This is a genomic window from Luteitalea sp., from assembly GCF_022842525.1.
Classification (GTDB): domain Bacteria; phylum Acidobacteriota; class Vicinamibacteria; order Vicinamibacterales; family Vicinamibacteraceae; genus Luteitalea.
This window is the reverse complement of the sequence record NZ_JALHPM010000005.1, coordinates 1-57,076: the sequence shown is the minus strand read 5'-3', so window position 1 is coordinate 57,076 and position 57,076 is coordinate 1. Positions and strand designations below refer to the sequence as shown.

General features: G+C 69.1%; 49 protein-coding genes and 2 pseudogenes (1 of these 51 cut by a window edge). 17 read left to right on the top strand and 34 right to left on the bottom strand.

Annotated features, from left to right (window positions below; genetic code table 11):
* Positions 1-650, top strand: the 3' end of a protein-coding gene (locus Q0C41_RS02195) for a prolyl oligopeptidase family serine peptidase (RefSeq protein WP_291980810.1). Its footprint begins 1,486 nt before the window's first position; the window shows 650 of its 2,136 coding nt (coding positions 1,487-2,136); its start codon lies off the left edge, out of view; it ends in the stop codon at positions 648-650.
* 120 nt (positions 651-770) lie between these two features.
* On the opposite strand, the gene Q0C41_RS02190 is transcribed toward Q0C41_RS02195, so the two are convergent.
* The 5 genes from Q0C41_RS02190 to Q0C41_RS02170 all read right to left on the bottom strand — a co-directional run bounded on the left by Q0C41_RS02190 (position 771) and on the right by Q0C41_RS02170 (position 5,903).
* The gene (locus Q0C41_RS02190) at positions 771-2,255 is read right to left on the bottom strand and encodes a sulfatase-like hydrolase/transferase (RefSeq protein WP_291980809.1); all 1,485 of its coding nucleotides are present in this window, start codon (positions 2,253-2,255) and stop codon (positions 771-773) included.
* A complete protein-coding gene (locus tag Q0C41_RS02185; RefSeq protein ID WP_291980808.1) occupies positions 2,252-2,698 on the bottom strand; it encodes a SufE family protein in 447 nt (148 codons plus the stop codon). Before Q0C41_RS02185 ends, Q0C41_RS02190 begins: the two co-directional genes overlap by 4 nt.
* Positions 2,699-2,839: 141 nt before the next feature.
* Entirely contained in the window at positions 2,840-3,718 is an 879-nt protein-coding gene (locus tag Q0C41_RS02180; RefSeq protein ID WP_291980807.1) for a sulfurtransferase, read from the bottom strand.
* Positions 3,719-3,773: 55 nt separating this feature from the next.
* On the bottom strand, positions 3,774-5,048 hold the full coding sequence (locus tag Q0C41_RS02175) for an ABC transporter permease (RefSeq protein ID WP_291980806.1): 1,275 nt from the start codon (positions 5,046-5,048) through the stop codon (positions 3,774-3,776).
* 9 nt (positions 5,049-5,057) lie between these two features.
* A complete protein-coding gene (locus Q0C41_RS02170; protein WP_291980805.1) occupies positions 5,058-5,903 on the bottom strand; it encodes an ABC transporter ATP-binding protein in 846 nt (281 codons plus the stop codon).
* A gap of 112 nt (positions 5,904-6,015) precedes the next feature.
* Between Q0C41_RS02170 and Q0C41_RS02165 the strand changes: the two genes are divergently transcribed.
* The 5 genes from Q0C41_RS02165 (at position 6,016) to Q0C41_RS02145 (ending at position 14,062) form a co-directional block, all read left to right on the top strand.
* On the top strand, positions 6,016-7,815 hold the full coding sequence (locus Q0C41_RS02165; RefSeq protein WP_291980804.1) for a gamma-glutamyltransferase family protein: 1,800 nt from the start codon (positions 6,016-6,018) through the stop codon (positions 7,813-7,815).
* Between the two features lie 185 nt (positions 7,816-8,000).
* A complete protein-coding gene (locus Q0C41_RS02160) occupies positions 8,001-10,403 on the top strand; it encodes a hypothetical protein (protein WP_291980803.1) in 2,403 nt (800 codons plus the stop codon).
* 48 nt (positions 10,404-10,451) lie between these two features.
* A complete protein-coding gene (locus tag Q0C41_RS02155) occupies positions 10,452-11,420 on the top strand; it encodes an NAD(P)/FAD-dependent oxidoreductase (RefSeq protein ID WP_291980802.1) in 969 nt (322 codons plus the stop codon).
* Between the two features lie 54 nt (positions 11,421-11,474).
* The gene (locus tag Q0C41_RS02150) at positions 11,475-12,461 is read left to right on the top strand and encodes a ligase-associated DNA damage response exonuclease (protein WP_291980801.1); all 987 of its coding nucleotides are present in this window, start codon (positions 11,475-11,477) and stop codon (positions 12,459-12,461) included.
* Between the two features lie 5 nt (positions 12,462-12,466).
* The gene (locus Q0C41_RS02145; protein WP_291980800.1) at positions 12,467-14,062 is read left to right on the top strand and encodes an ATP-dependent DNA ligase; all 1,596 of its coding nucleotides are present in this window, start codon (positions 12,467-12,469) and stop codon (positions 14,060-14,062) included.
* A 13-nt stretch (positions 14,063-14,075) separates the two neighbouring features.
* Here Q0C41_RS02145 and Q0C41_RS02140 read toward each other — a convergent pair whose 3' ends face one another.
* Together Q0C41_RS02140 and Q0C41_RS02135 are read right to left on the bottom strand one after the other, a co-directional pair.
* Positions 14,076-14,666 carry a YceI family protein gene (locus Q0C41_RS02140; RefSeq protein WP_291980799.1) on the bottom strand — a complete coding sequence of 197 codons (591 nt, stop codon included), beginning with the start codon at positions 14,664-14,666 and terminating at the stop codon, positions 14,076-14,078.
* Positions 14,667-14,839: 173 nt separating this feature from the next.
* Positions 14,840-15,337 (bottom strand): GAF domain-containing protein, encoded by a 498-nt coding sequence (locus Q0C41_RS02135; protein ID WP_291980798.1) that lies wholly within the window; start codon positions 15,335-15,337, stop codon positions 14,840-14,842.
* 185 nt (positions 15,338-15,522) lie between these two features.
* On the opposite strand from Q0C41_RS02135, the gene Q0C41_RS02130 reads away from it, so the two are divergent.
* Genes Q0C41_RS02130 through Q0C41_RS02115 form a run of 4 tightly spaced genes read left to right on the top strand, consistent with a single transcriptional unit; the run spans position 15,523 to position 19,820 of the window.
* Positions 15,523-16,779 carry an efflux RND transporter periplasmic adaptor subunit gene (locus Q0C41_RS02130; protein ID WP_291980797.1) on the top strand — a complete coding sequence of 419 codons (1,257 nt, stop codon included), beginning with the start codon at positions 15,523-15,525 and terminating at the stop codon, positions 16,777-16,779.
* Positions 16,776-17,477, top strand: coding sequence for an ABC transporter ATP-binding protein (locus Q0C41_RS02125; RefSeq protein ID WP_291980796.1), 702 nt, complete (start codon positions 16,776-16,778; stop codon positions 17,475-17,477). Before Q0C41_RS02130 ends, Q0C41_RS02125 begins: the two co-directional genes overlap by 4 nt.
* Positions 17,474-18,628 (top strand): FtsX-like permease family protein, encoded by a 1,155-nt coding sequence (locus Q0C41_RS02120; protein ID WP_291980795.1) that lies wholly within the window; start codon positions 17,474-17,476, stop codon positions 18,626-18,628. The genes Q0C41_RS02125 and Q0C41_RS02120 overlap by 4 nt, the downstream gene beginning before the upstream one ends.
* A gap of 4 nt (positions 18,629-18,632) precedes the next feature.
* Complete coding sequence (locus tag Q0C41_RS02115; RefSeq protein ID WP_291980794.1) at positions 18,633-19,820, top strand: ABC transporter permease; 1,188 nt, start codon at positions 18,633-18,635, stop codon at positions 19,818-19,820.
* A gap of 54 nt (positions 19,821-19,874) precedes the next feature.
* Here Q0C41_RS02115 and Q0C41_RS02110 read toward each other — a convergent pair whose 3' ends face one another.
* Positions 19,875-20,336 carry a PaaI family thioesterase gene (locus Q0C41_RS02110; protein WP_291980793.1) on the bottom strand — a complete coding sequence of 154 codons (462 nt, stop codon included), beginning with the start codon at positions 20,334-20,336 and terminating at the stop codon, positions 19,875-19,877.
* A gap of 82 nt (positions 20,337-20,418) precedes the next feature.
* On the opposite strand from Q0C41_RS02110, the gene Q0C41_RS02105 reads away from it, so the two are divergent.
* Genes Q0C41_RS02105 through Q0C41_RS02095 form a run of 3 tightly spaced genes read left to right on the top strand, consistent with a single transcriptional unit; the run spans position 20,419 to position 22,835 of the window.
* Positions 20,419-21,519: a hypothetical protein gene (locus Q0C41_RS02105; RefSeq protein WP_291980792.1), complete on the top strand. Its 1,101-nt coding sequence runs from the start codon at positions 20,419-20,421 to the stop codon at positions 21,517-21,519.
* A 41-nt stretch (positions 21,520-21,560) separates the two neighbouring features.
* On the top strand, positions 21,561-22,394 hold the full coding sequence (locus Q0C41_RS02100; RefSeq protein WP_291980791.1) for an AraC family transcriptional regulator: 834 nt from the start codon (positions 21,561-21,563) through the stop codon (positions 22,392-22,394).
* Between the two features lie 60 nt (positions 22,395-22,454).
* Entirely contained in the window at positions 22,455-22,835 is a 381-nt protein-coding gene (locus tag Q0C41_RS02095) for a cupin domain-containing protein (protein ID WP_291980790.1), read from the top strand.
* 297 nt (positions 22,836-23,132) lie between these two features.
* Here the strand turns inward: Q0C41_RS02095 and Q0C41_RS02090 are convergent, their stop codons facing one another.
* Complete coding sequence (locus Q0C41_RS02090; protein WP_291980789.1) at positions 23,133-26,387, bottom strand: TonB-dependent receptor; 3,255 nt, start codon at positions 26,385-26,387, stop codon at positions 23,133-23,135.
* Positions 26,388-26,511: 124 nt separating this feature from the next.
* Between Q0C41_RS02090 and Q0C41_RS02085 the strand changes: the two genes are divergently transcribed.
* Positions 26,512-27,741 (top strand): TIGR00300 family protein, encoded by a 1,230-nt coding sequence (locus Q0C41_RS02085; protein WP_291980788.1) that lies wholly within the window; start codon positions 26,512-26,514, stop codon positions 27,739-27,741.
* 52 nt (positions 27,742-27,793) lie between these two features.
* On the opposite strand, the gene Q0C41_RS02080 is transcribed toward Q0C41_RS02085, so the two are convergent.
* From Q0C41_RS02080 to Q0C41_RS01995, 18 genes are all read right to left on the bottom strand, one after another.
* Positions 27,794-28,060, bottom strand: a complete 267-nt coding sequence (locus tag Q0C41_RS02080; protein WP_291980787.1) for a UBP-type zinc finger domain-containing protein — start codon at positions 28,058-28,060, stop codon at positions 27,794-27,796.
* On the bottom strand, positions 28,035-29,438 hold the full coding sequence (locus Q0C41_RS02075; protein ID WP_291980786.1) for an ATP-binding protein: 1,404 nt from the start codon (positions 29,436-29,438) through the stop codon (positions 28,035-28,037). Before Q0C41_RS02075 ends, Q0C41_RS02080 begins: the two co-directional genes overlap by 26 nt.
* A 1-nt stretch (position 29,439) precedes the next feature.
* Positions 29,440-31,125: an FAD-dependent oxidoreductase gene (locus tag Q0C41_RS02070; protein WP_291980785.1), complete on the bottom strand. Its 1,686-nt coding sequence runs from the start codon at positions 31,123-31,125 to the stop codon at positions 29,440-29,442.
* Between the two features lie 98 nt (positions 31,126-31,223).
* Positions 31,224-31,520 carry a cytochrome C oxidase subunit IV family protein gene (locus tag Q0C41_RS02065; protein ID WP_291980784.1) on the bottom strand — a complete coding sequence of 99 codons (297 nt, stop codon included), beginning with the start codon at positions 31,518-31,520 and terminating at the stop codon, positions 31,224-31,226.
* A gap of 85 nt (positions 31,521-31,605) precedes the next feature.
* The gene (locus Q0C41_RS02060) at positions 31,606-32,262 is read right to left on the bottom strand and encodes a cytochrome c oxidase subunit 3 (RefSeq protein ID WP_291980783.1); all 657 of its coding nucleotides are present in this window, start codon (positions 32,260-32,262) and stop codon (positions 31,606-31,608) included.
* A 1-nt stretch (position 32,263) separates the two neighbouring features.
* Entirely contained in the window at positions 32,264-33,823 is a 1,560-nt protein-coding gene (ctaD, locus tag Q0C41_RS02055) for a cytochrome c oxidase subunit I (RefSeq protein ID WP_367079086.1), read from the bottom strand.
* 96 nt (positions 33,824-33,919) lie between these two features.
* Positions 33,920-34,906 (bottom strand): cytochrome c oxidase subunit II, encoded by a 987-nt coding sequence (coxB, locus tag Q0C41_RS02050; protein ID WP_291980781.1) that lies wholly within the window; start codon positions 34,904-34,906, stop codon positions 33,920-33,922.
* A gap of 9 nt (positions 34,907-34,915) precedes the next feature.
* Positions 34,916-35,809 (bottom strand): SCO family protein, encoded by an 894-nt coding sequence (locus tag Q0C41_RS02045; RefSeq protein ID WP_291980780.1) that lies wholly within the window; start codon positions 35,807-35,809, stop codon positions 34,916-34,918.
* A 59-nt stretch (positions 35,810-35,868) separates the two neighbouring features.
* A complete protein-coding gene (locus Q0C41_RS02040; protein ID WP_291980779.1) occupies positions 35,869-36,423 on the bottom strand; it encodes a hypothetical protein in 555 nt (184 codons plus the stop codon).
* A complete protein-coding gene (locus tag Q0C41_RS02035) occupies positions 36,413-37,600 on the bottom strand; it encodes a hypothetical protein (RefSeq protein WP_291980778.1) in 1,188 nt (395 codons plus the stop codon). The genes Q0C41_RS02040 and Q0C41_RS02035 overlap by 11 nt, the downstream gene beginning before the upstream one ends.
* Complete coding sequence (locus Q0C41_RS02030; RefSeq protein ID WP_291980777.1) at positions 37,593-38,267, bottom strand: cytochrome c; 675 nt, start codon at positions 38,265-38,267, stop codon at positions 37,593-37,595. The genes Q0C41_RS02035 and Q0C41_RS02030 overlap by 8 nt, the downstream gene beginning before the upstream one ends.
* Before the next feature lie 2 nt (positions 38,268-38,269).
* Complete coding sequence (locus Q0C41_RS02025) at positions 38,270-38,821, bottom strand: DUF3341 domain-containing protein (RefSeq protein WP_291980776.1); 552 nt, start codon at positions 38,819-38,821, stop codon at positions 38,270-38,272.
* Positions 38,814-40,196, bottom strand: coding sequence for an NrfD/PsrC family molybdoenzyme membrane anchor subunit (nrfD, locus tag Q0C41_RS02020; protein ID WP_291980775.1), 1,383 nt, complete (start codon positions 40,194-40,196; stop codon positions 38,814-38,816). The genes Q0C41_RS02025 and nrfD overlap by 8 nt, the downstream gene beginning before the upstream one ends.
* Before the next feature lie 75 nt (positions 40,197-40,271).
* Complete coding sequence (locus Q0C41_RS02015; protein WP_291980774.1) at positions 40,272-43,403, bottom strand: TAT-variant-translocated molybdopterin oxidoreductase; 3,132 nt, start codon at positions 43,401-43,403, stop codon at positions 40,272-40,274.
* Between the two features lie 97 nt (positions 43,404-43,500).
* Positions 43,501-44,151 (bottom strand): cytochrome c3 family protein, encoded by a 651-nt coding sequence (locus tag Q0C41_RS02010; RefSeq protein WP_291980773.1) that lies wholly within the window; start codon positions 44,149-44,151, stop codon positions 43,501-43,503.
* A 306-nt stretch (positions 44,152-44,457) separates the two neighbouring features.
* Positions 44,458-45,192: a DUF2461 family protein gene (locus tag Q0C41_RS02005; RefSeq protein ID WP_291980772.1), complete on the bottom strand. Its 735-nt coding sequence runs from the start codon at positions 45,190-45,192 to the stop codon at positions 44,458-44,460.
* Complete coding sequence (gene arsS / locus Q0C41_RS02000; RefSeq protein ID WP_291980771.1) at positions 45,189-46,142, bottom strand: arsenosugar biosynthesis radical SAM (seleno)protein ArsS; 954 nt, start codon at positions 46,140-46,142, stop codon at positions 45,189-45,191. The genes Q0C41_RS02005 and arsS overlap by 4 nt, the downstream gene beginning before the upstream one ends.
* Before the next feature lie 79 nt (positions 46,143-46,221).
* Positions 46,222-46,968 carry an SDR family NAD(P)-dependent oxidoreductase gene (locus Q0C41_RS01995; RefSeq protein WP_291980770.1) on the bottom strand — a complete coding sequence of 249 codons (747 nt, stop codon included), beginning with the start codon at positions 46,966-46,968 and terminating at the stop codon, positions 46,222-46,224.
* Between the two features lie 193 nt (positions 46,969-47,161).
* On the opposite strand from Q0C41_RS01995, the gene Q0C41_RS01990 reads away from it, so the two are divergent.
* Positions 47,162-47,587: a hypothetical protein gene (locus tag Q0C41_RS01990; RefSeq protein WP_291980769.1), complete on the top strand. Its 426-nt coding sequence runs from the start codon at positions 47,162-47,164 to the stop codon at positions 47,585-47,587.
* 12 nt (positions 47,588-47,599) lie between these two features.
* Positions 47,600-47,797 (top strand): annotated as a pseudogene (locus Q0C41_RS31315) (thioredoxin family protein); the annotation flags it as partial.
* Between the two features lie 39 nt (positions 47,798-47,836).
* On the opposite strand, the gene Q0C41_RS01985 reads toward Q0C41_RS31315, so the two are convergent.
* Positions 47,837-49,321: a sulfatase gene (locus tag Q0C41_RS01985; protein WP_291980768.1), complete on the bottom strand. Its 1,485-nt coding sequence runs from the start codon at positions 49,319-49,321 to the stop codon at positions 47,837-47,839.
* Positions 49,318-52,002: a DUF6797 domain-containing protein gene (locus Q0C41_RS01980; protein ID WP_291980767.1), complete on the bottom strand. Its 2,685-nt coding sequence runs from the start codon at positions 52,000-52,002 to the stop codon at positions 49,318-49,320. Before Q0C41_RS01980 ends, Q0C41_RS01985 begins: the two co-directional genes overlap by 4 nt.
* A 65-nt stretch (positions 52,003-52,067) precedes the next feature.
* Here Q0C41_RS01980 and mmuM point away from each other — a divergent pair, with 65 nt between their 5' ends.
* Positions 52,068-53,006 (top strand): homocysteine S-methyltransferase, encoded by a 939-nt coding sequence (gene mmuM, locus Q0C41_RS01975; RefSeq protein ID WP_291980766.1) that lies wholly within the window; start codon positions 52,068-52,070, stop codon positions 53,004-53,006.
* A gap of 15 nt (positions 53,007-53,021) precedes the next feature.
* Here the strand turns inward: mmuM and Q0C41_RS01970 are convergent, their stop codons facing one another.
* The 5 genes and pseudogenes from Q0C41_RS01970 to Q0C41_RS01950 form a co-directional block, all read right to left on the bottom strand.
* The gene (locus Q0C41_RS01970) at positions 53,022-53,384 is read right to left on the bottom strand and encodes a DUF192 domain-containing protein (protein WP_291980765.1); all 363 of its coding nucleotides are present in this window, start codon (positions 53,382-53,384) and stop codon (positions 53,022-53,024) included.
* Complete coding sequence (locus tag Q0C41_RS01965; RefSeq protein WP_291980764.1) at positions 53,385-53,876, bottom strand: hypothetical protein; 492 nt, start codon at positions 53,874-53,876, stop codon at positions 53,385-53,387.
* Positions 53,877-53,998: 122 nt separating this feature from the next.
* Positions 53,999-54,763: a protein phosphatase 2C domain-containing protein gene (locus Q0C41_RS01960; protein WP_291980763.1), complete on the bottom strand. Its 765-nt coding sequence runs from the start codon at positions 54,761-54,763 to the stop codon at positions 53,999-54,001.
* A complete protein-coding gene (locus Q0C41_RS01955; RefSeq protein WP_291980762.1) occupies positions 54,764-56,587 on the bottom strand; it encodes a GspE/PulE family protein in 1,824 nt (607 codons plus the stop codon). It abuts the gene before it with no gap.
* Positions 56,584-57,076: pseudogene (locus Q0C41_RS01950) on the bottom strand (hypothetical protein); the annotation flags it as partial. The gene Q0C41_RS01955 and the pseudogene Q0C41_RS01950, both read right to left, overlap by 4 nt.

Genomic DNA, 57,076 nt, shown 5'->3' with positions numbered 1-57,076 from the left:
CGCCGTCGTTCTCGCCGGCCAACCTGGCATGGATGGAACTGGGCGGCATCTACGCGGTGGCCAACCTGCGCGGTGGCGGCGAGTACGGCAAGGCCTGGCACGACGCGGGCCGCCTGACCAACAAGCAGAACGTCTTCGACGACTTCATCGCCGCGGCCGAGTACCTGATCGCACAGAAGTTCACGTCCTCGCCGAAGCTGGCCATCGGCGGCGGCAGCAACGGCGGCCTGCTCGTCGGCGCCGCCATGACGCAGCGCCCAGATCTGTTCGCGGCAGCGCTGCCCGCGGTGGGCGTGATGGACATGCTGCGCTTCCACCGCTTCACCATCGGCTGGGCGTGGAAGTCGGACTACGGCAGCTCGGAGACGAAGGAGGGCTTCGACGTCCTCTACAAGTATTCGCCGCTGCACAACCTGAAGCCGGGCACCGCGTATCCGGCCACGATGGTGACGACGGCCGACCACGACGACCGCGTCGTGCCTGCCCACAGCTTCAAGTTCGCGGCCGCGCTGCAGGCGGCCCACACGGGCCCGCAGCCGGTCCTGATCCGGATCGAGACCAAGGCCGGCCACGGCGCCGGCAAACCCACGAGCAAGCAGATCGAGGAGGCCGCCGATCGGTGGGCCTTCTTGAGAGCAAACCTTCGATAATTTGAAATTCGAGATTTGAAATTCTGGCGGGGCGCGGCTTCGCCGACGCCCCGCGGAATATCTCGAGCGAGCGAGGGCCGAGGGCCGAGCCGCCGGGAATTTCGAAGTTCAAATTTCGAATTACGAAGCGGGCTGGAACAGCAGCCCCGTCTCCTTCAGCACCGGGTCGTCGATCGACGCCATCCACTCGCGCAGCCGTCGCTCCATCGAGCGGCGGCGGTCGCGCTGGTCGGGGGCGCCCCAGAGGTTCTTGCGCTCGTCCGGATCGCTCTCAAGGTCGAACAGCTGATCCTTCGTGGTCGTCCCGTACGAGCGCACCAGCTTGAAGCGAGTCTCGCGAATCATGCGCAGGTGGGCGATCGCGTAGTGGTGGATGTCGTACTGCCCGAACACCGCATCGCGCCACTGCGGCACCGTCTCGCCGCGCAGGAGCGGCGTGATGTCGCGGCCGTGCCGCGGGGCCTCTGCCGGCATCGGCACGCCCGCCAGTGACAGCAGCGTCGGGTAGAGATCCTCGAAGGTCACCATCTCGTCCACGACGCGGCCGGCGCCGGTGACGCCCGGTCCCCGCACCAGGAACGGCGGACGCAGCGACGTGTCGAACATGTTCGGCATCGTCGGTCCCGGCACGCCGCCGACGATCCAGGTGCCGTTGCCCTTGGTGTGCAGGCCGTGATGCCCGATGTTGTAGCCGTGGTCGCTCGTGAAGACGACCATGGTGGTGCGGTCCAACCCGGACTGCTGCAGACGATCGAGCAGACGGCCGACGTTGCGATCGATGGAGTGGATGCTGCCGTAGTGCTCGCGCGTCCACTGCCGGACCTGCGCCTGATCGAGTCCCGGAAAGATCGGAATGGCGACCTGGGCGTCGCGAAACGGGGCCATGTCCTGCTCGGGGACGGGCCCGTACGGCAGGTGCGGCGCGCGGTAGTGCACCGACAGCGCGAACGGGCCGCCGGCTTCGCGCGCGAGGAACGCCAGCGCGGCGTCGGTGATGACGTCGGGTTCGGCGCCGGGGAACTCGCGGACCACGCCGTTGTCCTCGAGCTTCGGGTTCATGGGCGTGGACCCGCCGGCGAGGAACCCGAGGAAGTGCCCGTAGCCGTGGCGGGTCGGATGGAACTCGGGCGCGGTCCCGAGGTGCCACTTCCCCACCAGGCCGGTGCGGTAGCCGGCGCGCTGCAGCGCCTCGGCCCAGGTCGTGGTCTCTGGCGGCAGCCCGAGACCGGCCTCGCCTTCCTGCGGCGAAATCCAGTCGGTGATGCCGACCTCGGTGCCGTACCGGCCCGACAGTATCGTGGCGCGACTCGGGGAACAGACCGGTGACGGCGTGAAGACCCGCGAGAACCGCACGCCTTCCTGCGCGAGCCTGTCGATCTGCGACGTCTTCGAGTCCGGGTTGCCGTAGGAGGTCAGGCTCCAGTTGGCCTGGTCGTCGGTGACGATGACCAACAGGTTGGGTCGACGGGAGTCGGGGCCCTGGCTGGGGTAGGGCCGGCTCTCCGAGCCGGCCGTCAGCCGGTCGTGCGTGGAGACCGTCGCCCCCGCCGCGAGCAGGGCCAGGGCCGCCACGGCGGGCAAGGCGAGGCGCGCGGCACGCCTCACGCCTGTGCCCGCTTCAGCGCGTCGCGCGTGAGCGCCTGCACCGCCAGCACCATCGACTTCAGGCCCAGGCCCTTGCCCATCGAGATGTTCTGGCGGAAGACGCGCTCGACGATCTCCGTGTCGAGCGCGAGCACGTCCTCGGCGGGCTGCCCCGAGTAGACCTTGTCCAGGATCACCGCCAGCGCCTTGGCCGAGATGCCACTCGGGTTCTCCACGGCGAAGTGCAGCGACACGGTCCGATCAGGGTGCAGCGTCACCCACACGTAGGCCTCGGACTCGCACTGCGGCACCTGATGGCTCTTCGGCCAGGGCGGCGTGGCCACCTCCGGCGGCACGGTGGCGAACTTGTCGGCAAAGCCGATCAGCAAGTCCGCCCTGCCGGAGGGATCCGCGAACATGTCCAGCGTCTCCTGCAACTCCTCGAGCTTCTCTTTCGTCGTCATCTCTCGGCCTTCGTCATACGGCCCTCGGCCGCGTCCCCTCACGTCGGGTAGGGCCCACGTGGGTAAGGCCACGTCGGGTAGGGCCCGTTCTCCGAACGGGCCGTCACATCACGCGATGACGGACGGCTCGGAGAGCCGTCCCTACCCTTCTTCGGGTCCCTTGGCGACAGGGACGCCGACGAGGTTGCCCCATTCGGTCCAGCTGCCGTCGTAGTTCCGGATGTGGTCGAACCCGAGCAGGTACTTCAGCGTGAACCAGGTGTGGCTGCTGCGCTCACCGATGCGGCAGTAGGCGATCGTCTCCTTCGACGGGTCCAGCTGCTTCTCCCCGAGGTAGATGGCCTTGAGCTGCTCGGCGTCCTTGAACGTGCCGTCTTCCGGGTTGATGGCGCGGGCCCACGGCACGCTCTTCGCCCCGGGGATGTGCCCGCCACGCATCGCGCCTTCCTGCGGGTACTCCGGCATGTGCAGCTTGGCGCCCGTGTACTCGTCGGGCGATCGCACGTCCACGAGCTGTCCACCGGCCTCGCTGTGGGCGAGCACCTGCGCGCGGAACGCGCGATGCGCCGCGTCGTCACGCGCCGACGGCACCGGATAGGTCGAGGCCGCGTACGTCGGGACCTCGCGCGTCAGCGGACGCCCGTCCTTCTCCCACTTCAACCGGCCGCCGTCGAGGATGCGGGCGTTGGTGTGGCCGAACAGCTGGAAGACCCAGAACGCGTAACAGGCCCACCAGTTGTTGCGATCGCCATACAGGACGACGGTCGTGTCGGGGGTGATGCCGAACCGCGAGACGAGCGCGGCGAAGTCGGCGGCGGCGATGTAGTCGCGGCGCAGCGGGTCGTTCAGGTCGCTGGTCCAGTCGATCTGCACGGCACCGGGGATGTGCCCGGACGGGTAGACCAGCGGATCTTCGTTGGATTCCACGAGGCGGACCTGCGGATCCTGCAGATGCTCGGCGACCCACTCGGTCGACACGAGGGCATCGGGATGGGCATAGCCCTTGTTGGCGATCGTCATGTATGGCTCCAGGGGACTTCCGAATGGCAACGCGTCAGCATGGCACAGGCGCCGATCACTCGGCCTCCTGCCGCCTGGCCCCGATGACGAATGTGACGAGCCCGACGGCGAGGAGGATCGCGCACGGGCCGGCCATCTCGGCTGGACCGAAGTCGCGCCAGATCGCGCCCTCGAGCGCCAGAATCGCCCAGCGGACCGGGCTGAGGTAGCCAAGCGTCGCCAGCCACGGCGGCATGAACATCAGCGGCATCATGGCTCCGCCCAGCAGGAACAACGGCATCATCACCGCCGGCCCCATGCCGCCGATGCCCTGCTCGGTGCGCGCCAGCGAGGCCAGCAGCAGGATGATGCCGACAAAGGCCACCGCCGTGCTGACGATGGCCAGCAGCAGCAGGCTCCACGACGAGGCGCGGACGCCGAACGCCGCCACGCCGAGCACCATCAGCAGGCACTCGACGATGCAGATGGCCAGGAGGGCGGCGAGCGACTTGCCGGCCAGAACCTGCCCGCGCGAGAGCGGCGAGACGTGCAGGCGGACGAGGGTGCCCCGCACCCGCTCGGACGCGAAGGTGGTGCCGAAGGCCATGACGCAGCCGAACACGGCCCACAGCATCGCCTGCGGGAAGGTCAGGTCGTAGCCGTTGCGCGGCCCGACGCGCTGCCGCTCCAGGTCCTCGTTGGTGATCCGCAGCGGTTCCCAGGCAGCCGCGCCACCCTGGGCGTCGCCGCCCGGGGCGAGCTGCGCCGCATCGGGCGTCGCGAGGAAGGTGTCGAGCTGGCCGAGGAATGCCTCGAGCCCAGGGCTGGTGCCGGGGCCCGCGGTCTTCAGGTCGCCAAGCGCCTTCTGCACGTTCTCGCGACTGCCGGCCGGGTCCGTGAACATCGACTGCATCCGCTCGGCGCCCTGCTGCATGAGCAGACCCTCGAGCATGCCGCGCTCGGCCTGCCGGCTCGGGTCGGTGTAGACCTGCACCTCCGGCGGCGTGCCGTAGAACATCCGCGACGACGCCTCCCCGAAGCCCGGGCGCAGGATGATCGCCGCCGTCCGCTGGCCCTTGCGCACCGCCTCGAGGGCCTCGGGCCGGGTGCCGCGGATCGCCTCGAACGTGTCGCGCGCGATCAGGCGATCGGCGAAGACCTTCGACGTCGGCGTGTTGTCCTCGTCGACCACGACCACGGGCAGCCTGGGCGTCGTGCGGTTGCTGCCGCCGAACAGCATGCCGAACAGCACCGCCACGCAGACGGGCCAGATGAAGGTGAAGAACAGCGAGGCACGCTGGCGGCTGAACGTCCGCAGGTCCTTGATGGCGATGGCAAGCATGGCTGACATGACAGGTCCTCAGTCGCGCAGGGTGCGCCCGGTGAGCGTCAGGAACACCTGTTCCAGCGTGGGCTCGTCCACGCGGAACGACTCGACCGGCGCCTCGAGCGAGAGGCGATTGAGTTCGGCCAGCGGATCGCGCGTCTGCACCACGACCTCCCGTCCCGGCAGCCGCACGTGCAGGGTCGGGGTGCCGCCGAGCGACTGGATGAGCGCAGGCACGGTGTCGAGCGCGAGAACGCGGCCGGCATCGATGATCGCGACGCGGTCGCACAGCCGGACGGCTTCCTCCATGTAGTGCGTGCTGTAGACGAGCGTCCGGCCCTGCGCGCGCAGCGCTTCGATGCTGTCGAAGATGGCGTTGCGCGACTGGGGATCGACGCCGACGGTCGGCTCGTCGAGCAGCACCAGGTCGGGCTCGTGCAGGACGGCGGCCGCGATGTTCAGGCGCCGCTTCATGCCGCCGGAGTAGGTCTCCACCCGATCGCGACGTCGGTCGCCGAGGCCGACGAACGCCAGCGACGCATCCACCCGCGCCTTCAGGAGCGCCCCCGACAGTCCGTACAGCTGCCCGAAGAACACGAGGTTCTCCTCGGCACTCAGCAGGTCGTACACGGCGAGATTCTGCGGCGCCAGCCCGAGACGACGACGCGCCTCGGGATTGGACGGCGATCCGTGCTGACCGATGGCGACCGTGCCGGCATCGGGCCGCAGCAGCCCCGTCGCGACGTGCATCGTCGTGCTCTTGCCCGCACCGTTGGGCCCGAGCAGACCGAGGATCTCGCCGGGTCGGACCTCGATCGACAGGTCGTCGACCGCGACACGAGGGCCGTAGCGCTTCACGATGTGGGAGAGCACGAGCATGGCTGCCCTGATGGTACGGTGTCCCGCCGCCGCGGGGTCCCGGCCGCCCCTCGCTATCGGCCAGCAGCGCCCAGCCTCGGTGAGCAGCGCCGCCGTGCCCTATGCTTGGCGGATGCGTCGCATCACGGTCGTGTTCCTGCTCACCCTGGGCCTCGCTGTGCCCGGCATGGCTCAGTCCTTCCGCCCGGAGTTCACGGGCACGCACGCCGTCGTCGCGGCTGGGCGCAGCTACACGGCCGACGCCGGTGCCGAAGTGATGGGCGCCGGCGGCAACGCCGTCGATGCCGGGGTCGCCGCGGTCTTTGCGGCCGCGGTCGTGGAGATCTCGCACTTCGGCCTCGGCGGCGAGGCGCCGATGATCATCTACCTCGCGAAGACGCGCGAGGTGGTGGTGATCAACGGCCAGGGCACCGCGCCACAGGCGGCGACGCCCGCGATGTTCGCCGGCAGGACGTCCATTCCCGCCAACGGCCCCCTGGCGGCGACCGTCCCGGCCGTCGTCGATGCCGCAACCCTGGCGCTCGCGCGCTACGGGACGCGATCGCTGGCCGAGGTGCTGGCGCCCGCCATCCGCCTGGCCGACGGCTTCCCGATGTACGAGTTCCTGAGCCGGTACCTGGCGAGCGAGCGCCGGGGCTCGGAGCCGTACGCCGACACCATGCGGACGTATTACCCGGAGGGACGCGTCACCAGAGCCGGCGAGACGTTCCGCCAGCCCAATCTCGCGCGAACGCTGCGCATGCTGGTCGACGCCGAGGCCGCCGCCCGCGCCGCCGGCGCCACCCGCGTCGAGGCCATCGGCCGGGCCCGCGATGCCTTCTACACCGGTGACTTCGCGCGGCGACTCACCGCAGCAGTCACCAGGGATGGCGGCGTGATGACCGCGGACGATCTCGCGAGCTACCGCAGCAAGGTCGAACCGGCCTACAGCGTCACCTATCGCGGCTACACGGTGCACAAGGCCGGCCCGTGGAACCAGAGTCCCGTGCTCCTCCAGACCCTCAACCTGCTCGAGGGCTTCGACCTCAAGGGCATGGGCCACCTGAGCGCGGACAGCATCCACGTGATGACCGAAGCCATGAAGCTGGCCTACGCCGACCGCGATCGGTACTACGGCGACCCGGACTTCGTGAGTGTGCCGATGACCGGCCTGCTGTCGAAGGCGTACGCGACGCAGCGGCAGGCGCTCATCGACATGACGCGGGCCAGTCTCGAGCAGCGGCCGGGCAGCCCGGGGCCGTTTGATTCGGGCACGCCAATTTCAGAATTTCAGAATTTCATCAACGACCCGCACACGACGCGCATCGGCGCGACCGGCGAGTCGGGCGATACGACGGCCATCGAAGTCGTGGACAAGGACGGCAACCTCTTCTCCGCCACGCCCTCGTCCGGCTGGCTGCTCGGCGGCGCCTACGTCGCGGGCGACACCGGAGTGCCCATGAGCAACCGGATGCAGGCCTTCCGGCTCGAACCCGGCAGCCCGAACATCATTGCCGGCGGCAAGCGGCCCCGGACGACGCTGACGCCGACCATCGTGACCAAGGACGGCGCCCCCGTGCTGGCGATCGGCACGCCGGGCGGCGACAGCCAGGACCAGCAGATCCTGCAGGTGCTGGTCAACGTCATCGATTTCGGCATGCCCCTGCAGGCCGCGGTGGACTCGGCGCGGTTCAACACGCTGTCGATCCAGAGCTCCTTCGGGGAACACCGCATCGAACCCGGCGTGCTGGAAGTGGAGCGCGGCGTGTCCGAGGCCGTGCGCCAGGATCTGGAACGCCGCGGCCATCGACTCAGACTCTATCCAATCGCTTCCTACTCGACGGGCATCGTCGCCGCCGGCGTCGACCCGGCCACCGGCAGGCTCCGCGGCGCGGCCGACGTCCGCCGCGAGCGTGCCGTGGTGGCCTGGTAGCGCTCATCCTGCGCGCCAGCCCGCCGATTGACCGATCTGCTCCCATGGCGGTGCCCATGTCGTCGTTGGCCCGTTCGAATGCGCGATCCGGTCGGTGGCTCTCGCGGGCGTGGTATGCCGTAGGGGTCGTGGTCTGCCTCCTTGGCGGCCTGTCAGGCCCCGTGGGGGCCCAGCCTGCCGGGCCGTTGCCACAGCCCCTGCCGCTCTTCCCGGCGGACAACTGGTGGAACGTCGACGTCAGCCAGGCCCCGCTCGACGGCAACAGCGCCGCCTTCATCGCGTGGATCGGCAACACGCGCGTGCATCCCGACTGGGGTGCGTCGGCCGGCGACCCCGGCGACCCGACGGCCACGTACGGCATGCCCTACGTGAGCGTCCCGGGCTCGCAGCCCCTCGTGCCCGTCACGTGGGTGGCCTATGGCGACGAGAGTGACGACGGCGCACCCGGTCGGCCTCCGGGCTACCCCATTCCTCCCGAGGCGAAGACGACCGCGAGCTACGTCGAAGGCGGGCAACCGGGCAATGTCGCCGCCAGTGGCGATCGACACCTCCTCATGGTCGACCGCGACAACCGGCTGCTGTACGAGCTGTACCGCGCCCACTGGAACGGCGCGCAGAACCGCTGGGAAGCCGAGTCGGGCGCCATCTTCGACCTGTCGCGCAACGACCGCCGACCTGACGGCTGGACGAGCGCCGACGCGGCGGGGCTCGCGATCATGCCGGGCCTGGCTCGCTACGACGAGGTGTTCGGCACGGCACCCATCCGGCACGCCCTGCGCGTGACGGTCCGCGCGACCAACGGCTACGTGTGGCCGGCCTCGCATCGCGCCGGCAGCACGAACGGCGCCCTGCCGATGGGCGCGCGGCTGCGTCTCAAGGCGAGCAAGGACCTCTCGATCTACCCCGCGCACCTGCAGCGACTGTTCCAGGCGATGAAGACGTACGGCCTGATCGTGGCCGACAACGGCAGCGACATGTACGTCACGGGCACCAACGACCCGCGATGGACCCCGCACATGGACGACATCGTCAGCGCCGTGCACGGGCTGCGGTCCACCGACTTCGAGGTCGTGCAGCTCGGGTGGCAGCCGGCGCCGACGCCGACCGACGGCGACAACGACGGCCTGCCCGACGACTGGGAGCGCGACTATGGTCTCGACCCGACGAGCGGCAGCGGCAACAACGGTGCCTCTGGTGATCCCGACGGCGACGGGCACTCGAACGCGGACGAGCGCGCCGCCGGAACGCATCCGCGCGGGACGGCCACGCGATTGCTGGCCGAAGGGCTGCGGCAGGGCGCGTTTCTCACCCGCATCGCGCTGGCCAATCCGTCGCCGACGCAGACGGCGTACACCCAACTCCGCTTCGAGCGTGACGATGCCGTGGTGGTGCGGGTGGCGAAGCAGGTGCCGGCGTCGCAGCGCGTGACCGTGGACACCGCCACGATTCCGGATCTCCTCGGCCACGCGTTCGCCACGGTCGTGGAGTCAGACGGGTTCGTCGCGGTCGATCGGCTCGTCCAATGGGAGGGCGGCCGGGGCAGCCATGCCGAACACGGCCTGCCCGCCTCGTCCACGTCGTGGTATTTCGCCGAAGGCGCGACGTACCCGGGCTTCTCGCTGTTCTACCTGCTGCAGAACCCCGGCGACACGCCGGCGCACGTCACGATGACCTACCTGCGCGAACCGCCGCTCGCGCCACTGGTGCGCCTGCACGAGGTCCCCCCGCACTCGCGGCTGACGGTCTGGGTGAACGTGGACGAGGCCGGTCCGGCCACGCCCGTCACCGGCGCGGCGTCGTCGGCCACCATCGTCGCCGACGTGCCCATCGTCGCCGAGCGGGCGATGTACCGTTCGGTGCCGGCCGCGTTCGAGGCGGGCCACGCCAGCGCGGGAGCGCCAGCGCTGCGCTCGTCGTGGTACTTCGCGGAAGGACACACGGGGCCGCTGTTCGAGCAGTACCTGCTGCTCGGCAATCCCGGCCCGACGCCCGTGCCCGTGCGTGTGACCTACCTGCTGCCGACGGGCCCCACGCCACCCGTGACCCATGTGGTGGCGCCGCAGAGCCGGCTGACGGTGCTGGTCAACACCGAGGTGCCGGCCCCGGGGGTGTCGCTGGCGGCGACCGACGTGTCGATGGTGCTCGACGCCGATGCGCCGATCGTGGCGGAGCGGGCGATGTGGTGGCCGGGATCGTCGGCGACATGGCGTGAAGCCCACGTCAGTCTCGGCACCGAGCAGACCTGCGCGCGGTGGGCCGTGGCCGAAGGGGAATGGCGCAGCGGCGTCGACACCTACGTGCTCGTGGCCAACACGGGCCTGTCGGCCTCGCGGCTGCGGGCGACGCTGCTCCGGGAGGGCGCGGCCCCGCTCGTGGCGGAGGTGCCCATCGCCGCCGGCGCGAGACAGAACATCGACATCCCCGGGCTGTTTCCAGAGGCATGGGGTACCCGTTTCGGCATGCTGATCGAGCCCGCGCCGGGCGCGTCGGCGGTGGCACCCCTGGTGGTAGAGTGGGCACACTACAGCGATGCGTCCGGCATCCGCTGGAGCGCCGGTGCGGCCGCCCTCGGCACGTGCGTGCCGTGAGGAGCAGGCACCACCGGCACGGGTCGACCCCCTGACAGGTGCGTGTGCATGCGAGTGGCAATCATCGGGGCCGGTGTGGCCGGTCTCAGTTGTGCGAGAGCGCTGTCGGCCGGCGGCGCGACGGTCACGGTCTTCGACAAGGGCCGCGGGCCTGCCGGGCGCATCTCCACACGCCGCGCCGCGGTGCCCTTCGATCACGGCGCGCAGTACGTCACGACGCGTGACGAGGCCTTCCAGGCCGAAGTGGCCCGCCTGATGCTGGAGGACGTGGTCGCCGAATGGTCGCCGCGCATCGTCGCCATCGATCGCATCGGCGGCGCGGCGCGCCCCTCGTCGGACCTGCCGCGATTCGTCGGGGTCCCCGGCATGAACGCCATCGCGCAGGCACTCGCGGCGCCGCTGGATGTGCAGGTCGACGTGACCGTCACCGCCGTGGATCGGGTCGCGGACGGCTGGCACCTCAAGGCCGGCGGCGAGGACCTGCCCCACCGTTTCGATGCGGTCGTCCTCACGGCGCCGCCGGTGCAGACCGCGACCCTGCTGGGGGCGCATCCGCTCGCGGAGAAGGCGGCCGCGGCGCGCATGGCGCCCTGCTGGGCGGTGATGACGTCGTGGGCCGATGCCGTGGACGTGCCCTACGATGCCGCCTTCGTCAACGACGGTCCGCTGGCATGGATTGCCCGTGATGGCAGCAAGCCCGGCCGCCCGCATCCGCACACCTGGGTGCTGCACGCCTCGCCGACGTGGTCCACCGAGCACCTCGAGCAGACGCCGGACGAGGTGCTGCGGATGCTGCTCGACGCCTTCGAGGCCCTCGTCAGGCGACCGCTGCCGACGCTGGCGTTCTCGACCGCTCATCGCTGGCGGTACGCCTACGTCACCTCGGGCATCGAGGATCCGTACCTGTGGGACGCGACGGACCGGATCGGCGCCGCGGGTGACTGGTGCCGCGCCCCGCGCGTGGAGGGGGCCTGGCTGAGCGGCCGGGCTCTCGCCGGCGCGATGCTCGCGTCCTGATCCACGCCTGCTGAGGTCGCGCGCGGTCCCTGCCGCGTATGCTGGAACGCAGCGATGCTGCACGCGACCACCGACGGGCTCTTCTGTGCGGCGGGGGCCTTCCACGTCGATCCGCCGGGCGCCGTCGATCTCGCGGTCGTCACGCATGCGCATGGCGATCACGCCCGTCCTGGTGCCACACGCTACGTCTGCGCGACGCCTGGACTCCCGCTGCTCCGGCAGCGCCTCGGGCCAGACGCCGTGATCGAGGGATGGGCGTACGGCGAGACGCATCGTCTCGGTGACGTCGACGTCTCCCTGCATCCGGCCGGACACGTCCTGGGATCCGCCCAGGTCCGCATCGCCGACGGACGCGAGACCTGGGTCGTCTCGGGCGACTACAAGCGACAGGACGACCCGACGTGCGCGGCCTTCGAGGTGGTGGCCTGCGACACGTTCGTCACCGAGGCGACGTTCGCGCTGCCAATCTACCGCTGGCCCGCCGTCGACGCCGTCGTCGCCGATCTGCGCGCGTGGGTCGCGAGCAATCGGGACGCCGGCCGCCCGACGGTGCTGTTCGCCTACAGCCTCGGCAAGGCCCAGCGGGTGCTGGCGCTGCTCGGCGAGCACGAGCCCGAGCCACCGCTCGTCCACGGCGCCGTGGCAGCGATGACCGCGGCGTACCGTGAGGCGGGCGTGGCGTTGCCCCCGGTCGAAGCGGTGACCGAGGCCACGCGCGGACCCGTGACGCGCGGGCGGGTCGTGCTTGCGCCGCCATCGGCCATGAATACCCCGTGGCTGAAGCGCTTCCCTGACGCGGCCACGGCGATGATCTCCGGCTGGATGCGCGTGCGCGGGGCCAGGCGCTGGAAGGGCGTGGACCGCGGCTTCGTGCTGTCGGACCACGCCGACTGGCCGGCGCTACTCGAGACGATCGCCGCCACGGGTGCCAGGCGCGTGCTCGCCACGCATGGCTACGCCGACGTGCTGGCCCGCACCTGTCAGAGCCGCGGGCTCGATGCCGGCCTCCTCGACGCCCGCGTGTCCGGCGAGGAGGCGTAAGCGTCATGCGACGCTTTTCCGAGCTCTACGCTACGCTCGATCGGACCGCCTCGACCAACGCGAAGGTGGCCGCCCTCGAGGCCTACTTCCGGGAGGCGCCTCCGGAAGATGCCGCGTGGACCGTGCACTTCCTCGCCGGTCGACGCCTGCTCCGCCTCCTCCCCACGAAGCTCGTGCGCGAGTGGACGATGGACATGACGGACATCGAGCCGTGGCTGCTGGAGGAGTCGTACGGGGCGGTGGGGGATCTGGCAGAGACGGTCGCGCTCCTGCTGGACGCCGTGCCGCCGGACGGCGACGAGCGGGGCGTGCCGCTCCACACCTGGATCGAAGAGCGGCTCGAGGGCCTGCGCGGACTGCCCCCCGAGGCGCAGCGCGAGAACGTGGTGCGCTGGTGGCGCGGTCTGCCGTCGTTCGAGCGCTTCCTGCTCAACAAGCTGCTGACCGGCGAGATGCGCGTCGGCGTCTCGCAGACGCTCGTGGTACGAGCGCTCGCGGCAGTCGCGGGTGTGGACACCGACGTCATGACGCATCGGCTGATGGGCCAGTGGGCACCGTCGGCCGCGACCTTCCAGGCGCTCATGGCCCCGGATGCGGCGACAGACGAGGCGTCCCGGCCCTACCCGTTCTGCCTCGCATACCCGTTCGACCAGGCGATCGAGGTGCTCGGATCTCGGGCCGACTGGCAGGTCGAGTGGAAGTGGGACGGCATCCGGGCGCAACTGATTCGACGGGCGGGCCACACCTACCTCTGGTCGCGCGGGGAAGAGGTGATCACCGCGAGATTTCCGGAGGTCGTCACGGCCGCGGCCGACCTGCCCGACGGCACCGTGCTCGACGGCGAGGTCCTCGGATGGGAAGCGGAGGCCCCCCTGCCGTTCGCGCGACTGCAACTGCGCATCGGCCGCCAGAACGTGACGCGGCAGGCCCTGGCCAGTGCGCCGGCGGTGTTCATGGCGTACGACCTGCTCGAGGACGGCGGACGGGATGTGCGCGCGACGCCGTTGCGCGATCGGCGCAGGCGCCTCGAGACCTTGCTGCTGACGCATGCGCCGGGCCTGCGACTGTCGGCGGTTGTCGACGAGCCGGATTGGCCGTCGCTGGCCGCGCGGCGCGGCGAGTCACGCGACCGGGGGGTCGAAGGCTACATGCTCAAGCGGCTCGACTCGGCGTACGCCACGGGTCGTCGCAAGGGCGACTGGTGGAAGTGGAAGGTGGATCCGTTCTCGGTCGACGCGGTCCTGGTCTACGCGCAGGCCGGTAACGGGCGGCGCGCGACGCTGTTCACCGACTACACGTTTGCCGTGTGGAAAGACGACGAACTGGTGCCGGTGGCCAAGGCCTATTCGGGCCTGTCCAACGAGGAGATCGAACAGGTGGATCGCTGGGTGCGCGCCAACACCGTGGAGAAGTTCGGCCCGGTGCGACGCGTCACGCCAGCGCTCGTCTTCGAGATCGCCTTCGAGAACGTGCAGCGGTCGGCGCGCCACAAGAGTGGCGTCGCCGTCCGCTTCCCGCGCATCGCCCGCTGGCGCCACGACAAGGGGCCCGCCGACGCCGATTCGCTGGAGGCCCTGCAGCAGTTGATCAAGAGCCAGTAATGCCGCGTGGTCTCTACGAGGTCTGCTTGATCAGCTCGAGTTCGATCGTGATCTTGACCTGATCGCCGACGACGTAGCCGCCGCCGTCCATCGCGCGGCTCCAGCTGACGCCGAAGTCCTGCCGGTTGATCGTCGTCGTCGCCGTCGCGCCGACGCGCTGGGCATTCTGCACCGTGACCGGGTCGGTCGGGCCATCGACGTCGAGCACGACTTCCTTCGTCTTGCCGCGCATCGTCAGATCGCCGATCAGCTTGAACTTGCCCTTGCCGACCGCTTCCGCGCGCTTGCTCTTGAAGGTGATGGTCGGGAAGCCCGCCGCGTCGAAGAAGTCGGGGCTCTTGAGGTGCGCGTCGCGCTTCTCGTTGTCGGTCGTGATGGTCGTGGCGTCGATGGTCGCCTCGGCCTTCACGGCGCCGATGTTCTTGCCGTCGTAGACGATGGTGCCCTCGACCTTGCCGAAGCGGCCGTGCACGTTGCTCACCATCATGTGCTTGACGGTGAAGGAGGCGGTCGAGTGGGCGCCGTCGATCTTCCAGGTCTGGGCGGCGGCGGGGGTGGCGAGGGCGGCGAGCGCGAGGCCGGCGAGGGCGAGACGAGCGAGCATGGGTGACTCCTGCAGCTGAAGCCGGCCCGGATCCCCGTGCGCGCTGCCAGGGACCACCGAAGACCGGAACGGGTTGACGAACGGCCCGTCGTCGCCAGGGGCGTCGGCAGGGCTTGTGGATGTAAACGCCGCAGCGGTGATGTGCGTTACAACACGCATCATAATGCGTGTTGTCACACGCAATCAAGATCCGTGCGCCGGGCGAGGCTGTCGACCAGCGCCTCGAACCCGGCCTGGTCGGCCTCGGTGAAGCGGGCGAGACGCGGGCTATCGAGGTCCAGCACCCCGACCACCTTCCCGTTGTGGCGGATTGGCACCACCAGCTCGGACCTCGAGGCCCCGTCACACGCAATGTGTCCGGGGAACGCGTGCACGTCGTCGACCCGTACCGAGGCGTCGCGTGCGACCGCCGTGCCGCAGACGCCCTTGCCGACGGCGATGCGCACGCAGGCGGGCTTGCCCTGGAACGGGCCCAGCACGAGTTCGGTGTCCGACCGACGCAGGTAGAATCCTGCCCAGTTCAAGTCAGCGGTGGTGTGCCAGATGAGAGCGGCCGCGTTTGCGAGGTTCGCAATCAGGTCGCGCTCGTCCCCGATCAGGGCGTCGAGTTGGGCGCGCAGTTCGGCGTGGAACGTGGTGGGGTCAGCGCTCGGGACGGTCACCTCGAACATGCTTCCAGCATACCGATGAATCCGGCATGCCCGTGACGTCGATCCCGGGGGACGCCCCGGTCGGCGTGTCAGATGTCGGCCGGGGGCCAGCGTCGATTCGCCGATACCGACGAACCCCGGCCGCGGACGCACGTACAACGACGCAGAGACCGCGCCCTCGCCGGGCCATGAAGAGGACCGCCTCCGTGAACGACCTCAGTGCCGACCTCGCCTCCCTGAAACTCGATCGCGATGCCCGCGGCCGCTCGTCGCGCGGGGCCGGGCGCTGGGTGACGCTCGTGGTGGTGCTGCTCGTCGCCGCCGGCGGCTGGTGGTACTGGACCCGTCCGGTCACCGCCACTGTGAAGACGGCCACCGTCATCGCGCGCACGCCGGGGGCCGCGGGATCGGCCGACGAAGCCGTCCTCAATGCCTCCGGGTACGTGACGGCCCGGCGCCGCGCCACGGTCTCGTCGCGCATCACCGGCAAGGTCGTCTCGGTGCACGTGGAAGAAGGCATGGCCGTCAAGGAAGGGCAGGTCCTCGCGCGCCTCGACGACTCGACGACGCGGGCGATGCTGCAGCTGGCGGAGGCCCAGCTCGGCTCGGCCCGGACGCAGCTGGCCGAGACCGAGGTTCGCATCCGCGAGGCCGAGATTGCCCTGGGCCGACAGCAGCGGCTCGTGAAGGACGGCGTGGTGCCGGAGGCGGACCTCGACACCGCCACGGCGCAGGTCGACGCGCTGCGGGCACGGCTGCAGGCCGCGCGGCAGGACGTCATCGTGGCCGAGCAGCAGGTGGCCCTGCGTCGCACCGACATGGCCGACACGATCATCCGGGCGCCCTTCAGCGGCATGGCCGTCTCCAAGGACGCGCAGCCCGGCGAGATGATCTCGCCGGTCTCGGCCGGCGGTGGCTTCACACGGACGGGCATCTGCACGATCGTCGACATGACCTCCCTCGAGATCGAGGTCGACGTCAGCGAGAGCTACATCACGCGGGTGTCCGACGGCCAGCCGGTGCGCGCGGTGCTCGACGCCTACCCGGACTGGTCGATCCCCGCCCACGTGATCACGACCGTGCCGACCGCCGACCGCCAGAAGGCCACCGTCCTGGTCCGCATCGGCTTCGATGGGCTCGACCCGCGACTGTTGCCCGACATGGGCGTCAAGGTGACCTTCCTGAAGGGCACGCCCGCCGCCGGTGCCGCCAGCGACCAGGCCGCCGCCAGCACGGCACCGACGCTGTGGGTGCCGACGCCAGCCATCCGGCGTGAGGGCAGCACGCAGTCCTACGTCTTCGTCGCCATGGGCGGCCGCGCCACGCGCCGCCCCGTCCAGGTCGGCCGCGTCAGCGGCGCCGACACGCAGGTCACGTCCGGCCTCGTCGCCGGGGATCGCGTCATCGTCGATGCCCCCGTCACGCTGGTCGACGGCATGTCCATCGAGGAAGCCAGGCCATGAACGCACCCACCACGCCATCGCTCGTGAAGGTTCGCCAGCTGCAGAAGACCTATCGTCGCGGCAGCGAGAAGATTGCCGTCCTGCAGGGGGTCGACCTCGAGATCGCGCAGGGCGAGTTCCTCGCCCTGATGGGGCCGTCCGGCTCGGGCAAGACCACGCTGCTGAACCTGCTGGGCGGCCTCGATCAGCCCACCGGGGGCAGCATCGAGGTGGGCGGCGAACGCGTCGACCAGCTGTCGTCGGGCGCACTGGCGCGCTGGCGGGCCGCGCATGTCGGCTTCGTGTTCCAGTTGTACAACCTGCTGCCGGTGCTCACGGCGCAGCGCAACGTCGAACTGCCGCTGCTGCTGACGCGCCTGTCGGCGTCGGAACGGGCCAGGCGGGCCGGTGTGGCGCTCTCCGTGGTGGGCCTGGCCGACCGCGCGAAACACTATCCGCGACAGCTGTCGGGCGGTCAGGAGCAGCGCGTGGGCATCGCCCGTGCCATCGTCACGGACCCGACCCTGCTGCTGTGCGACGAGCCCACGGGCGATCTCGATCGCAAGGCCGGCGACGAGATCCTGGCGCTGCTGCGGGCGCTCAATCGCGAGCACGGCAAGACCATCGTCATGGTGACGCACGACCCGCACGCGGCCGCGTGCGCCACGCGCCTCGTCCACCTCGAGAAGGGGCTGCTGGTCTCCGAGGTGACGGCATGAAATTTCTGCACCTCGTGTGGCGAAGCCTGATGCGCCGCAAGCTGCGCACGCTCTTCACGGCACTCTCGATCTTCATCGCGTTCCTGCTGTTCGGCGCGCTGATGGCCCTGCGCGTTGCCTTCGGCATGGGCGTCGACCTGGCTGGACAGGACCGACTGGTGATGATCCAGAAGGTGTCCTTCATCCAGCCCCTGCCTCTGAGCTATCGCGATCGGATCGCCGCCACCGAGGGCATCGCAGGGGTCACGCACTCCAGTTGGTTCGGCGGCATCTACCAGGACCCGAAGAACTTCTTCGCGCAGTTCGCGGTGGACCCCGAGTCGTGGCTGCAGATGTACCCCGAGTACGTCCTGCCGGAGGCACAGAAACAGGCCTGGTACGCCAACCGGACCGGTGCCGTCGTGGGCCGGAGCCTCGCCAATCGCTTCGGCTGGAAGGTCGGTGATCGGGTGCCGCTGCGCGCCACCATCTGGCGCAAGGCAGACGACTCGCCGTGGACCTTCACGATCGACGGCATCTACGACGCGGGCACCAAGGGCGCGGACGAGACGCAGTTCTTCTTCCACTACGACTACCTCGACGAAGCTCGCACCTTCGGGCAGGGCCTGACGGGCTGGTACGTGATTCGTGTGGCCGATCCTCAGCAGTCCGAGGCCGTTGCCGCCCGGCTCGACGCGCTGTTCGCGAACTCGCCGGCCGAGACCAAGACGTCGACCGAAAAGGCCTTCGTGCAGGCCTTCGCCAAGCAGATCGGCGACATCGGGAGCATCCTCATGGCCATCCTGGCCGCGGTGCTGTTCACGATCCTGCTCGTCGCCGCCAACACGATGGCGCAGGCCGTTCGCGAGCGCACCAACGAACTCGCCGTGATGAAGACCCTCGGCTTCGGCGACGGCCAGCTGCTGGGCCTGGTCCTGCTGGAGTCGGTGCTGCTGGCGATCATCGGCGGCGGGGCCGGGCTGCTGCTCGCCTGGCTCGTCACGCAACAGGGCGATCCCACCGGTGGACTGTTGCCGGCCTTCTTCCTGCCGACGCGCGACATCGTGCTGGGCGTGGGCCTCATCTTCGTGCTCGGTCTGGCGGCCGGCCTGCTGCCGGCGTGGCAGGCCAGCCGGCTCCGCATCGTGGACGCGCTTCGGCGCCAGGGGTGACGTCATGCAGGCACTGTCCCAGATTCTCGCCATCACGCTGGTCAACGTCCGCAGCATCCCGCAGCGGCTCGGCTCGTCGATCGTGGCGGTCGTCGGCATTGCCGGCGTGGTCGTCGTGTTCGTGGCCGTGCTGTCGATCGCGCAGGGATTCCGCGCGGCGATGACCACGGCAGGAGACCCGCGAACGGCCATCATCATGCGCGCCGGCACGGACTCCGAGTTGTCGAGCATCCTGACGCGGGAAGACACGCAGCTCGTGAAGGACGCACCAGGAGTCACCCGCGGGCCCGACGGCCCCGTCGCCTCGGCCGAGTTGTTCGTCATCGTCAATCACCCGAAGCGATCGACGGGCTCGGACGCCAACGTCCCGCTGCGCGGCGTGGAGCCGGGCGCCTTCGACGTGCGGCCGCGCCTGAAGATCGTCGAAGGTCGGCGGTTCGAACCCGGACGCAACGAGATCGTCGTCGGACGCGCCGCCGCCGGGCAGTTCACCGGATTCGAGGTGGGCAAGGACGTGCGGTGGGGCGAGAACGTGTGGACCGTCGTCGGCGTCTTCGAAGCCGAGGGGGCCATCTCCGAGTCGGAGGTGTGGTGCGACGCGCGCGTGCTGCAGGGCGCCTATCGCCGCGGCGACTCGTTCCAGTCCGTGTACGTGCAGCTCGAACGCGAGGACTCGCTCGAGGCCTTCAAGGCAGCGCTGGCGGCCGATCCGCGGCTCAACGTCATGGCGCTGCGTGAGACCGACTACCTCGCCGAGCAGTCCACGGTGCTGCAGACCATCATCCGGACGGTGGGGTTCGTCATCGCGGGCCTGATGGGCATAGGCGCCGTGTTCGGGGCCATCAACACGATGTACAACGCCGTGGCCAGCCGGACGCGCGAGATCGCCACGTTGCGGGCGCTGGGCTTCGGCGCGTTGTCGATCGTCACGTCCGTCATGGCGGAGTCGGCAGTGCTCGCGCTCATCGGCGGCACGCTCGGCGGACTGCTCGCCTGGACGGTCTTCGACGGGTATCGCACGTCGACGATGAACTTCCAGTCGTTCAGCCAGGTGGCGTTCGCGTTCCGCGTTACGCCGGAACTGCTCCTCCAGGGCCTGGCGTGTGCGCTCGTCATGGGCCTGCTGGGTGGCATCCTCCCCGCGATCCGCGCCGCCCGCCTGCCGATCGTCAACGCCCTGCGGGAGTTGTAGGGTCGGTGGGCCGTCGTCGTGCGGCCCCCGGCCTTCGCAGCTCGACGTTGTCGCCTACCAGCGGTGATACGCCGGATGGCCCGGCTTCACGGCGACGAACAGGCCGCGACAGGTGGCGGTGACCCGGCCATCGGCTTCCAGAGTGGCCTCCACGGTGCAGCGATCGGCTGTGGCCTCGACGACCGCTGCCACGAGATGGAGCAGGCGGCCGGACGGGGTCGGCCGCTTCATGTCGATGGTGTAGTGCGCGGTCACGGTGCACGGTGGATGCTCGAGGCCGGCCTGCTGCATCAGGTGCCAGGCCGCCGCCCAGTTGCAGTGGCAATCGAGGATGCTGCCGATGATGCCGCCATTCACCATGCCGGGAAATGCCTCGTGGTGCGGCGATGGCATCCAGTCGGCCACCAGCGTGTCACCGTCCACGAGACTGCGAACATGCAGGCCCTGCGCGTTGGCGGGTCCGCAGCCGTAGCAGATGCTCGCCGGCGCGTACCGCTCCTGCAGGCTCTCGCTCATCGAGCGATTCTAGCGGCGTCCTCCTTTCATTCGGAATTCCGGGTTCTGAATTCCTTATGATGCTGTCTTCGGGAGGCTCCACATGAAACGACGCGAGTTCCTGGCCACGACCGGCGCGGCCGCGGTCGCATCACTCACCGGGCTGCGGGCACAACCGGCCCGGCGGCGCCTGCTCTACATCGCCCAACCCGGCATCCGGAACTATCAGCAGTACGGCGGCGTGGGCGTGCTGGTCTACGACATCGACCGCGACTACGCCTTCGTCAAGCGCATCCCCACCTGGACGGCGGCGGCGGGCGGTGAAGTCGAGAACGTCAAGGGCGTGGCCGCCAGTGCCGCCACCGGCCGCCTCTGGATCACCACCATCACGCGCCTGTTGTGCATCGATCTGGCCACCGACCGCATCCTGTGGGACGTGGCGCCGGCCGGCGGCTGCGATCGCCTGTCGGCCTCACCCGACGGACGGACGCTGTATGTCCCCTCCTTCGAGGGGCCGCACTGGAACGTCATCGATGGCCTCACCGGAGCCACGCGCACCTCGATCGTCGTCAACTCGGGCGCCCACAACACCCTCTACGACCCCGATGGCCGGCACGTCTATCTCGCCGGACTGAAGTCGCCCTGGCTGAACGTCGCAGACACCGCATCGCACACCGTGACCAGCAAGGTGGGGCCGTTCTCGGCGGCGATCCGGCCGTTCACGGTCGACGCCGCGCGGGAGCGGTGCTACGTCAACGTCAATGCGCGTCTGGGCTTCGAGGTCGGTGACCTGCGCACCGGGGCGGTCCTCCACCAGGTGGACGTCACGGGCTACCAGAAGGGCCCCGTCGCTCGGCATGGCTGTCCGAGCCACGGCATCGGCCTGACCCAGGACGGGCGGGAGATCTGGCTGTGTGACGGCCACAACCTGGCGCTGCACGTCTTCGACGCCACCGTCTCGCCGCCGAGGCAGAAGGCGAGCATTGCCCTGCGCGATCAGCCCGGGTGGATCACCTTCAGCCTCGACGGCCGCCACGCGTGGCCGTCGACCGGTGAAGTCGTGGACGTCCAGTCGAAGCAGATCATCCGACGGCTGCAGGACGAAACGGGCCGTCAGATTGGCAGCGAGAAACTGCTCGAGGTGGACTTCTCGGGGACCGCACCCGTCGCCGCGGGCGATTCCTTCGGCGTCGGCAAAGGCTAGGTGTGCCGCCTGCGGCGGGCGCCAGGAGGGAGACGCGCGACGTGGGAGAGTTCACAGCCGAGGCGATGGTCACCGAGGCACGCGCCTACGACCTGCACGCGCACCCGACGATGCAGGTGTCTCTGGTCGAGGCGACGGCACCAGCGTGGCTCTACGTGGAGGCAGCGTCCGGTGCCACGGTTGCGCATCGCATCCCTGCCGCGCCGACGATCGTGTGCATCCCGGGCGGGCAACCTCATGCCACGACCTGGCCGGCGCCGACCGCCCTCGCCACCGTGCAGGTCGCGCCGAGCACGGTGGATCGCATGACCCGCGAGTGGCTCGTCCAGCCTCCCGACTCGGCCACGGTGGCCGCCGCGCCCGTGGCCCGGGCCTACGCGCACGCGTGGTCGCTGCCGCCGACGCTTCGCCCGCTCGCCTTCTCTGCCATCCTCCCGGAGGTGCTCTTCGCGAGTGGCGGGCGGTGTCGGGACACCAGAGGACCGGGTGGTGAGCACCTCACTGGCCGGCAGGTCGGCACGGTCATCGAGCTGCTCGGTGCCCGGTTGGCCACGCCCGTCACCATCAGCGACATCGCCACGGCCCTGCGCATGAGTCCCGCCCATTTCGCCCGCAGCTTCAGGCGAACCCTGGGCGTGTCGCCCTACCGCTTCCTGCTGCTGTGGCGCTCCGCGCATGCCCAGGATCTGATTGCCCACACCGACCTGCCACTGCGCGACGTGGCACTGTTGAGCGGTCACGTGGACCAGAGCCACCTCACCCACCGGCTCCGCGCCACCACCGGCCGCACCCCGGGGCAGGTGCGTCGCAATTCGCAGGAATCTACAAGCCCCACGCGCCCCCGGACCGATAGCATCCGGCGCGACAGAAGGTGACAGGCCAGGAGCGCCCATGACGGGCACCTCCGAGGTCCGGCCCCTGTCCGAGGAGCATGCATGTCGAAGGACGCAACGTCACTGGTCGTCGATGCGGGCACCGTGAGCCCGATCGCCTTTCCGATTCCGGGGTCGACGCCGGGCGGCGTCCACGCCCAACTGCTCAATGTCGACGGCGCGCGCGGGATCGTGACGACCATCATCCACATCGCGCCTGGTGCCCGCATCCCCGCGCATGTGCATCACGAGGGCGCGGAGGCCCACTATGTACTCGAGGGCGACTTCATCAACGCCGGCCGGGTGCTCGGCCCCGGGGCGTTCGTCACGCATCCGGTCGGCGTGGTCCACGGACCGCATGAGTCCACGTCGGGCTGCCGCGTGCTCACGCTGCAAACCGCGTACGTGGACCCGGCGAAGCCTGATTTCCACATCGTCGATTGAGTCGACGCCCGGAACGGCGACAGGGCGGCGCGGGGAATGATCCCCGTGCCGCCCTGTCGTTCCTGCACCCAGTCAATGTGTCGGCGTTTCCGGCTGCCGACTGACTGGCAACTCGTCATGGAACGTGCCGTTGGTGCCGCAGGTGAACCCGTTGCCCACACGCACACAGGGCGGAAGGGGAGGACGACCGAAGACTTCAAGCCGTGAAGGCTTCACGCTTCGACCGTTCCCCTGTCCGCCCTGTCCTTTGGCCCTTCCTGCCCTTTTCGCCCGTTACATCCTGGACGACATGTCCACCTAGAAGTGGTACTTCACGACGAGCTGAATCACGCGCGCATCACCGATGGTGCTGATGATGGTGCCGAAGTTCTGGCTCTGGATGTTGCGGTCCGGCGGTCCGAAGTTGACGTTGTTGAGGACGTTGAAGGCCTCACCGCGCAACACGAAGTACTGCCGGCCGAAGGTGACCAGGCGCTTGGAGAGCGACAGGTCGACGTTGTAGTAGCCGGGCGCGCGCGCGATGCCGACACCGGCGTTGCCGAAGGTGCCGAGTGCGGCCGACTCGAAGGCCGAGCGGTTCAGCCACATGTTGATGGACTGATCGGCCGGGATCGGGTCGCCGATCAGGTTGGGCCACACTGCCGAGCGGGTCGCCTGCAGCGACGGGTTCGAGCTGTCCTGCACCGTGATCGGATAGCCATCGTGCGCCGTCATCGCGAAGCTGATGTCCCAGCCGCCGACGATCCAGTCCAGCGGCTTGCTCATCGTCGACCCGATGGCGCGGTCGCGACCGACGGGCACCTGGTAGCTGCCCGACAGCGAGAAGACATGGCGGGCGTCGAAGAACGCCGGCCCGTAGTTGGCCTCGATGTCGTAGCTGTTGACCGGGTACGCGCCTTCGGACGCCACGCCGCCCGAGCCGTAGTAACCGAGGTTGTTCGACATGGCGCGGCCGAAGGTGTAGTTGGCCACGAAGTCGAACCCGTGCCACAGGCGCTGCTTGAAGGTCGTCTGCAGCGCGTGGTAGTTGCTGCGGCCGCGCGACGCCGTCGTGCTGATGTTGGTGATCAGCGGGTTGAACTGGTAGAGCGGGCGGCGCGTCTGGATGGGCGCCCACGGGGTCACGCGCGGGTCACCGACGCCCGGCAGCGGCTGGTTGCCTTCGATCGGCGTCACGAGGTTGGACGACGTGTTGCCGACGTAGCCGATGTTGATCGACGAGCGGGCGCCGATCAGGTACTCGGCAAAGGCGTTCCACTGCTGCGTGAACTGCGGACGCAGGTTCGGATCCCACGCACGCAGCACGCCCGAGGGACGGTCGAGCGCCTGCAGACCCTCGAAGCCGGTCGAGATGGTGCCCGCACCGCCGGTGCGGTCGAAGTCGATCTGTGACTCGAAGAAGAACGGCGGATTGAGCGGCAGACGCAGGTTGGCGCCGGTGCCTTCCATGTACTGCGTGATGCCGTAGCCGCCGCGGAACACCCACTTCTCGCCCTTGCGGTAGGCGGCGCCGATGCGCGGTTCCCAGCCGTTGTAGTAGGGCTCGTAGAGGGCCCGGCTGTTGCCGTTCTGGCCGGCGAGCTGCTGCTCGGCATTGACGAGCGAGAAGTTGGCCTGGCGGTCGTCCTTCTCGACGAGCGGCGAGGTGAAGCCCCAGCGCAGACCGAGGTTCAGCGTGAGGTTGTCGCTGACCTTGTAGTCATCGGCGACGTAGAAGGCGATGCGGTCCTGCAGGTGCGTCCACGCCTCCGACAGCGAGCCACGGCCCTTGCTCGAGACCTGGTCGAGCAGGAAGTCCGCGAAGGCCACATTCGAGAACGCGCCGGTGTAGGCGATGAACCCGAGCTGCCCGTTGTTGCCCGAGTAGTAGCGGTCCATCACGTAGTGGTTCCACGACCCGCCGATCTTCAGCGTGTGACGGCCCTTCAGCCAGGTCAGACGCTCGTTGATCTGGAACACGCCGTTGTTCGTGTTGCTGCCGAGGCCGATCGTGCCGATGTTGTTGAGGTTGTTCCCCAGGCGCACCTCGGTGAGACCGGGAATCGGCTGGGCACCACCGATGCCGAGCTGGTTGTTCAACGCCCCGAGCCCACGCAGGTCGAGCGGCGCGCTGTTGAACGAGTTGTCGTTGTAGCCGATGAGCAGGTCGTTGACGATGTTGCCGCCGAAGATGCGGTTCCAGTTGGCCCCGACGCTCCAGAACGGGTTCTCCGAGAGTGACCCGTACTGCAGCGGCAGCGCCGTCTGCTCGGTGGACGCCTCGTGCGTCTGGCGCGAGTACCGGACGTAGACCTTGTCGCTGTTCGAGGCATTCCAGTCCATCTTGATGTCGAACTGGTTGGTGCGCTCCTGCGAGGCCGACTTGCCCAGATAGTTCTGGCGGAAGTCCGTGATGGCGCGCGACACGTTGGCGCGCGGGTAGAGCGCTTCGTTGGCCAGCAGATTGCGCGCGAACTGGCTGAACCGACTCACGGGAATCTGGTTGTTCGGGAACGGCTGGCCGGTCAACGGATCACGCACGACGATGTTGCTGGCGAGCAGGCTGCTCAGGTCGCCGTTGCGCCACGCATCCGGGATCACGGTGGCGAAGGAGTCGGCCGCCGGATTCTCCTGACGTCCGCCCTGGTAGTCGGCGAAGAAGAACAGCTTGCCGCGCGAGATCGGGCCGCCGATCGTGCCGCCGAAGATGTCACGCGAGAAATCCGCCTTGCGGCCGCCGGCGCGGTTGGTCGCCCACGGCGTCGCCGCCAGTTCGTTGTCGCGCCAGTAATAGAAGCCGTTGCCGCTGACGGTGTTGGTGCCCGACTTCAGCACCATGTTGACGATGGCGCCAGCGACGTTGCCCTGCTCGGGCGAGTAGTTGTTGGTCTCGACGCTGACCTGCTCGACCGCATCCGGGCTCGGCTGGTACGCAATCAGGTTGTCGATGGCGTCGTTCATGTCGACGCCGTCGAGCATGAAGTTGTTGCCCTGCTCGCGCTGGCCGTTGACGTACGGTCGGCCGCCGCCGGTGTTCTTCAGGCTGTTGAACGACGAGGGATTCGGCGTCGTCACGCCGGCGGTGAACAGGGTCGCCGTGGACAGGTTGCGGCCCTGGATCGGCAGCTTCTCGACCTGATCGCGGTCGAGCTTGGCGCCGACCACCGCATTCTCGGTCTGGAGGACCGCCCCCGTGGCCGTGACCTCGACGGCCTCGGTGAGGCTCCCGACTTCCAGGGTCGCATCGACACGGGCGGTCTGCCCGACGGCGAGCGTCACCTTGGTCTGCACCGCCTTGAACCCCTGGAGCTCCACGCGCACGCCATACGCGCCGATCGGCAGCGCGGTGATCGTGTACACGCCCGCCTCGTTCGAGACGCCGGTGTAGGCCACGCTGGTGGCCTCGTTGGTGGCCGTGACGGTGGCCCCGGGAACCGCAGCCCCCTGGGAGTCGGACACGATGCCGGTGACGGTGCCCAGGCCGACCTGCGCCCACGCAGCCGATGTCGATGCCGCGAACAGGCACAGCGCGACCAACAGCCGCACTCCCGCCCTCGTGATGATTGCTGTCATTTGGTTCCTCCGTGTGACGAAAAGATGAGGAAGAGTACGGAAGACGCGACGGAAGTTCAAGCGGCCTGGGCGGAATGGGTGGGAGCGGTTGGGAAATTTCACGCCGGTGCCATACTCTGCCTGCATGAAAGGCGAGACCTCAGCGGTCGTCGAAGCCAACGGTCATCTCATCGACTCGGGGCTGCTCAACACCATCTTCGATGCCGTCATCGCACACGAAGGGGCCTTCGAGGTCCAGCGGTTCGAGATCGGCCGCACCAACAACGACTTCTCCGAGCTCGTGCTGCGCGTCTCGGCCACCACGCCCGATGGCCTCGACCGCATCCTGGAGGCCCTGCTGCCGCTCGGCTGCGCCCCGGTCAACCAGGTGGATGCCCTCATCCGCGACGCCGACATGGACGGCGCCGTGCCGGAGGACTTCTACTCCACCACCAATCACCGCACCGCCGTCCGCGTCAGCGACCGCTGGCTCGACGTCCACCAGCAGCGCATGGACGCCATCGTCGTCATCAGCGCCGACGGGAGCCGGGCCACCTGCCGCAAGCTCCGGGACGTCCGCCGCGGCGATCGGGTCATCTGCGGCACCGACGGCATCCGCATCATCCCGGAGTTCCAGGAGCGCGACCGGCAGCACTTTGCCTTCATGGCCAACGACATCTCGTCGGAACGCCGCGTCGAGGCCACCGTGTCGCGCATCGCGCAGGTCATGCGCGACGTGCGGGCACGGGGGCAGCGCATCGTGTTCGTGGCCGGCCCGGTGGTCGTCCACACGGGCGGAGCGCCCTACTTCTCGCAGCTCATTCGGACCGGGTGGGTCGATGCGCTGCTGGCCGGCAACGCCATCGCCGTCCATGACATCGAGTCGTGCTTCTTCGGGACGTCACTCGGCGTCGACCTGATGCAGGGCGTGCCGGTGCACGAGGGCCACAAGCACCACATGAAGGCCATCAACCGGGTCAACCGCGCCGGCGGCATCGTGCCGGCCGTCGAGTCGGGCGTGCTGACGAGCGGCGTCATGTTCGACCTGGTCACCCACCGGGTGCCGTTCGTCCTGGCCGGCAGCATCCGCGACGATGGGCCGCTGCGGGACACGGTGATGGACCTGGTCGAGGCGCAGGAGCGCTATGCGGCGCTGCTCGAGGGCGCCGGGCTGGTGGTGATGCTGTCGTCGATGCTGCACGCCATCGGCGTCGGCAACATGCTGCCGTCGTGGGTCAAGGTGGTGTGCGTCGACATCAACCCCGCCGTCGTCACCAAGCTGTCCGATCGCGGGTCGGCGCAGACGGTCGGCGTGGTGACCGACGTCGGGCTGTTCCTGAAGCAGCTGGCGCTGCAGCTGGCGTCGGACACGTAGCCGTCGGACTCACCCGACGGACGCCGCGGAGACGGCCGGACACGTCCGGCAGCTACCTCTGTTCGAAGAATTCCTCGTCGGCGTAGCACCAGGCCCAGCCCTCGCCGCGTTCGAGCGACGTGACGAGCGGATGCTGCGTGGCATGGAAGTGCCGGGTCGCGTGCTTGTTCTTCGACGAGTCGCAGCAGCCGACATGGCCGCACACGAGACACAGGCGCAGGTGCACCCAGCTGTCGCCGCTCTTCAGGCATTCCTCGCAGCCGGGCGTGCGCGGCTGCGGATGCGTGTCCTGGTCACGATGTCGGCACGTGATCGCCATCGGCAGTCTCTCCCATCTCGGCATGCCCGACCGGCAGCCGTACCTGCATGACCGTGTCGCCCGGCTCGGAGTGCAGCACGCGGATGGTGCCCTGGTGCCGCCGCGCGATGCCGCGGACGATGTCGAGACCGAGGCCGGTCCCTTCCCCCTGCGGCTTGGTGGTGAAGAAGGGCTCGAAGACCTGGCGCTGGATGTCCTTCGGAATGCCTGGTCCGCTGTCGCCGATCTCGACGACGATGGCGTCGTCTTCGCGGCGGGCCCGGACCCGCAGCGTGCCCTGCTCGGCCATCGCGTCGACCGCGTTGTCGATGAGGTTGGTCCACACCTGCGTGAGCTCGCCGGCATTGGCCTGAATCGACGGCAGGTCGTCGGCGTAGTCGCGCACGATCGTCACGCCGTGCTTGAGACGCGGCGTAAACACCGTGAGCGTCCGCTCCAGGCTGTTGCGGACATCCACCGACTGCACCGGCGCCTGATCGCGGTAGGCGTACTCCTTGATGGCGCCGACCAGTTCGGCGATGCGGCTGGTCGCCTTCTCGATGTCGTCCACCAGCGTGCGCGCGCGCCACGCCATGGTGATGCGCACGAGCAGGGAGGCGGTCTGATCGGCAGGGATGCCCGCCACCAGCTGGCCGACCTCGCTCGCGTCCAGGCCGGCGTCGGCCAGGGCGACGAGCGCGTCCCGCGGCACGTCCAGGCCCGACGCCTTCGACCATTGCCGCAGCCCGCGCTCGCGGTCGGATCGGTCGAGCGGGTCGCCCCCGACGTCGGTCGCGGCGAGCCGTGCGGCCAGCGATGCGGCGGACGCGCCCGCCGCATGCGCCTGCAGGTCCGTCAGCAGCGTGCACAACTGGGCCGCGGCGCGCTGCACGGCTGCCGCCGGGTTGTTCAACTCGTGCGCGAGGCCGGCCGAGAGCTTGCCGAGCGCCATCAGCTTCTCGCGGTGCGTCTCGTTGACGGCCTGTTCGCGGATGCGGTCGGCCATCATCCAGACCAGCCGCTCGGCCACCGAGGGCAGCTCGCGCAACAGATCGGGAAAGTGGTCCTTGTGCAGCCAGGCCACGCGACTGGGCTGCACGGCCCGTCCGGTCGCCCGCAGGGTCGTCATGCGCGAGTAGGGCAACAGCCCCGCGACCTCCCCCGCATGGACGAACAGGAACGGCTCGTTGGTCTCCGGCATCAGGATGTGGATCTCGCCGGCCAGCAGCGCTCCCATCCGGTCGGCGGCGGTCCCGGCGTGGAAGAGCGCCTCGCCCGCTTCGTAGGTGCGCTCCGCCATCCGCCCGGCCAGCCACTGCCGCTGGGCATCGTCGAGATCCTCGAACACGTGGATGCCGCGCAGGGCCTCGACCAGGGGCACCGTGAAGGGATCGGACATGTCACTTCCCCGCCAGGTACTGGTGGACGAACTGGATGGCGACGGCGCCTTCACCAACACCCGAGGCTACCCGCTTGACCGAGCCACAGCGCACGTCGCCCGCCGCGAAGACGCCAGGCACACACGTCTCCAGCAGCCAGGGATCGCGCGACCGCGACCAGTTGCGGATGCGGCGGGTGCCGTCGATGCGCGGCAGGTCCGGCCCCGTGTAGATGTAGCCGCGGGCGTCCCGGGCGACGACGTCCCCCAGCCAGTCGGTGTCGGGCGCGGCGCCGATCATCACGTACAAAGAGGCGGCCTCGACGGTGCGACGTCCCTCGCCCGTCGGTGACGCGAGCTCGAGGGAACGCAGACGATCGTCGCCGTCGGCGCCGACCACACAGGTGTTCGTGAGGACCTCGATGTTGTCGCGCTGCTCGATGTTGCGAATCAGGTACTCGGACATCGACGCCGCGAGGTCGGGGCCGCGCACGAGCATGACGACGCGGCGGGCGAACTCGGCGAAATTGAGCGCCGCCTGCCCCGCCGAGTTGGCCCCGCCGACGATGTAGACGGTTTCATCCTGACAGGTGCGCGCCTCGGCCATCGAGGCGCCGTAGTAGACGCCCGCCCCGGTGAAGGTGTCGAGCTTGTCGACGTCGGAGAGCTTGCGCCACTGCACGCCCATCGCCAGCACCACGGTGTCGGCCTGCACCTCGCTGCCGTCGGCCAGCGTGAGGACCTTGTAGTCGTTGTCGACGTTGAGCCCCGTCACCGCCTGCGGGCTGACGATCTCGACTTGGAACTTGCGGGCCTGCGCCACCGCCCGGTTCGTCAGGTCGCGCCCGGAGAGACCCGCCGGGAAGCCGAGGTAGTTCTCGATCCGCGCGCTGAGGCCGGCCTGCCCGCCTGGCGCATCGCGATCGAGGAGCAGCGTCTTCAACCCCTCGGAGGCCCCGTAGACGCTCGACGTCAGGCCTGCGGGCCCGGCGCCCACCACCACGAGGTGATAGCGCTGCAGCTCGGCCCGGGTGTGCAGGTGGATGTGGCCCGCGAGAGTCGCGGTGTCGGGTCGCTCGAGCCGCGTGCCCTCTTCGGTGACCACGAACGGCAGCGTCGGCGCCGTGTCACCCGCCACGCCCTGCAGGGCGGCGCGTCCCTCTTCGGTCGCGGTGTCGTGATAGCGGAAGGGCACCCGGTTGCGGGAGAGGAACTCGCGCAGCTCGTAGGACTCGCGCGACCAGCGGTCGCCGAACAGCGCCGTCCGACGATCCTCGTGCCGGTACTCGGCCCGCCATGCCGCGAGCAGGTCGTCGAGGGGCGAGAAGAGCTCCGACGGGTTCCACGGCTTGGTGAGATACAGGTCCAGTCGGGCGCGATTGACGCCGCGAATGGCCACATCCGTGTCGGCGTAGGCCGTCAGCAGCACGCGCTTGGTGTCGGGGCTGATCTCGCGGACCTTCGTCAGCAGATCGACGCCGCCCATGCCGGGCATCCGCTCGTCGGAGAGCACCAGGGCCACGGGTTGCTGGCGGGCCTTGAGCCGGCCCATCAGGTCGAGGGCGGCGGCGCCTGACTCCACGGCCATGACCTCGTACTGACGGTCCTCCGGGATGTCGTCATCGTCGTAGTGGTCGCGCAGGTCGCGCTGGACGGCAGCGCGCACCCCGGGATCGTCGTCAACGGCGAGCAGGGCGGGAATGAGCATGTCTGGAGTTGGACCTCAGACATGGTACCTGCGTCGCAGGCAGGGACTGCCCGAACGGACGGGAAGGAGCGCAAGAGATGCCCCTTGTCCCTTGCTCGCTATCGACCAGCGACGCCGAGCAGGTTGCGGCTGAGGTAGTCGGTCATCGTATAGAAGATCATGATCCCGAAGAAGAGGAAGCCAATCGCCGCCGTCACCTGGACGAGCTTCGGGCTGTACTTCACTTCCATGAAGATCAGGATGACCAGCAGGGCCTTGGAGACGGCCACGGCCATGGCGACGGGCAGGTTGAAGTAGCCGAGGTTGACGCGCGACACGAGCACCGTGACCACGGTGAGCACCATGAGGGCGGCGAAGACGGCGTAGAGCTGGGACTTCGGTGGAATGTGGGACATGTCTCTGAATGCCGAGTGCTGAGTGCTGAATGCCGGAGGTGCGACGGATCGAAAGCCGCAGGCCCAATGCCCACGGCCGTCGCGATCACATCAGGTACAGCAACGGGAACAGGAAGATCCAGACGATGTCGACGAAGTGCCAGTACAGGCCGAACAGCTCGATCGGCGTGTACCACTCCGGCGAGAACTTGCCGCGCGCGGCCATGACGATGAGCGGCACGAGGACGAAGCCGCCGAGAATCATGTGCGTCGCGTGCAGGCCGGTCATGCCGAAGTAGAGCGAGAAGTAGATCTCCGCGCCGTTCTTCAGGGCTGCGTCGTGGAACGCGAAGTGCTCGCCCGGCACCAGATGGTGACCGAACTTGTCGGCGTACTCGACGACCTTGACGCCGAGGAAGACGCCGCCGAGGAGCAGTGTGAGCGTCAGGAACATCACCAGCTGCGAGCGCTCGCCGGTCTTGCTCGCCCGCACGGCCAGGGCCATGGTCAGCGAGCTGCCGATGAGGACCGCGGTGTTGAACAGGCCGAGCCACACGTTCAGCTCATGGCTCGCCTCGTGGAACGAGGCGTTGTACATCCACCGGTACAGGATGTACGCCATGAAGAAGCCACCGAAGAACAGCACTTCGGTGACCAGGAACATCCACATCCCGAGCATGCTGGCGTTCTGCTGCTGCTCGAGGTTGTCGAAGTGGTGCTGCAGCGCCGGGTGATGCGCGGCGTGCGACGTCGAGTGACTCACCTCAGTGCTCCTCGGGGGCGTAGTAGTACGCCGGCTTGGTCACGATCGGCGTGACCTCGAAGTTCGCGGTCGGCGGGGGCGACGTCGTCTCCCACTCCAGACCGTAGGCGCCCCACGGATTCGGGCCGGCGGGCTGGCCCTTCAGCGCCGAGTAGGTCAGGTAGACGGCGGGCAGCAGGAACCCGATGCCCAGGATCGAAGCGCCGGCCGACGACAGGATGTTGAGCACCTGCCACGACAGCTCCTCGACCGGGTAGGCGTGGTAGCGACGCGGCATGCCGAGGTAGCCGAGGACGAACTGCGGGAAGAACGTCAGGTTGAAGCCGACGAACACCAGCACCGCCGCCGTCTTGGCCCAGGCCTCCGAGTACAGCTTGCCGGTGATCTTGGGCCACCAGAAGTGGATGCCGCCGAGGTAGGCCGTGACCGACCCGCCCACCATCACGTAGTGGAAGTGCGCCACCACGAAGTAGGTGTCGTGGACGTGGATGTCGAGGCCGATGGCGGCCAGGAACAGGCCCGTCAGGCCGCCGATGGTGAACAGGCCGATGAAGCCGAGCGCGTAGAGCATCGGCGAGGCCAGCTGCACCGACCCGCGGTACAGCGTCGCCGTCCAGTTGAAGACCTTGATGGCCGAGGGAATGGCCACCAGGAAGCTCAGGATGGAGAACACCATCGCGGCGAGCACCGACTGGCTCGTCGTGAACATGTGGTGGCCCCACACCAGGAAGCCGACCAGGGCGATGCCGAGGCTGGCGATCGCCACCATCTTGTAGCCGAACACCGGCTTGCGCGAGAACGCCGCGATGACCTCGCTGATGACGCCCATGCCGGGCAGCACCATGATGTAGACGGCCGGGTGCGAGTAGAACCAGAACAGGTGCTGGTACAGCACCGGGTCGCCGCCGAGCTCGGGGTTGAAGAAGCCGAGGCCGAGCGTCCGCTCCAGCACCACCATCAGCAGCGTCACCGCGACGACCGGCGTGCCCAGGATCATGATCAGGCTGGCCGCATAGTGCGACCAGATGAACAGCGGCAGCCGATCCCACGTCATGCCGGGTGCGCGCATGGTGTGGATCGTGACGATGAAGTTCAGGCCGGTGAAGATCGACGAGAACCCGGCGATGAACGCGCCGAGGCCGGTCAGCACGACGTGCGTGTTCGAGGCCGCGGTCGAATACGGCGTGTAGAAGGTCCAGCCGGTGTCGACGCCGCCCGAAACCAGGGCCGCCACGCCGAACAGGCCGCCGGCCATGTAGAGGTACCAGCTGGCGAGGTTGATGCGCGGGAAGGCCAGGTCCTTGGCGCCGATCATCAACGGCACCAGGAAGTTGCCCAGGATGGCCGGGATGGACGGGATCAGGAAGAAGAACACCATGATCACGCCGTGCGCGGTGAAGACCTTGTTGTAGGTCTCGGCCGTCAGCAGGTCACCACGCGGCGTGGCGAGCTCCAGGCGGATCAGCATCGCGAAGATGCCCCCGATCAGGAAGAACGCCGACACCGAGTACAGGTACAGCAGCGCGATGCGCTTGTGGTCCTTCGTGAAGAACCACGACATCGGCCCGTGGGTCGCGTTCAGGTAATGGACGTCGGGCCGCGTGGGCGCGGCAGACGACTCGAGTTCGCTGGTTCTGACTTCGTGCATGGCCGTGTCCTAGTGGGTGCCCGCGGTGGCGGCGGTGTCCGACGTGCCCGGGGCGGGCGTCGCGTCCGGCTTCTCGAGCGACTTGATGTACGCGAGCAGCGACGCGAGGGCGTCCTCGCTGATCTGCCCCTGGTAGGTCGGCATCAACGGCTGGTAGCCCTGCACCATCTTGGCCTGCGGATTCAGGATCGACTCGCGCAGGTACGTCTCGTCGGCGATCACCGTGGCGCCGTTGGCCATCTGCTGCGGCTTGCCGTACACGCCGACCAGCGACGGCCCGCGGCCCTTGCCATCCTCACGGTGGCAGGTGACGCAGCCGAGCGTCGCGAACTGCTGTTCGCCGGTCGAGGTGAGCGTGCCGGCCGGCGCGCCGGCGGCCAGCCACTGCTGGTACTCGCGCGGCTCCATGGCGACGACCTTGCCGATCATCCCCGAGTGCTGCGTGCCGCAGTACTCGGCGCAGAAGAGCTGGTAGGTGCCGACCTTGTTGGCCTCGAACCACATCGTCGTGGTCTTGCCCGGGACGGCGTCCATCTTCTGGCGGAAGGCCGGGATGTAGTAGCTGTGGATGACGTCCTCGGACGAGATCAGCAGCTTGACCGGCGTGCCCACCGGGACGTGGAGCTGGTTGATCTCCCGGTGCCCGGTCAGGTGCTGGGCCTTCCACATCCAGCGCTTGCCGATGATGTACACCTCCATCGCCTCGGCCGGCGGCTTGGCCATGGCGAAGTAGACGCTCGTGCCCCACACGAACATCACCATCGAGATGAGGAGCGGGATCGCCGTCCAGATCACCTCGAGCGCGGTGCTGCCGTGGATGTTCGCGCCGACGTCGTCGGCCTTGCGGCGCCGGTACTTCAGCGCCAGCACGACGACGAGGGTCGCGACCAGCACCGTGAAGAACACGGTGACCGCGAGCATGAAGAAGTACAGGTTGTCGACGCGACCTGCCAGCGTGGACCCCTGCGCGGGGAAGAGTGTGAAGGTGCCGCCCATGTCTCTGACTTACGCCTTGTGTGAAGCGCCCGGCGGCACACCCACCGGGGCACCGCCGTACAGGCCGCGACGCTCACGGCGCCGCAGGACCACCCATCCCGTCACCATCGCGAGCACGAACAGCACGCCCGCCGTCCGCACCAGCCGCATCGCCATCAGCCCGTACGTCCCCGTGGCGGGGTCGTAGTGATAGCAGTACAGCAGCACGGTGTCGATCGGTGACGCGATCTTCCGATCGTTGGCCTCGACGATCCCGAGCCGCAGATCGCGGGGCGCGAAATCGATCCCGAACAGGTACCGCGCAATCCGACCGTCCGGCGTCAGGATCGACAGCCCCGCCGCATGCGCGTACTGGTCGGTCTTCTCGTCGTACGTGTACGAGAAGCCCACCGTCTGCGCCAGGCGATCGATGTCCGCCTTCCGCCCCGTCAGGAAATGCCAGGACCCGGCCGTCTCCTCGCGGTCGTAGTGGGCGACATACGTCGCCTTCTTCGCCGCGGCCAACCCGGGGCCCTCGCCCGGATCGATGCTGACCACGACCACCTCGAACTCCTGCCCGGCGGTGAAGTTGAGGCCCTTGAGCCCGGCCGTCATGCCCGACAGCACCTGCGTGCAGAGCATCGGGCACTCGTAGTAGGCCAGCGCCAGCACCACCGGACGCGTCCCGAAGTAGTCGCCGAGACGCACGGCCTTGCCGGTCTCGTCGACGAACGGGAGATCGGCCGGGACCTGGTCGCCCAGGCGCTGCGCGTACGTCACCCCCTCGAGCGCCTTCGGCTTGCGATCCGACGGCGCGCTCGCCTCCGACTGGACACGGCCCTGCCCGGCGGCCGGCCACACGCCCACCGTCGCGACCACGAGGGTCGCCAGTGCCGCGCGCCGGAGAATGCCGAGTGCGTCCATGTCTGCGTCCACTTCCTGAGCGGGCGCCTGGCCAGGCTGCGAACAGCCGACCGTGCGCCCTAGTTGCCGCCCGGGGCCGGAGCCGCCGGGGCCGTGCCATCTGCCGCGGGAACCGCGTCAGCTGCCGGATCCACCACCTCTGCCGGCGCGGCTGTCACGGGCAGGCCACGCTCGAGCAACAACTGCTTGGCCCGCTCGATCGGCAGGCGCACGACGCCGCCGTCCTTGTCCACCCACCCATACGTGGTGGCCGCCGTCAGCTGGCGGGCACGGTACTCGTTGAGCCACTGCGGCTCGTTGGTCAACAGCTTCGGACCGGCGGGCTGTCGGCCCCTGCCCTCCATCGCGTTGGCCTTGTCCATCAGGGGCTGGCTCGCCACGTCGACGACGCCGCGGCCTTCGTTGATCTTCGAGATCGACGTGTCCGCCGCCCGCGCCCGGCGGTCGAGCATCCGGTAGGTGCCGTAGATCACGCTCGACACCACCACCAGGATGACGACGAAGCCGATGGTCAGCTTGCCGACGCCATCGAGCGAGATGTCGGTCGTCTCGTGGTTGAGCGGCCCTGCGCCGTCATCCCCGTGCGAACTGTGGTGATGCTGATCAGTGGCCATCGGCCAACGCCTCCGGGAGATACGGATCGCCGACCGGCAACACGGCCCGGCCCTTCAGCAGGTAGCAGAACGCGCCCACCCACAGGCCGAACACGCCGAGCACGGCCGCGATGTCCATCCAGTGCACACCGAACGCTCCCTGCTTGACCCACGGAGCAATCAGCCAGAACACGTCGAGGAACCGCATCACGAGCATGAAGCACGCCACCGCCACCAGTCGCCTGGTCGTCCGCTTGTTCGAGCGGAACAGCAGCAGCAGCCACGGCAACACGAAGTGACCGGCCACCACCACGAGCGTCACCCCCTGCCACCCGTCGCCGAAGCGACGCAGGTAGTAGGGAATCTCCTCGGGCAGGTTGGCCGACCAGATGATCAGGAACTGCGAGTACGACAGGTACGCCCACAGCATGATGAAGGCGTAGAGCAGCGTGCCGTAGTCGTGGAACCGGTCGGTCGACAGCGCCTTGGCGACGTTGGCGTTGTTGTGCAGCAGCGCGGCGACGACGATCGAGAAGGCCAGCGCGGTCAGCGCCATGCCGACGAGGAACCAGAGGCCGAACAGCGTCGAGAACCAGTGCGCGTCGAGCGACATCACCCAGTCCACCGACGCGAACGTGACCGTCAGCCCGAGGATCAGCACGCCGGGGCCGCTGATCTTGTTGAAGCGGTCCAGCGGGAAGCGCTCGGTGTCCTGCTGCGCCGACCAGCGCGCCAGCATCAGCGCCAGGAACGACCAGACCACGAAGTAGACGACGGCCCGGATGATGAAGCCGGACTGGTTCAGGTACGGCGCCTTGTGCCGCAGGATCGCGTCGTTGGCGACCACGTCGGCGTGCGACCAGTGGTAGAGGTCGTGGATGCCGAAGATGATCGGCAGGAACAGCACCGCCATCAGCGGCAACGTCCGCGACGAGGCCTCGAACGTGCGACGCAGCGCCAGACTCCAGCGCCCGCCCGACAGGTGGTGAATCATCAGCAGCGCCAAGCTGCCGATCGGGATGCCGAGCACGAAGACGTAGCCGAGCAGGTACGACTTGTAGAACTGGGCGTGGTCGCTCGCGAAGCCGACGGCCATGCCGAGCAGGCCGACGAGCCCGAGACCGAGGCCCACCTTCTGCAGCGTGTCGATCTGCGGCGGCGCCTGGAAGTGGTCCGGGTTGAGATTGGGCTCAGTCATGCGCGGCCCCTCCTCCGTGGGACGCTTCGGGAGCAGCCGCGGGCGCACCGCCGTCGAGCGTGCCGCGGTCCGCCGCCGGCACGTCGTCGATGGTGCCGGCCTGGGCGAGCTGCAGCGCGCGGATGTAGGCGGCGATGGCCCAGCGATCCGCCGGGGCGACCTGCGCCGAGTAGTCCGGCATCTGGCCGAAGCCGTTGGTGATCACGTCGTAGAAGTACCCGATGCCCATGTTGCGCAGGCGCGGGTCGTGGTACGACGCGGGCCGCTTGTAGCCCCGCTGCACGATGGTGCCGTTGCCGTCGCCGAGCGTCGAGTGGCACGGCGCGCAGTAGATGTTGTAGCGCTGCTGGCCGCGGTCGAGCAGGGCCTTGTCGACGGTGATTTGCGCCGGCAGCGTGTGCACGACCTCGCCGTCGACCTTGCCCGTGTAGTACACGTCGTCCTCGCGCAGGTTGCCGCGGGCGACGGTGCCTTCCGGAATCGGGCGCATGGCGCGCTTGTCGGCGAAGAAGTCGCTCTCTTCGAGCGCCTCGTACCGCGGCGTGTCGTGCATGTCCTGCCGACACCCGGTGATGAGGGCGGCGGACAGCAGCACGACGGCCAGTGCGGCGCGGCTGGGAGGGACGGCTCGCCGAGCCGTCCGCGCGTGGGTCAGTGCGATCGCCATGGCTACGCGTTCACCTCGTTGATCGCCTTCGGGTGCAGCCCCTCGAGGAACGCCCGCGTGCGAGCGACGTCGAAGCGCGGGTCCGTGGACTCGATGCACAGGAAGAAGCCCGTGCTCGACGCCGTCTTGCGAAAGGCCTCGACGTTGAACACCGGGTGGTAGTGCATCGGCAGCCCGTTGAGCGCCAGCATGCCGCCGGCCGTCGCCAGGGCGGCGAGCAGAATCGTCGTCTCGTAGGTCGGAATCGAGAAGGCCACCCAGCTGTTGAGCGGACGCCCGCCGATGTTCAGCGGGTAGTCGATCACCGACGTCCAGTAACAGAGCGAGAAGCCCCCGAGGAAGCCGAGGACCCCGCCCGTGAAGGTCATCTTCTGCACGCGGCGGTCGTCGTGGCCGAGCGCTTCGGCCAGGCCGTGGATCGGCGCCGCGGTATAGGCATCCATCTGCCGGTAGCCGTCGGCGTAGGCCGCCTTGGCCGCACGGACCAGCTCGGTGCCATCGGCGAACTCCGCCATCACGCCATGCAGCGCGGGCGCCTGCTGCACCTCAGCCATGGTGACCGTCCCCCTTGGCGTGAGCAGCCGGCGTCAGCGTGCGGACCTCGAAGATCGAAATCATGGGCAGCACACGGATGAAGAGATAGAACAGGGTCAGGAACAGGCCCATCGTGCCGATGAACGTGCTCCAGTCCCACACCGTCGGGTAGTACATCCCCCACGAGCTGGGCAGGTAGTCGCGGTGCAGCGACGTCACGACGATGACGAAGCGCTCGAGCCACATGCCGACGTTGACCGCCATGCAGACGCCGAAGAGCGGCAGCACGGAGGTGCGGATCTTCTTCGACCACAGCAGCTGGGGCACGACACCGTTGCAGAAGATCAGCGCCCAGTAGTAGCCGGCGTACGGGCCGTTCATGCGGTTGGTGATCATGAACTGCTCGAACTGGTTGGCGCTGTACCAGCCGAAGAACGCCTCCATGCAGTAGCCGTAGAAGACGATCAGGCCGGTGGCCAGCGTCACCTTGGCCATGTTGTCGATGTGCCGCTCGGTGATGAAGTCGTGCAGGCCGTAGATGGCGCGCATCGGGATCATCAGGGTCAGCACCATCGCGAAGCCGGCGTAGATGGCGCCAGCGACGAAGTACGGCGGGAAGATCGTCGCGTGCCAGCCCGGGATGACCGAGACGGCGAAGTCGAAGCTCACGACCGTGTGCACGGAGAGCACCAGCGGGGTGCTGAGACCGGCCAGCATGAGCGAGGCGGTCTCATAGCGCTGCCAGTGCAGGGCCGACCCGCGCCAGCCGAGCGCGAACAGGCCGTACAGGCGCTGGGCGATCGGCGACTTGGCCCGATCGCGCATCGTCGCCAGGTCGGGAATGAGGCCGACGTACCAGAACACGATCGAGACGGTGGCGTAGGTGGAGACCGCGAACACGTCCCAGATGAGCGGGCTGCGGAAGTTCGGCCACAGCGCCATCGTGTTGGGGTAGGGCAACAGCCAGTAGGCCGCCAGCCAGGGACGACCGGTGTGGAAGATCGGGAAGATGGCCGCGCAGGCGACGGCAAAGACCGTCATCGCCTCGGCGGCGCGGTTGATCGAGGTCCGCCAGTGCTGCCGGAACAGCATGAGGATGGCCGAGATCAGCGTGCCGGCGTGACCGATGCCGATCCACCAGACGAAGTTGATGATGGCAAAGCCCCAGCCGACCGGGTTGTTGAGACCCCAGATGCCCGTGCCCTTGAAGAGCAGGTACGTGATCGAGACCAGCAGCAGCTGCAGGACGCTGAAGCCGATCAGGAATCCGATGAACCAGCTGAAGGGCGTACGCCCCGTGATGATCCCGGCGATCTTGTCTGAGATCGACCCGAAGTTGTGCCCTGGCGCCAGATAGCGCGCTCCCGGGACTTCTTCCTTCGCGTGGTCTAGCACGGTTGCCTCGCGTCCTGTCCTGAATGCCGCATCAGCGGCCGGGCGCCTCGCGGGCGCGCCAGCCACATGTTGTTCCTAGTGCGTTGCTGCCCCGGATTCGGCGGCCTTGCCGCTCGCCCCGGAGCCGTCGCCCGCCGCGCCCGTCGCAGGCGCGTGCCCACCGCCATGCGCTGGCACGTGAGCCGCCTCCGGAGAGAGCACCGGGTTGGGATTGCGCACCGCCGCCAGGTACGTCGTGCGGGGCCGCGTGTTGAGATCCTCGAGCAGGCCGTAGTTGCGCGGCTCCTTGCGCAGCTTGGCGACGCGGCTCTCGGGGTCGTTCAGGTCACCGAAGTGGATGGCCTGGGTCGGGCAGGCGCTCTGGCACGCGGTGCGCACCTCGCCGTCGCGGATGCGCCGGTCCTCGACCTTGGCCGTGATGCGCGCCGAGTTGATGCGCTGCACGCAGTAGGTGCACTTCTCCATCACGCCGCGGCTGCGCACCGTGACTTCCGGGTTGCGCGCCATCTTGAGGGCCTTGGTATCCCAGTCGGCGTAGAGCAGGAAGTTGAACCGCCGCACCTTGTAGGGGCAGTTGTTGGCGCAGTAGCGCGTGCCCACGCAGCGGTTGTAGACCATGTCGTTCAACCCCTCCTGGTTGTGCACCGTCGCGGCGACGGGACACACCACCTCGCACGGTGCGTTCTCGCACTGCATGCAGGTGAGGGGCTGATCGTGGACCGTGGGGTTGTCGAGGTCGCCCTCGTAGTAGCGGTCGATGCGAATCCAGTGCATCTCGCGCCCCGTGGCGACCTGCTGCTTGCCCACGACGGGGATGTTGTTCTCCGACACGCACGCCACGACGCAGGCATTGCAGCCGTCGCAGGCGTTGAGGTCGATGATCATGCCCCACTTGTAGCCGTCGTACTGCCACTCGTTCCCATGCAGCGTGTCCTCGTACTTGGGGACATGCGTCATGTGCTGCGCGAAGGTGGGCTCGGCCTTGTACACCGGGAGCGCGGCGGTGCGGACGACCGCACGCTGCTCCATGTTGAAGTGCATCTGCGTGCTGGCGATCGTGTACGTATCGCCCGTCGCCTGCACCTGCGCCCCGAGTGCGAAGAAGGGCGCCGTCGACCGCCGCACCAGGTTCGCGTTGTAGCCGATGCCCGTCGCCACCCGGCCCGCACGCGTCCGGCCGTAGCCGAGCTGCAGGTTGACCGACTGATCCGGATGCCCGACCTGCACCCACACCGGGCCCGTCACCGAGCGGCCGTTGAGGGTGACCGTGGCCACCGTGGCCTGGTACTTCGTCATCTTCTGCGCCGCGATGCCGAGGGCCTCGGCGGTGCGCGGGCTCATGATGATGACGTTGTCCCAGGTCACCTTGTTGAGCGGCTTGGGTAGTTCCTGCAGCCAGGGATTGTTCGCGAAACGCCCGTCGTGCACGCTCGCGTCGGCGCTGAAGGTGACTTCGAGGGCGTCCGCGGCCGGAGCCGTCGGAGCCGCGGGCACGGCGGCCGGCGCGCCGAGGGCCACCGGGGCCGCGGCCGTCCCCGTGATGAAGCCATCGTGCACGGCGCGACGCCAGAATTTGTCGAAGCTGGCAAACGCCGCGCCGTCGGGCGCCGTGAACGCCCCGGCGCCGAAGGCGTTCTCCCAGTAGCCCTTGAGCGTCTCGAACGCGGTGGCCGCCGGGTTGTCGCCAAAGGCGGCGAGCACTTCGTGCGCGCTGCGCGCCGTGTCGTACAGCGGGTTGATCAGCGGCTGCGTGATCGACACCGTGCCGTCGGCGGCACGCAGGTCGCTCCAGCTCTCGAGGTAGTGCGCCAGCGGCACGTGCCACTGGCAGAGCTCGGCGGTCTCGTCGGCGTAGAGGCCGGCATGGACGCGCACGGCCACCTTCTGCAACTGGTCGGCGAACCCGAGGTCCACAGGCGTGTCGTACACCGGGTTGGCGTCGAGCACCAGGAGCAGGTCGACCTTGCCGGCCGCCATGTCGCCCACCAGTTCGCCGAGCGCGCCGGTCCGGCCCTCGACGCGTGCGGCCTGCGACGGGAAGTAGTTCACCGTCGAGCCCACCGCCCCGAGCGCCTGGTTCATGGCCGCAGCCAGCACCTGCACGGCCGCCGACTGCTGATCGCCCGCGACGACGAGCGCCTTCGCGCCAGCCGCCTGCAGGTCGGCCGCCACGGCGTCGATCCAGGCCTGCGTCACCTTCGGCGGCAGCGGACCCGCCGCCACGCCAGCCACGCCCAGCTTGGCGGCGGCCGCGCGCGCCACGCCGTCCACGTCGACGGCACGCACCGGGAGGCGGTGGTCGGCCTTCGTGCCGGTGTTGCTCGTGCGGCTCTCCACCATGTAGAGCCGGTTCATCGTCGTCGCGCCGTTCTCGAGGCGGCGACGGTCGACGAAGGTCCGGGCGTTGCGAATCTCGCCGGGGCCGCAGTCCATGAAGTCGCCGTCGAGCGACAGGATCACGTCGGCGTTCTCGAGCGACAGGACCGGCTCGACGCGCTGGCCGAAGGCCGCGGCCAGGGCCTCGACGACGCCGTCACGCCCGACGGGCTCGTACTGGATCCAGCGCGCTTCCGGATAGATGTTGAGGACCGCCTCGATCTGCGACAGCAGCGTCGGCGAGGTGATGGTGCCCGTCAGGATGCGGAATCCCGCGCCACCCACCGCCTGCTGCGCCACGAGGGCGCCGGCCATCGCGGCCTGGTAGTCGGTGAAGGAACGAATCTCGCCGCGATACGTCAACGACTGCGAGCGGTCGGGATCGTACAACCCGAGAATCGAGGCCTGGGCGTAGCGGCTGGTGCCGCCGCCGGCCGGATGCTCCGGGTTGGGCTCGATCTTGATCGGGCGTCCGTGATGACTCACGGCGAGCACCGGCTCCGCGTAGCCATCGCGCGGCATGGACGTCGCGAACAGCTGCGTCTTGCCGGGGACGTAACCCTCGGGCGGGGTCACGTAGGGAACGATGTGCTCGGTCGGCTGGCGGGTACAGCCCGTCACGCCAGCCAGCGCGAGCGAGGCCCCCATCAGCTTCAGGAACTGTCGCCGCCCCGCGGGATCGCTCCATTCCGCCGCGTTCTCGGGGAACTCGCGCTGCAGGTACTGCTGGAACTCCGGGGTCTCGGCAACCTCGTCCAGGCTGCGCCAGAACGTGGGACCCGAAGCCGAGGCGAGCCGGGCGCGGATGGCCGACAGATCGATATCACTCATGGTTCGCAACGGAGGCTGACGGCCCCGGGCCGGCAGCGGGCAGACGACCACGCGGGACGACCGTACCCAGTCGTCACGCACGCACTCCCGGACATCCTCACCGGTGGCACGTCGAACAGGTCGTCAGACTCTGAATCTTGTATTCCTGCACCAGCTTGCGGCCGACTTCGAGCTGATCCCCCTCGGGCTCGTACCCCATCGTGAAGACGGCCTCACGCGGACGCACGAACTTCTCGGGATTGCGGTGACAGTCGAGACACCACTCCATCTGCAACGAGCTCTTCTGCTGGATGCCCGGCATCTTGTCGATGCGGCCATGGCAGGTCTCGCAGCCCATGCCCTTCTTCACGTGGATCGAGTGATTGAAGTAGACGAAGTCGGGCAGGTCGTGGACCCTGGTCCACACCAGCGACTCGCCCGTCTTCCAGCTCGCCCGCACGGGCTCCAGATACGGGCTCTGCGCCCAGATCTGGCTGTGACAGTTCATGCACGTCTTGGTCGGCGGAATGTTCGCCGAGGCGGCCTGCTCGACCGACGTGTGACAGTACCGGCAGTCGATGCCCATGCCGCCGGCGTGATGCAGGTGGCTGAACTGCACGGGCTGATCGACGTTCGAATTGGCGCCGGTCACATAGTCGGATCGCATCGACATCCCGATGATCGAGGCCACCAGCCCACCAAAGAGCAGGACCCCAACCAGGGAGAAGCGGACGATCGCGTTGGCGCTGCGCGGGAAGATCTGGCTCATGGTTCAGGAAGCGACACACCTCACGCCGGACGCGCGAGGCGGCGCGTATTCTGTCACAGAATCAGCGGAATCGGACGCCACACACGCCCGATTTGGCCAGTTCCGCAGGAAATCCCGCGCGTTCCGGCCCCATCGACTGCACAAGGATAGGTGTAGACACCTCGACCCGGGTGACGCAACGCCCCCAGGTCGCGGGTGCGCCGGCCGCCAGCCTGCGCACGCTCCCGATAATGTGAAAAGTTTCACAAGCTGTCAACGCCAAACTGAACCGCCCTTCAGACAGGGACACCCTCCGCGGCGTCTCCCTCACCGTCCCGCCGACACGGCCTCGGTGAACACCCGCCAGAACGGCATCAGCGGGCGACACCGCGCCACCAACCACGCCGCGCAGTCGGGCGTGAACAGCTCGGGGGGATGCGCGGGCAGCGTCCATCCACCCCAGCCCCCGGTGTACCGCACCGCCTGCGCCACATCGCCCTCGAGCGCCCGGAACTCCAGTGGCGGACGCGCGAGCTGCCTCATCGACCACTCGACGCCGGGCCCTGCGGCCTCCATCGCGCCGAGGAACCGGGCGGCATGGTCGCCTTCGACCAGCCACCGCCGGAACGCCGGCAGCTGCTCGCGTGGCACCTCGGGCAGCCCGACGCCGAGTTCGACCCCCTTGCCGTTGATCTGCAGGTAGAACGAGGGCTGTGCCATGCGCACCCCCTCGGCCCACCACAGCATCGCCAGGTGTGTCTTGTACGGCGGGGCGTCTGGCCGGAACCGCCGATCACGGGCGATCCGGAAGATCGACCCGTTGACCCGCGGATCCGCCACCACCCGGCATCCCTCGGCATGCAGCGCCTCGCCGACCGCCACCACGCACTGCCTGGCAGGCGTGAGCAACGCCGCCTCGTACCGGGCGCGGTTGGCCTCGAGCCACGTCTCGGTGTTGTTGCGCGCCAGCGCGCGCAGGAAGGTGACGGTGTCCTTCGGGAACCCCGAGAATGGCGACAACGGCCGAGAGGGTAGGGCCCTACCCATCTTCTTGGCCGTCATGCGAGGGCGCCCCCACAGCTGGACCCGGCGCCGGCCGTGCACCCGAAGCAGTGCGCGCGCGTGGCGATGCGCCGGGCGAGGAACCGCGTCGGCTCGAAGTCGGCGATGTGTGCCCCGCCCGCGTCGTCGGCGCCGAGACCAATCGCGTAGTTGAAGTCGCAGTCGTAGAGCCGACCATCCCACGCCACGTGCAACTGGTGCCGACACATCAGCGCGTCCACCGTCGCCGGGTTGAAGGCCGCCGCCAGCGTGTCCACGTAAGGCGCGAGCCGCCCGTCACGGTCGATGTCGCGGGCAAAGCGTCCGATCGGCATGTTCGTGATCGTGAGCAGGCGCGTGAACGTCAGGCCCCAGTCGTCGGCGAGACGCCGCCGGTAGTCCGCCTCGAGCGCCGCCTGCGGTCCGGGCAGCCCCGTCCCGCCCGGGTTGTAGACGAGGTCGAGTCGCAACGCCGGCCGCTGCCCGTACCCGACCTCGTTGAGTCGGCGAAGCGCCTCGATCGACCCCTCGAACGTGCCGCGCCCGCGCTGGGCATCGACATTCGCCTGGGTGTAGCAGGGCAGGCTCGCCACCAGGTGTACCCCGCGCGCAGCGAACCAGCCCGGCAGGTCCTCATGGCCCTCGTCGAGCAGGATGGTCAGGTTCGTCCGCACCATCACCTGCGCCCCGAGGGCCAGGCTCTCGTCGACAAACCACCGGAAGTCCGGGTGCATCTCGGGCGCGCCCCCGGTGATGTCGACGACCCCGGCGCCGCTCGACCGCACGGCCGCCAGCACCGACAGCAGCGTCTCGCGCGTCATCGCTTCGGTGCGCTTCGGGCCGCTCTCGACATGGCAGTGCAGGCACGCCAGGTTGCAGGCCAGGCCGATGTTCACCTGGACGGTCGCGATGGAGGCCGGCAGCAGCGGGCCTCCGGTGGCGTCGACGATGGCCTCGTGGAACGTGGGCATCTGGAGTTTCAAGGGTACCCGAGCACGATGAGTCGTTGGGCGTTCGGACATCACTGACCGTCGACCTGAAGGTCGACGGCTACATCTGACGGAGCGTGGACATACCGCCGTCGACGCCGATGACCTGGCCCGTGATCCACGAGTGCGACGGGTGCAGCAGATGCTCCAGCATCGCCGCCACATCGTCGGGCTCGCCGATGCGGCCGATCGGGTGCAGGGCCAGCGAGGTCTTCAGGGCCGCCTCGCTGCCGGTGATTCTCGCCGCCAGGGGCGTCCGCACGAGGCCCGGGGCCACCGCGTTCACCCTGACCCCACGGCTCGCGTAGGTCGCGGCGGCCGCGCGCACCAGGCCTTCGAGGCCCGCCTTGGCCGCGGCGATGGCCTCGTGGTTCGGCAGGCCGACGGCGGCGGCCGAGGTGGAGACGAGCGCGATGCTGACCGGGGCCCGATGCTTCGCCACCACCGCCCGCATCAGCCGGAACGCCGAGGTGAGATTCAGCTGCAGCGTCCGCTCCCACTCCTCGTCGCTCGTCAGGTGCAGCGGCTTGAGCACGATCGAACCGACGCAGTGGGCAACGCCGTCGATGCGCCCATGGCGCTCGAGCACGCCCGCGACCAGCGCGTCCACGGCCGGGGTCATCGTGACGTCGGTCGGCACGGCTTCGGCGCCGACCTCGTCGGCCCACGCCTGCAGTCGGGCCGCGTCCCGCGCCGCCACGACGACGTGACAGCCCTGCGTGCGCAGACGCCGCACCAGCGCCTGGCCGATGCCCCCACTCCCCCCGGTCACCAGCATCACCGGCACCGAGCCGTCCGCATTCACCATGGTCACAGTGGGGTAGGACGCGCAGGAGGGACGGGAGGATCGGGGCTCAGGGCTCAGGGCTCGGGGCTCACAACTCACGGCTCACGGCTCACGGCTGAAGGGGGAAGGGCGAAGGAGGAAGGAGGAAGGAGGAAGAGAGGGGAAGAGGGGCAGGGAAGGGAAAGGGCAGGGAGGGCCCGGGTAGACTGGTGGGGTGAGTTACTTCAGCGACGAAGAGATGAAAGCCCTGACCGAGCGGCTGGCCGGCATGACGAACCCCGTGCGGCTCGTCCTGTTCCTGCAGACGTTCGGCTGCGACACGTGCGCCACGACCAAGCGCATCCTCGAGGATCTGCCTCGGGCCAATCCGCTGATCACGGTGGACGAGAAGAACATGGTCCTCGACACCGAGGACGTCGACCGCTACGGCATCGTGGCGGCGCCCGGTGTGGCGATCATCGGCGACCGCGATCGCGGCCTGCGCAGCTACGGCGCACCGGACGGCTACGAGTTGCTGTCACTGCTCGAGGGCATCCTGCTGGCCTCCTCCGGGGACTCGGGCCTGTCGGAGGAAGCACGCGCGCTCGTGGCCACGCTGACCGAGCCGCGCGCGCTGCAGATCTTCTCGACACCCACGTGACCGCACTGTCCCCGGGCGGTCCGCCTGGGATGGCAGCTCGCTCTCGAGAGCGATCTGATCACGACGGCCGCGATCTCCGCGGTCGAGTATCCGGAACTCGTCCGGCGCTTCCGCGTCTCGGGTGTCCCCAAGACGGTCATCAACGAAAGCGCCGACATCCTCGGCGCGGTGCCCGAGGCCCAGTTCGTCGAGACCGTGGTGAACGGATAGGCTCAGGTCTCAGGACTTGAGCCCTGAGCCCTGAGTCTCCTAGTGCACCGGCCGTACGTTGACGATGCCGTCGTAGACCGGCATGCGGTCGGGGCCCGCCTCGCGCGAGACCTGCTCGAAGAGCGCCTCGAGCTCTCGTCGCCGGGCCGCGTGCGCCGGGTCGGCGATCAGGTTGCGCAACTCGTGGGGATCCTGCTGCAGGTCGTAGAGCTCCGCGGTGAACCGATCGGGTGATCCGTCCCCGTGCGGATAGCGAATCAGCTTCCACCGATCCGTGCGCACGCCGCGCACGTTGGGCGTGTAGGGAAACTGCTTTTCGTAGTTGTACTCGTAGAGAAACGCGGTCCGCCAGTCGGCGGCACCGCCAGACAGCAGCGGCACGAACGAACGGCCCGACACGTCGGCCAGCGGCGGCGCCCCGCCGATCGCGACGAGGCTCGGCGCGAGATCGTGGCTGAGCACCATCTGGGGCACCGCCGTCCCGGCCTTCACCAGACGCGGGTACCGCACCAGCAGCGGCACCCTGATGCTCGCCTCGTACATCGTCCGCTTGTCGACCCGACCGTGTTCGCCCAGCACGAAGCCGTTGTCGCTGGTGAAGACGATGACGGTGTCGTCGAGCTGCCCTGAGGCGCGCAAGGCCTCGTAGACGCGGCCCACGCTTTCGTCCACCGACAGCAGCGTCGCCAGATAGGTCCGCACGAAGGTGTCGTGCTGCTTCAGGTCGTAGAGTGGCCCCTTCGCGCCGTGCCACGTGTCGAGGCTCTGCTCGAGCCAGGCCGGTTTGCCATCGGCGGCGCGGTAGCTGTCGTAGTTGAGCGGGGTGCGCACGGGGGCGCCGTCGAACGCGCGCGCGAAGCGCGGCTCGGGCTGGATCGGCCCGCCGTGAGGCGCCTTCTGCCCGAGCACCAGCATCCATGGCTTCGCGTGCGCGCGGCCGATCCACTGCACGGCGTGATCGGTGACGACGGTGGTGTAGTAGCCATCGAGGCGTCGCCGGGTGCCATCGATGTTGAACTCGTTGTCGAAGTAGTTCCCCTGCCCGCGGTGACTCATCCAGTGATCGAAGCCGGGACGCTGGGCGTCGTTGTCTTCGCCCATGTGCCACTTGCCGATGTAGGCGGTCTCGTAACCGGCCTGCTGCAGGCGACGCGGATAGCTCGGCAGGTCGTCGGGATACTCGGTGAAGTTGTTCAGCACCTGGTGGCGGCGCGCGTAGCGGCCACTCAGGAACGACGCACGGCTCGGTGAGCACAGCGACGTCGTGACGAAGGCGTTGCTGAAACGGGCGCCCTCGGCCGCGAGGCGATCGAGATTGGGCGTGCGGAGCCACGGGAACAGCGCGCCCTCGCCCTGCTCGCGCTGCACGACGCCAAGGGCATCCCAGCGCTGGTCGTCGGTGAGGATGACCAGGATGTTGGGACGGCGCGCCGCCGGGTCGACAGGCTGGGCGCGTGGGACGTCCGTGACCGTGACGACCCCGACCAGCAGCCACAGCAGGACCAGCGACCGACGCGCGATCATTTCAGGCTCCTCAGGAACAGCACCACCGACTCCACCTGCGCATCCGACAGCACGCCGGCGAAGCTGGGCATGCCACTGCCACCCCGATCGAAGCCGACGACGATCGCCGCGGAGGGTTCGCGGAGGGACTGACGGATGTAGGCCTCGTCGGCGATGACGGGCGTGGTCCGTCCCGTGATTGGGCGGGATGCCCCGAAGATGCCGGCCAACGTCGGGCCGAGCTTGATGGCGGCCCCGCGCTCGGTCGCGTGACACGCCAGGCAGCCGTACTTCACGAAGATGTCGCGGCCCTCCTCCAGCGTCGGCGCCGCAGTCACGGTCGGCGGGGCCTGGGCCTCGCGTCGCGTCAGATCGATCACCGCATCGCCGAAGCCTTCGGCGCGCGGGTTGAACGTCGTCAGCGTGTAGGGCGTCGTGTAGGCCTCGCCCGTGACGGCGCGCCCATCACGCGCCCGGATCGCCCAGGCCACCTTCAACTGCATCACCGGCTTCATGTCTGGCATCGTGACGAAGACGGCGCGCGCGTCGGCCGACACGTACGCCCGGCCCGGCACGAGCGTGTCGACGCCGGCGGTGCCGTCGGCCTTGTAGCGCGGCGACCCGTACTTCGGCGTCCGCAGATAGCCCCAGGTCGATGCCGAGTAGCTGGCCACGTCCGAGGCCGCCTTCGGATCGAGGGCGACGTCGAAGCGCAGCAGCACCCCCTCGCGCATCGGCGTGACCTGCCGCGGCACCGTGACCGGCGCGCCGGTGTAGCGCACACGACCGAGTCCCGCCAGCCGTGTCGCCGTCGTGCCCCAGCCGATGATCTGGAAGCCCGCGATGTAGAGCTGCCCGTCGTCCGGATTGACCGCGCCGTTGAGCGGCGGGTAGTCGAACGCGGTGGTGAGACTGACAACGGCGGCCTGCGGCACCGGGCGGTCGAGATCGAGCAGCACGCGGAACAGCTCGGGCCGGTTGTAGCCGATGTGCACGAGACCGTTGTCGATCGGGCCCATCCGCGAGTCCAGCATCCACACCTGCGACATGGCCGAGGCGTTGACGTCGTGCGGAATCCACGTCAGTGGCGCCGCGATTGGCGCCGGATAGGACTCCTTGGGCAGGATGTCGCTGAGGAACCCGTAGAACTGACGGTCGCGCACGATGTGCAGCGGGGTACTCGGGATGTAGTGCCCCTGCTGGTCGCTCGCCGTGACCAGTCCGGACTGCGGGTGCACGGCCAGTTGCGGCTGGCGCAGGCCGTAGCCCAGCACCGTCGACGATCGGCCGTCGGCGGAGAGACGGAGCACGCTGCCGTTGTGCTTGCCAATGGTGGTCGCTTCCTGGCCCCCCTTGGCGATGACGAACTCGCCGCCGGGACCAAGGCGAATCGTGCTGGGGAACTCGCGCGTATCGGCCGTCTGCGCGAACGCGTTGGAGAACAGCTCGTGCCTGTCGGCCTCGCCGTCGCCGTCGGTGTCGCGCAGGCGCCACACGCCATTGCGGTCGAAGACGTGGATCTGCTCGTCGCGGATCGCCAGCGTCAGGGGCTCGTGCAGCCCCGACGCGAAGCGACGCCACTGCACGAGACCTCCCAGCGAGGCGAGTCCTCGCACCAGCCACACATCGCCGTCGAGTGTCACGCACGCGCCGGTGCCATCGGCGAGGAACTGGATGTCACTCACCCGCACCGCACGCTTCCACGGGTTCTCCACCGGCAACGGCACGTCGTCGACGACATAGGCGTCGGTGGACGTCGAGGGCGCGATGGTGGTGGTGACCACCTGCGGCCAGCGTGGTGCTGGCGGTGTCGACGGCAGGGTGCGCAGCGCGATGGGTGGCGCCGCGCCCGTGAACGTGGCCACGGCGAAGCGACGGGCCGCGGCGTGTGCCGGGATGCGGACCACCTGGACACCGGCGGCACCGTCGCGTCCGGCAAGGCGCTCGAGCACGGGCCGCTGCGCCCCGGCCGCCGCGAGACTGACCTCTGCGCCCGGCGCAGGCACACCCAGCAGCAGCCATGTCGTCTGCGTGGTCGCGCCGATCTCGAACCGCCGGATGACGACATCGGGACGGCCGGTGGCGCCCGTGATCCACTCCTGCACCGGGCTGCCCGCGACCTCGTACTCGAGGACGGCCCCCTCGCGCGTCAACCGGACGGCCGTAAAGCGCCCGACATCGGCGGCCACCGGCCCGCGTCCGACTTCTTCCACTGAAGGCGCCGGTGCGCGCGGGTCCTCGAGGACGGGGCGCTCGCCCACCTGCCAGCCCGGGTAGAGGCCGTTGGCAATCAGCACGCGACCGTCCGGTTCGGGCAGGGCCTTCTGCCCTGCCGGGGTCTTCCGGTTCGGCTGGTGATAGGAGCCCGGCGCGAGGGCCGTGGGCGTCACGCCCTTGCCCGTCCAGGCGGCGGCGACGCGCAGGAGATCGGTGTCGAAGGCCACCCAGTGGCCCTCACCCGCAGGCAGCACGAGGGTGCGGGGCGAGAGGTTGTTGCCGGGGAAGGATGCTCCCGCACCGCGCGCGTCGAGCACCGACGAGAAGAAGGGTGCGTCGTCTTCGAGCCACGGCCCCCAGTCGGGGCGCGGGACGGCCGGCGCCTGTGGTGTCTGGACGCGAGCCGCGAGGCCGGCAGCGAGGCTCAACAGCGCGCAGACGAGGGTCGCCGTCATCGCACGGCGTGGATACATCGAGATCGGCACGGTCGCTGATCGTACCGCGACATGGAGCGCCGCTCGCACGGTCGCACGTGCGGCACAATGCGTTGATGGTGCACCCGGATACGTGCCTGACGGTCCTCGACGGCGGCCTCGCCACCGAACTCGAGGCCCGCGGCTTCGACCTTGCGGATGCCCTCTGGTCGGCCCGGCTGCTCGCCGATGCTCCCGACGCCATCGAGGCCGTGCACCTCGCCTACTTCGAGGCCGGCGCCGACTTCGCCACGACCGCCAGCTACCAGGCGAGTGGCGCCGGCTTCGCCGCACACGGCTACTCGCTCGAGGACGCCGATGCCCTCCTGCAGCGTTCCGTGGCGTTGGCACGCTCGGCGCGCGACCGATTCCACGCCCGCCAGCCGGAGTCCGGCCGGGCCCTGCGTGTCGCCGCCTCCATCGGGCCGTATGGCGCCACCCTCCACGACGGGTCGGAGTATCGCGGTGATTACGGGCTGGAGGAAGACGCGCTGGCCGCGTTTCACCGTCCGCGCCTGGCCACGCTTCTGGGCGCCGCACCGGACCTGCTCGCCTGCGAGACGATCCCCTCCCTGCTCGAGGCTCGGGCCATCGTCCGCGTGTTGCACGAGCACCCGTCCGCCCGGGCGTGGGTCACCTTCACCTGTCGCGACGGCGCGCACACGTCCGCCGGTGACGCGATCGCGGACTGTGCGCGGTTCCTCGACGCGGAGCCACAGGTGGAGGCGCTCGGGATCAACTGCGTGGACCCGGTCCTCGTGACCTCCCTCGTGCACGCCATCGGCCTGGCGACGGCCAAGCCGATCGTCGTGTACCCGAATTCCGGCGAGGTGTGGAACGCCCATGCCCACTGTTGGGAGGGCACCGCCACCCGCTTCACCACGTGGGTGGAGGAGTGGATCGACGCCGGAGCGTCGTGGCTCGGGGGATGCTGCCGCACCACCCCCGCGGACATCCGCCGGGTCCGCGAGATCGTCGACGGGCGCACGACCATGGCGGCACCCCGGAAGGCATAGGCCGATCGCGGCCCTCTACACTCGCTCGAGGTCCACGCGATCGCCGGGCACCAGCGGCGTCACGGCCAGCGTCCCGGCACCGAACTCGAGCACGGTCCGCGCCCGACGCGTCCCCGAGACGAGGCGCCACGCGGGGAGGTCCGGGAAGACGCGGAGCACCACGCCGTCGGCATCGAGGAACACCACGTCGATCGGCATCCGCATGAACCAGGTGTGAATGGACCAGGCGGGGGCGAGCAGCAGGCCATCGCCCACAGGGAGATGACGGTGGCCGAGGAGGCCGACCATCCGCGTCCAGGGCGTACGCGCCTCGACGACCGTGCCAACGAGGCGACCCTGCGGTCCGACGACGCGGCGTCTGGGTGCCGAGGCAGACACCTACTGCCCGACGACCAGCGTGCTCGCGACCGTCTCGCAGGCGCGGCCATGCTTGACGGCGGTCGCGCGCGTCGCCGCGCACGTCAGCCGGTACAGCGACGCGCCGTTGACGATGCTGTACTGCGTCACGTCGAGGTCACCGGTCAGCCCGCTGGCACCGTAGCGGATCACGATCACCTTGTGGCCCCCGAGCTCACTGAGCGCGCTGCTGACGACGCGGGCGTGGGGCGCGCGCTGCGTGAGCTGCTCGAGCTCGATCTCCTTGAACGTGTCGTCGATCTCGTCGGGCTCGAGGGCCACGCGCAGCACCTGGAAGTCGAGGGCGAGACTGGCCTCGCCCTTCTTCTCCATCAGGAGCGCGATGTTGCCGCCCGTGGCCGGCACCGCGACCCAGTCCTTCCTGGGGTAGCTGAAGGCGACGTTGTAGACGAGGCTCTTGTAGGGCTGCGTGTCCTTGGCCGGCAGGGGTTGCGCCGGGGCGACGCCAGGCATGATCGCGGCCGCCGCGATGCCGCATGCGGCGATGCGGCGGAGGAACGGACGCCTCGACGAGGCGTCCCTCCCAGTGGCGTTCCGGTTCCCGATTGCCGGTTCCCGATTCCCGTTCGTGCAGTTCACGCTTTCTCTCCCACGTCCACGACGAGGACGCTGACATTGTCACGAGTACCGGCGTCGATGGCCTGTGTCATCAACCGCGTGGCGACCTCGTGCGGGGCGCCGACGTATGCCTCGGGATCGATCTCCTCGAGTCCCACCACGCCGTGCAGTCCATCGCTGCAGAGCAGCAGCCGGATGCGCGCCGGCGCCGGCATCTCGGCCATCGACGGCGTGACCTCGCTCTCGGCACCGAGGGCGCGCGTCAGGGCGCGCCGCGACCCGATCCGTTCGCCCGCCGCATCGAGCTGGTCGACGGTGGCCGCATCGTCTTCCGTGAGGAGGCGGGACGGCCCCGGATCGAGCCGGTAGATGCGACTGTCTCCCACGTGCGCAAAGGAGACGATGTTGCCGGCCACGAGCACGGCGGCGACGGTGGTCGCCATGCCCTGCAGCGCCGGGTCCGATTGCGCGGCCAGATGCACCCGCTGGTTGGCGAGCACGACAGCCGTGCGCAGGCGATTCGAGGTCGCCGAGAAGCGCGGGTCCCACCCGAGCGGCCACGTGTCGTCGTCGGCATCGGTGGCCGAGCGGGCGATGTAGCCGGCCAGGGTCTCGAGGGCCAGCTGCGCGGCGACCTCGCCGGCGTTGTGGCCGCCGACGCCGTCGAAGACCGCGTAGATGCCGAGACGGTCGTCACACAGCACGCGGTCTTCGTTGACCTCGCGCACGGGGCCGCGGTCGGTGGCACTGCCGCCAAGGGTCACGATGGCACTGGCTCGCATTCAGGCAGGAACGGCGACGGGCATGTCGACGGCGACCGTGTGCTCGAGCACCTCGGCCAGGGATGTTTCGCCGGCCAGGACCTTCGAGAGCGCGGCCTCGCGCAGCGTGCGCATGCCGTCCCGATAGGCCTGGGACCGGATTTCCGAGACCGAGGCGCGGCGCATGACGAGGTCCTCGATGGCCGCGGAGATCTTCAGCACTTCGAAGATGCCCGTGCGGCCGCGATAGCCGGCGCCGCCGCAGGCCGGGCAGCCGTGCGGCTCGCGGATGGTGACGCGACCGTGGTGATGGAGCCGCTCGTAGGACGCGGTCAGCGGATGAGTGCGCACGTCGATCTCCTGCGGCACCGCGCACTCGCGGCACAGGCGACGGACGAGTCGCTGCGCCACGACCAGTCGCAGCGACGAGGCGACGATGAACGATTCGAGACCCATGTTCAGCAATCGCAGCACGGCGCCGGCCGCGTCGTTGGTGTGCAGGCTGGACAGCACCATGTGGCCGGTGAGGGCCGCCTTCAGGGCGATGTCGGCGGTCTCGGCGTCACGCACCTCGCCGACCATGATGACGTCGGGATCTTGCCGCAGGAAGCTGCGCAGCACCATCGCGTAGGTGAGTTCTTCCGCGTCGCACTGCACCTGGGTGACGCCGAGGATGCGCGACTCGACCGGATCCTCCGCCGTCAGGATGCACTCGTCCTCGGTGTTGAGCCGGTCGAGGAGGGCGTAGAGCGTCGAGCTCTTGCCGCTGCCCGTGGGACCGGTGACCAGCAACAGGCCGTTGGGCAGATCGGACGCTTCCTCGAGCAGGGCCTTCGTCTCGGGATCGACCCCGAGGTCGCCGAGATCGCGGCGCTGCCGCGCGCGATCCAGCACGCGCATCACGACCTTCTCGCCGGAGATGGACGGCACCAGCGAGAAGCGCAAGTCGACGGGACGCCCCCACACCAGGTCGTAGCCGATGCGGGCGTCGATGGGCGCACTGGCGGCGGTCAGCGGCACGTCGGCCATGGCCTTGAGACGCGCGGAGACCGGCAGGATGACCGACGGCGGCAGGTCGTGCAGCACGCGCAGGGCGCCATCGACGCGCGCGCGGACGCGCAGGCGGCCTTCCGACGGCTCGACGTGGATGTCGCTGGCGCCGGCCTCGACCGAGCGGGCGATCATCTGGTGGACGAGCCGGATGATCACCGGTTCGCGCGCCAGCAGCTCCAGCCCCTGGGCGCCCTGGCCCAGGGTGTCGCGGGTGCGATTGGCGAACGACGCGGCACCGTCGACGTACTGCGTGAACGGCACACCGATCGCCTGCTGATACGCGGCCTCCGCGCTGGCCAGCGACGCCTCGCCGGTGTGGCGCAGCGACTGCCCCTGCAAGGCTGCCGCGTAGTGCTTCGTGAGGGCGGCGGTCACCGCCGGCTCGGTGGCCAGCAGCGGCACGACCTGACACCCGGAGAGCGACTCGAGGCTGCGCCGATAGCGGGCGTCGGTCGGATTGAGCAGGCAGACGTGGAGGCGATTGACCTCCATCTGCGCCGGGAAGGCCATCATCGCCAGCCAGACCTGCGCCGGGATCAGCGTGTTGACGCGCTCGAGGAAGTCCGGGTAGACCGTCATCAGCGACGGATCGACCGTCTTGATGCCCGTGATCTCCTCGAGCAGCATGCGGACGACCTTGTCGGTCGCGAGATTGAGCGCCAGCACGGCGCCGGCCAGCGTGCCGCCGCGCGACTGCTGGTAGACCTTCGCCGTGTCCACGCGCGAGCTGTCGAGCGCCTTCGAGGACACCAGCAGCTCGCCGAGCCGGGCATCGAGCTCGGCGTCGGTCACTCGCCGCCCCCCTTCAGGGCCGCCAGGCGTTCCCGGGCCGAGGCCTTTCGCCCGTCGCTCTCGGGCAGCCAGTCGACGGCACGCTGGTACCAGCCGATGGCCTCCGTCGGCCTGTTGCGCGCATCGAACTGCCGCGCCTTGCGATACGCGTCGTCGCCGGCGGCCGTCATCTTGGTGCGGGCGGCCGCGGCCTGATCGCCAGCCCCGGCCCGCTCGTAGGCCGCGATGGCCCGTGCCCAGTCGCCGTTGGCCTCGAGGGCCTGGGCGTCGGTGAGCGCCTGCGCGCGCGCGGCGGCCTGACCGTCTCGGGCCTGCTGGAGCAACGCGGCCGCATCGCGGAAGGCGGGCTGCTGCGAAAGCACGGCCTGGAACGCACGCTCGGCCTCGGCGAAGCGGTTGGCGCCGAGAGCGCGGCGCCCCTCCTCGTACCGGGCGACGACCGTCGGGTTGTCCTTCGGAACCGCCGGCGCGGTCCGCTTCGGGCGCGCT

What these genes read in the sequence shown, in the direction of transcription:
- Q0C41_RS02185 (WP_291980808.1), bottom strand. Translation starts at nt 2,698, where the DNA reads ATGACGACGAAAGAGAAGCTCGAGGAGTTGCAGGAGACGCTGGACATG.
- Q0C41_RS02180 (WP_291980807.1), bottom strand. Translation starts at nt 3,718, where the DNA reads ATGACGATCGCCAACAAGGGCTATGCCCATCCCGATGCCCTCGTGTCG.
- Q0C41_RS02175 (WP_291980806.1), bottom strand. Translation starts at nt 5,048, where the DNA reads ATGTCAGCCATGCTTGCCATCGCCATCAAGGACCTGCGGACGTTCAGC.
- Q0C41_RS02170 (WP_291980805.1), bottom strand. Translation starts at nt 5,903, where the DNA reads ATGCTCGTGCTCTCCCACATCGTGAAGCGCTACGGCCCTCGTGTCGCG.
- Q0C41_RS02165 (WP_291980804.1), top strand. Translation starts at nt 6,016, where the DNA reads ATGCGTCGCATCACGGTCGTGTTCCTGCTCACCCTGGGCCTCGCTGTG.
- Q0C41_RS02155 (WP_291980802.1), top strand. Translation starts at nt 10,452, where the DNA reads ATGCGAGTGGCAATCATCGGGGCCGGTGTGGCCGGTCTCAGTTGTGCG.
- Q0C41_RS02150 (WP_291980801.1), top strand. Translation starts at nt 11,475, where the DNA reads ATGCTGCACGCGACCACCGACGGGCTCTTCTGTGCGGCGGGGGCCTTC.
- Q0C41_RS02145 (WP_291980800.1), top strand. Translation starts at nt 12,467, where the DNA reads ATGCGACGCTTTTCCGAGCTCTACGCTACGCTCGATCGGACCGCCTCG.
- Q0C41_RS02140 (WP_291980799.1), bottom strand. Translation starts at nt 14,666, where the DNA reads ATGCTCGCTCGTCTCGCCCTCGCCGGCCTCGCGCTCGCCGCCCTCGCC.
- Q0C41_RS02135 (WP_291980798.1), bottom strand. Translation starts at nt 15,337, where the DNA reads ATGTTCGAGGTGACCGTCCCGAGCGCTGACCCCACCACGTTCCACGCC.
- Q0C41_RS02125 (WP_291980796.1), top strand. Translation starts at nt 16,776, where the DNA reads ATGAACGCACCCACCACGCCATCGCTCGTGAAGGTTCGCCAGCTGCAG.
- Q0C41_RS02120 (WP_291980795.1), top strand. Translation starts at nt 17,474, where the DNA reads ATGAAATTTCTGCACCTCGTGTGGCGAAGCCTGATGCGCCGCAAGCTG.
- Q0C41_RS02115 (WP_291980794.1), top strand. Translation starts at nt 18,633, where the DNA reads ATGCAGGCACTGTCCCAGATTCTCGCCATCACGCTGGTCAACGTCCGC.
- Q0C41_RS02110 (WP_291980793.1), bottom strand. Translation starts at nt 20,336, where the DNA reads ATGAGCGAGAGCCTGCAGGAGCGGTACGCGCCGGCGAGCATCTGCTAC.
- Q0C41_RS02105 (WP_291980792.1), top strand. Translation starts at nt 20,419, where the DNA reads ATGAAACGACGCGAGTTCCTGGCCACGACCGGCGCGGCCGCGGTCGCA.
- Q0C41_RS02095 (WP_291980790.1), top strand. Translation starts at nt 22,455, where the DNA reads ATGTCGAAGGACGCAACGTCACTGGTCGTCGATGCGGGCACCGTGAGC.
- Q0C41_RS02090 (WP_291980789.1), bottom strand. Translation starts at nt 26,387, where the DNA reads ATGACAGCAATCATCACGAGGGCGGGAGTGCGGCTGTTGGTCGCGCTG.
- Q0C41_RS02085 (WP_291980788.1), top strand. Translation starts at nt 26,512, where the DNA reads ATGAAAGGCGAGACCTCAGCGGTCGTCGAAGCCAACGGTCATCTCATC.
- Q0C41_RS02080 (WP_291980787.1), bottom strand. Translation starts at nt 28,060, where the DNA reads ATGGCGATCACGTGCCGACATCGTGACCAGGACACGCATCCGCAGCCG.
- Q0C41_RS02075 (WP_291980786.1), bottom strand. Translation starts at nt 29,438, where the DNA reads ATGTCCGATCCCTTCACGGTGCCCCTGGTCGAGGCCCTGCGCGGCATC.
- Q0C41_RS02070 (WP_291980785.1), bottom strand. Translation starts at nt 31,125, where the DNA reads ATGCTCATTCCCGCCCTGCTCGCCGTTGACGACGATCCCGGGGTGCGC.
- Q0C41_RS02065 (WP_291980784.1), bottom strand. Translation starts at nt 31,520, where the DNA reads ATGTCCCACATTCCACCGAAGTCCCAGCTCTACGCCGTCTTCGCCGCC.
- ctaD (WP_367079086.1), bottom strand. Translation starts at nt 33,823, where the DNA reads ATGTCGTGGTTCTTCACGAAGGACCACAAGCGCATCGCGCTGCTGTAC.
- coxB (WP_291980781.1), bottom strand. Translation starts at nt 34,906, where the DNA reads ATGGGCGGCACCTTCACACTCTTCCCCGCGCAGGGGTCCACGCTGGCA.
- Q0C41_RS02045 (WP_291980780.1), bottom strand. Translation starts at nt 35,809, where the DNA reads ATGGACGCACTCGGCATTCTCCGGCGCGCGGCACTGGCGACCCTCGTG.
- Q0C41_RS02040 (WP_291980779.1), bottom strand. Translation starts at nt 36,423, where the DNA reads ATGGCCACTGATCAGCATCACCACAGTTCGCACGGGGATGACGGCGCA.
- Q0C41_RS02035 (WP_291980778.1), bottom strand. Translation starts at nt 37,600, where the DNA reads ATGACTGAGCCCAATCTCAACCCGGACCACTTCCAGGCGCCGCCGCAG.
- Q0C41_RS02030 (WP_291980777.1), bottom strand. Translation starts at nt 38,267, where the DNA reads ATGGCGATCGCACTGACCCACGCGCGGACGGCTCGGCGAGCCGTCCCT.
- Q0C41_RS02025 (WP_291980776.1), bottom strand. Translation starts at nt 38,821, where the DNA reads ATGGCTGAGGTGCAGCAGGCGCCCGCGCTGCATGGCGTGATGGCGGAG.
- Q0C41_RS02015 (WP_291980774.1), bottom strand. Translation starts at nt 43,403, where the DNA reads ATGAGTGATATCGATCTGTCGGCCATCCGCGCCCGGCTCGCCTCGGCT.
- Q0C41_RS02010 (WP_291980773.1), bottom strand. Translation starts at nt 44,151, where the DNA reads ATGAGCCAGATCTTCCCGCGCAGCGCCAACGCGATCGTCCGCTTCTCC.
- Q0C41_RS02005 (WP_291980772.1), bottom strand. Translation starts at nt 45,192, where the DNA reads ATGACGGCCAAGAAGATGGGTAGGGCCCTACCCTCTCGGCCGTTGTCG.
- arsS (WP_291980771.1), bottom strand. Translation starts at nt 46,142, where the DNA reads ATGCCCACGTTCCACGAGGCCATCGTCGACGCCACCGGAGGCCCGCTG.
- Q0C41_RS01995 (WP_291980770.1), bottom strand. Translation starts at nt 46,968, where the DNA reads ATGGTGAATGCGGACGGCTCGGTGCCGGTGATGCTGGTGACCGGGGGG.
- Q0C41_RS01985 (WP_291980768.1), bottom strand. Translation starts at nt 49,321, where the DNA reads ATGATCGCGCGTCGGTCGCTGGTCCTGCTGTGGCTGCTGGTCGGGGTC.
- mmuM (WP_291980766.1), top strand. Translation starts at nt 52,068, where the DNA reads ATGGTGCACCCGGATACGTGCCTGACGGTCCTCGACGGCGGCCTCGCC.
- Q0C41_RS01965 (WP_291980764.1), bottom strand. Translation starts at nt 53,876, where the DNA reads ATGCCTGGCGTCGCCCCGGCGCAACCCCTGCCGGCCAAGGACACGCAG.
- Q0C41_RS01960 (WP_291980763.1), bottom strand. Translation starts at nt 54,763, where the DNA reads ATGCGAGCCAGTGCCATCGTGACCCTTGGCGGCAGTGCCACCGACCGC.